At 37.0% G+C, this 49448-nt stretch carries 52 protein-coding genes and 1 tRNA gene; 35 read left to right on the top strand and 18 right to left on the bottom strand.

What is annotated here, in order from left to right:
• Positions 1-401: 401 nt before the first annotated feature.
• Entirely contained in the window at positions 402-797 is a 396-nt protein-coding gene (locus ACWIB3_RS10615; RefSeq protein ID WP_454291567.1) for a nuclear transport factor 2 family protein, read from the bottom strand.
• A gap of 2 nt (positions 798-799) precedes the next feature.
• Complete coding sequence (locus ACWIB3_RS10610; RefSeq protein WP_454291566.1) at positions 800-1168, bottom strand: hypothetical protein; 369 nt, start codon at positions 1166-1168, stop codon at positions 800-802.
• A gap of 127 nt (positions 1169-1295) precedes the next feature.
• Here ACWIB3_RS10610 and ACWIB3_RS10605 point away from each other — a divergent pair, with 127 nt between their 5' ends.
• The 4 genes from ACWIB3_RS10605 (at position 1296) to ACWIB3_RS10590 (ending at position 4100) form a co-directional block, all read left to right on the top strand.
• Complete coding sequence (locus ACWIB3_RS10605) at positions 1296-2303, top strand: AraC family transcriptional regulator ligand-binding domain-containing protein (protein WP_454291565.1); 1008 nt, start codon at positions 1296-1298, stop codon at positions 2301-2303.
• A 149-nt stretch (positions 2304-2452) separates the two neighbouring features.
• Positions 2453-3049, top strand: coding sequence for a TetR/AcrR family transcriptional regulator (locus tag ACWIB3_RS10600; RefSeq protein ID WP_454291564.1), 597 nt, complete (start codon positions 2453-2455; stop codon positions 3047-3049).
• A 7-nt stretch (positions 3050-3056) separates the two neighbouring features.
• Complete coding sequence (locus ACWIB3_RS10595) at positions 3057-3509, top strand: hypothetical protein (RefSeq protein ID WP_185212034.1); 453 nt, start codon at positions 3057-3059, stop codon at positions 3507-3509.
• A 15-nt stretch (positions 3510-3524) separates the two neighbouring features.
• Positions 3525-4100 carry a cytochrome b/b6 domain-containing protein gene (locus ACWIB3_RS10590; RefSeq protein ID WP_454291563.1) on the top strand — a complete coding sequence of 192 codons (576 nt, stop codon included), beginning with the start codon at positions 3525-3527 and terminating at the stop codon, positions 4098-4100.
• Between the two features lie 42 nt (positions 4101-4142).
• Here the strand turns inward: ACWIB3_RS10590 and ACWIB3_RS10585 are convergent, their stop codons facing one another.
• On the bottom strand, positions 4143-5279 hold the full coding sequence (locus ACWIB3_RS10585) for a hypothetical protein (RefSeq protein ID WP_454291562.1): 1137 nt from the start codon (positions 5277-5279) through the stop codon (positions 4143-4145).
• 268 nt (positions 5280-5547) lie between these two features.
• Here ACWIB3_RS10585 and ACWIB3_RS10580 point away from each other — a divergent pair, with 268 nt between their 5' ends.
• The 3 genes from ACWIB3_RS10580 (at position 5548) to ACWIB3_RS10570 (ending at position 7328) form a co-directional block, all read left to right on the top strand.
• Positions 5548-6054, top strand: coding sequence for a hypothetical protein (locus tag ACWIB3_RS10580; RefSeq protein WP_454291561.1), 507 nt, complete (start codon positions 5548-5550; stop codon positions 6052-6054).
• Between the two features lie 177 nt (positions 6055-6231).
• A complete protein-coding gene (locus tag ACWIB3_RS10575) occupies positions 6232-7101 on the top strand; it encodes an SPFH domain-containing protein (RefSeq protein ID WP_454291560.1) in 870 nt (289 codons plus the stop codon).
• A gap of 38 nt (positions 7102-7139) precedes the next feature.
• Complete coding sequence (locus tag ACWIB3_RS10570) at positions 7140-7328, top strand: Arc family DNA binding domain-containing protein (RefSeq protein WP_185212039.1); 189 nt, start codon at positions 7140-7142, stop codon at positions 7326-7328.
• Between the two features lie 16 nt (positions 7329-7344).
• Here ACWIB3_RS10570 and ACWIB3_RS10565 read toward each other — a convergent pair whose 3' ends face one another.
• A complete protein-coding gene (locus tag ACWIB3_RS10565; RefSeq protein WP_185212040.1) occupies positions 7345-7644 on the bottom strand; it encodes an LPXTG cell wall anchor domain-containing protein in 300 nt (99 codons plus the stop codon).
• A gap of 311 nt (positions 7645-7955) precedes the next feature.
• Here ACWIB3_RS10565 and ACWIB3_RS10560 point away from each other — a divergent pair, with 311 nt between their 5' ends.
• The 7 genes from ACWIB3_RS10560 (at position 7956) to ACWIB3_RS10530 (ending at position 15073) form a co-directional block, all read left to right on the top strand.
• Positions 7956-8942, top strand: a complete 987-nt coding sequence (locus ACWIB3_RS10560; RefSeq protein WP_185216139.1) for a PLP-dependent cysteine synthase family protein — start codon at positions 7956-7958, stop codon at positions 8940-8942.
• Positions 8929-9975 (top strand): DUF6695 family protein, encoded by a 1047-nt coding sequence (locus ACWIB3_RS10555; RefSeq protein WP_454291559.1) that lies wholly within the window; start codon positions 8929-8931, stop codon positions 9973-9975. The genes ACWIB3_RS10560 and ACWIB3_RS10555 overlap by 14 nt, the downstream gene beginning before the upstream one ends.
• A gap of 16 nt (positions 9976-9991) precedes the next feature.
• Complete coding sequence (gene panD / locus ACWIB3_RS10550) at positions 9992-10360, top strand: aspartate 1-decarboxylase (RefSeq protein ID WP_093096189.1); 369 nt, start codon at positions 9992-9994, stop codon at positions 10358-10360.
• 323 nt (positions 10361-10683) lie between these two features.
• Entirely contained in the window at positions 10684-11358 is a 675-nt protein-coding gene (locus tag ACWIB3_RS10545) for a hypothetical protein (protein WP_254526960.1), read from the top strand.
• 25 nt (positions 11359-11383) lie between these two features.
• Positions 11384-13414 (top strand): hypothetical protein, encoded by a 2031-nt coding sequence (locus ACWIB3_RS10540; RefSeq protein WP_454291558.1) that lies wholly within the window; start codon positions 11384-11386, stop codon positions 13412-13414.
• A 3-nt stretch (positions 13415-13417) separates the two neighbouring features.
• Positions 13418-14737: a hypothetical protein gene (locus tag ACWIB3_RS10535; protein ID WP_454291557.1), complete on the top strand. Its 1320-nt coding sequence runs from the start codon at positions 13418-13420 to the stop codon at positions 14735-14737.
• A 141-nt stretch (positions 14738-14878) separates the two neighbouring features.
• Positions 14879-15073 carry a hypothetical protein gene (locus tag ACWIB3_RS10530; protein ID WP_237219458.1) on the top strand — a complete coding sequence of 65 codons (195 nt, stop codon included), beginning with the start codon at positions 14879-14881 and terminating at the stop codon, positions 15071-15073.
• 527 nt (positions 15074-15600) lie between these two features.
• On the opposite strand, the gene rplI is transcribed toward ACWIB3_RS10530, so the two are convergent.
• From rplI to ACWIB3_RS10510, 4 genes are all read right to left on the bottom strand, one after another.
• Positions 15601-16044, bottom strand: coding sequence for a 50S ribosomal protein L9 (gene rplI / locus ACWIB3_RS10525; RefSeq protein ID WP_185212046.1), 444 nt, complete (start codon positions 16042-16044; stop codon positions 15601-15603).
• 13 nt (positions 16045-16057) lie between these two features.
• Positions 16058-16321 (bottom strand): 30S ribosomal protein S18, encoded by a 264-nt coding sequence (gene rpsR / locus ACWIB3_RS10520; protein ID WP_093096199.1) that lies wholly within the window; start codon positions 16319-16321, stop codon positions 16058-16060.
• The gene (gene rpsF / locus ACWIB3_RS10515) at positions 16321-16689 is read right to left on the bottom strand and encodes a 30S ribosomal protein S6 (RefSeq protein WP_185212047.1); all 369 of its coding nucleotides are present in this window, start codon (positions 16687-16689) and stop codon (positions 16321-16323) included. Before rpsF ends, rpsR begins: the two co-directional genes overlap by 1 nt.
• A 585-nt stretch (positions 16690-17274) precedes the next feature.
• The gene (locus ACWIB3_RS10510) at positions 17275-18480 is read right to left on the bottom strand and encodes a pyridoxal phosphate-dependent aminotransferase (RefSeq protein ID WP_237219459.1); all 1206 of its coding nucleotides are present in this window, start codon (positions 18478-18480) and stop codon (positions 17275-17277) included.
• Between the two features lie 146 nt (positions 18481-18626).
• Here ACWIB3_RS10510 and ACWIB3_RS10505 point away from each other — a divergent pair, with 146 nt between their 5' ends.
• The 8 genes from ACWIB3_RS10505 (at position 18627) to ACWIB3_RS10470 (ending at position 27167) form a co-directional block, all read left to right on the top strand.
• A complete protein-coding gene (locus ACWIB3_RS10505) occupies positions 18627-19613 on the top strand; it encodes a bile acid:sodium symporter family protein (protein ID WP_313257949.1) in 987 nt (328 codons plus the stop codon).
• Between the two features lie 48 nt (positions 19614-19661).
• Positions 19662-20642, top strand: coding sequence for a cation diffusion facilitator family transporter (locus tag ACWIB3_RS10500; RefSeq protein WP_313257946.1), 981 nt, complete (start codon positions 19662-19664; stop codon positions 20640-20642).
• A gap of 120 nt (positions 20643-20762) precedes the next feature.
• On the top strand, positions 20763-21254 hold the full coding sequence (locus ACWIB3_RS10495; protein ID WP_454291556.1) for a nuclear transport factor 2 family protein: 492 nt from the start codon (positions 20763-20765) through the stop codon (positions 21252-21254).
• 7 nt (positions 21255-21261) lie between these two features.
• Positions 21262-21543 carry a GNAT family N-acetyltransferase gene (locus ACWIB3_RS10490; RefSeq protein WP_454291555.1) on the top strand — a complete coding sequence of 94 codons (282 nt, stop codon included), beginning with the start codon at positions 21262-21264 and terminating at the stop codon, positions 21541-21543.
• A gap of 26 nt (positions 21544-21569) precedes the next feature.
• Positions 21570-22226 (top strand): hypothetical protein, encoded by a 657-nt coding sequence (locus ACWIB3_RS10485; protein ID WP_454291554.1) that lies wholly within the window; start codon positions 21570-21572, stop codon positions 22224-22226.
• Positions 22227-22413: 187 nt separating this feature from the next.
• Positions 22414-24627, top strand: coding sequence for an NADP-dependent isocitrate dehydrogenase (locus ACWIB3_RS10480; protein WP_454291553.1), 2214 nt, complete (start codon positions 22414-22416; stop codon positions 24625-24627).
• A gap of 141 nt (positions 24628-24768) precedes the next feature.
• Entirely contained in the window at positions 24769-25620 is an 852-nt protein-coding gene (locus ACWIB3_RS10475) for a sugar phosphate isomerase/epimerase family protein (protein ID WP_185212054.1), read from the top strand.
• A 200-nt stretch (positions 25621-25820) separates the two neighbouring features.
• The gene (locus ACWIB3_RS10470; protein WP_313257938.1) at positions 25821-27167 is read left to right on the top strand and encodes a PDZ domain-containing protein; all 1347 of its coding nucleotides are present in this window, start codon (positions 25821-25823) and stop codon (positions 27165-27167) included.
• Positions 27168-27196: 29 nt separating this feature from the next.
• On the opposite strand, the gene ACWIB3_RS10465 is transcribed toward ACWIB3_RS10470, so the two are convergent.
• Entirely contained in the window at positions 27197-28150 is a 954-nt protein-coding gene (locus ACWIB3_RS10465) for an acetyl-CoA carboxylase carboxyltransferase subunit alpha (RefSeq protein WP_185212056.1), read from the bottom strand.
• A 190-nt stretch (positions 28151-28340) separates the two neighbouring features.
• On the opposite strand from ACWIB3_RS10465, the gene ACWIB3_RS10460 reads away from it, so the two are divergent.
• Positions 28341-29222, top strand: coding sequence for a mechanosensitive ion channel family protein (locus tag ACWIB3_RS10460; RefSeq protein ID WP_185212057.1), 882 nt, complete (start codon positions 28341-28343; stop codon positions 29220-29222).
• Here ACWIB3_RS10460 and coaA read toward each other — a convergent pair.
• From coaA to ACWIB3_RS10440, 4 genes are all read right to left on the bottom strand, one after another.
• Positions 29209-30153, bottom strand: coding sequence for a type I pantothenate kinase (coaA, locus tag ACWIB3_RS10455; protein WP_454291552.1), 945 nt, complete (start codon positions 30151-30153; stop codon positions 29209-29211). The genes ACWIB3_RS10460 and coaA overlap by 14 nt on opposite strands.
• A 33-nt stretch (positions 30154-30186) precedes the next feature.
• The gene (locus ACWIB3_RS10450) at positions 30187-30615 is read right to left on the bottom strand and encodes an OsmC family protein (protein ID WP_185212059.1); all 429 of its coding nucleotides are present in this window, start codon (positions 30613-30615) and stop codon (positions 30187-30189) included.
• Positions 30605-30997 (bottom strand): methylglyoxal synthase, encoded by a 393-nt coding sequence (locus ACWIB3_RS10445; RefSeq protein WP_185212060.1) that lies wholly within the window; start codon positions 30995-30997, stop codon positions 30605-30607. The genes ACWIB3_RS10450 and ACWIB3_RS10445 overlap by 11 nt, the downstream gene beginning before the upstream one ends.
• A 135-nt stretch (positions 30998-31132) precedes the next feature.
• Complete coding sequence (locus ACWIB3_RS10440; protein ID WP_185216151.1) at positions 31133-32197, bottom strand: patatin-like phospholipase family protein; 1065 nt, start codon at positions 32195-32197, stop codon at positions 31133-31135.
• A 106-nt stretch (positions 32198-32303) separates the two neighbouring features.
• Here ACWIB3_RS10440 and ACWIB3_RS10435 point away from each other — a divergent pair.
• From ACWIB3_RS10435 to ACWIB3_RS10410, 6 genes are all read left to right on the top strand, one after another.
• Positions 32304-32394 (top strand) — tRNA-Ser (locus ACWIB3_RS10435).
• A 490-nt stretch (positions 32395-32884) separates the two neighbouring features.
• On the top strand, positions 32885-35770 hold the full coding sequence (locus ACWIB3_RS10430; protein WP_454291551.1) for a hypothetical protein: 2886 nt from the start codon (positions 32885-32887) through the stop codon (positions 35768-35770).
• A gap of 427 nt (positions 35771-36197) precedes the next feature.
• Entirely contained in the window at positions 36198-36443 is a 246-nt protein-coding gene (locus ACWIB3_RS10425) for a hypothetical protein (protein WP_185212063.1), read from the top strand.
• Positions 36443-37165 carry a sugar-binding protein gene (locus tag ACWIB3_RS10420; RefSeq protein WP_454291550.1) on the top strand — a complete coding sequence of 241 codons (723 nt, stop codon included), beginning with the start codon at positions 36443-36445 and terminating at the stop codon, positions 37163-37165. Before ACWIB3_RS10425 ends, ACWIB3_RS10420 begins: the two co-directional genes overlap by 1 nt.
• Positions 37166-37221: 56 nt before the next feature.
• Positions 37222-37941 carry a DUF2071 domain-containing protein gene (locus ACWIB3_RS10415; RefSeq protein ID WP_454291549.1) on the top strand — a complete coding sequence of 240 codons (720 nt, stop codon included), beginning with the start codon at positions 37222-37224 and terminating at the stop codon, positions 37939-37941.
• Positions 37942-37979: 38 nt separating this feature from the next.
• Positions 37980-38366, top strand: coding sequence for a VOC family protein (locus tag ACWIB3_RS10410; RefSeq protein ID WP_313257926.1), 387 nt, complete (start codon positions 37980-37982; stop codon positions 38364-38366).
• On the opposite strand, the gene ACWIB3_RS10405 is transcribed toward ACWIB3_RS10410, so the two are convergent.
• A complete protein-coding gene (locus tag ACWIB3_RS10405; RefSeq protein ID WP_454291548.1) occupies positions 38363-39190 on the bottom strand; it encodes a glutaminyl-peptide cyclotransferase in 828 nt (275 codons plus the stop codon). The two genes, ACWIB3_RS10410 and ACWIB3_RS10405, sit on opposite strands and share 4 nt — an antisense overlap.
• 575 nt (positions 39191-39765) lie before the next feature.
• Here ACWIB3_RS10405 and ACWIB3_RS10400 point away from each other — a divergent pair.
• From ACWIB3_RS10400 to ACWIB3_RS10385, 4 genes are all read left to right on the top strand, one after another.
• Complete coding sequence (locus ACWIB3_RS10400) at positions 39766-39927, top strand: hypothetical protein (RefSeq protein WP_185212114.1); 162 nt, start codon at positions 39766-39768, stop codon at positions 39925-39927.
• Between the two features lie 54 nt (positions 39928-39981).
• Complete coding sequence (locus tag ACWIB3_RS10395) at positions 39982-41595, top strand: hypothetical protein (protein WP_454291547.1); 1614 nt, start codon at positions 39982-39984, stop codon at positions 41593-41595.
• A 153-nt stretch (positions 41596-41748) separates the two neighbouring features.
• Entirely contained in the window at positions 41749-42084 is a 336-nt protein-coding gene (locus ACWIB3_RS10390) for a hypothetical protein (protein WP_254527030.1), read from the top strand.
• A gap of 59 nt (positions 42085-42143) precedes the next feature.
• Positions 42144-42536, top strand: coding sequence for a barstar family protein (locus ACWIB3_RS10385; RefSeq protein WP_313257915.1), 393 nt, complete (start codon positions 42144-42146; stop codon positions 42534-42536).
• A gap of 1059 nt (positions 42537-43595) precedes the next feature.
• Here ACWIB3_RS10385 and ACWIB3_RS10380 read toward each other — a convergent pair.
• Together ACWIB3_RS10380 and ACWIB3_RS10375 are read right to left on the bottom strand one after the other, a co-directional pair.
• Positions 43596-44111 carry a GNAT family N-acetyltransferase gene (locus tag ACWIB3_RS10380; RefSeq protein WP_313257913.1) on the bottom strand — a complete coding sequence of 172 codons (516 nt, stop codon included), beginning with the start codon at positions 44109-44111 and terminating at the stop codon, positions 43596-43598.
• Between the two features lie 72 nt (positions 44112-44183).
• Positions 44184-44714, bottom strand: a complete 531-nt coding sequence (locus ACWIB3_RS10375) for an O-acetyl-ADP-ribose deacetylase (protein WP_454291546.1) — start codon at positions 44712-44714, stop codon at positions 44184-44186.
• 361 nt (positions 44715-45075) lie between these two features.
• Between ACWIB3_RS10375 and ACWIB3_RS10370 the strand changes: the two genes are divergently transcribed.
• A complete protein-coding gene (locus ACWIB3_RS10370) occupies positions 45076-45789 on the top strand; it encodes an SOS response-associated peptidase (protein WP_254527032.1) in 714 nt (237 codons plus the stop codon).
• Between the two features lie 6 nt (positions 45790-45795).
• Positions 45796-46629, top strand: a complete 834-nt coding sequence (locus tag ACWIB3_RS10365; RefSeq protein WP_454291545.1) for a glycoside hydrolase family 16 protein — start codon at positions 45796-45798, stop codon at positions 46627-46629.
• Positions 46630-46713: 84 nt separating this feature from the next.
• Here ACWIB3_RS10365 and ACWIB3_RS10360 read toward each other — a convergent pair whose 3' ends face one another.
• On the bottom strand, positions 46714-48336 hold the full coding sequence (locus ACWIB3_RS10360; RefSeq protein WP_454291544.1) for a hypothetical protein: 1623 nt from the start codon (positions 48334-48336) through the stop codon (positions 46714-46716).
• 34 nt (positions 48337-48370) lie between these two features.
• Positions 48371-48532, bottom strand: coding sequence for a hypothetical protein (locus ACWIB3_RS10355; protein ID WP_185212076.1), 162 nt, complete (start codon positions 48530-48532; stop codon positions 48371-48373).
• Positions 48533-49448: the final 916 nt, after the last annotated feature.

Here is a 49448-nt window from a genome sequence, read left to right as displayed (position 1 = left end):
GAATAATTGCATGTTCCTGATTGGGTTGAGGGCATGGCGGACATGCACCGCAGGCACCCTTTACGGTTCGATCCGGAGAAGGTTCAGGGCAAGTGTTTGTGGTTGTGGGGCTGAACCACTCCCAGCGGGATCAGTTCAAAAGAATCCCCAAGGCATTGTGCCCGCTTGGGATTCGAATAATTGCATGTTCCTGATTGGGTTGAGGGCATGGCGGACATGCACCGCAGGCACCCTTTACGGTTCGATCCGGAGAAGGTTCAGGGCAAGTGTCTGCGGATTGTGGGGCTGAACCACTCCCAGCGGGATCAGTTCAAAAGAATCCCCAAGGCATTGTGCCCGGTTGGGATTCGAATAATTGCATGTTCCGGGTAGGGCTCTGGGCATCACAAAGAACTTTCTTCTCAATTTACAGCCTCTGATACTGCAAAACTATCTTCTAATAAGGTGTATTCTACTATTTTCATATTTTGAAGTTTAAAATGAATGAAAAATATAGAGGTTACATCCTTGTTTGTTCTCAACATTTTGCTAGTGAATTCACCTTTTATCATAGCTTCATCTTTATCAGCTAAAATCTTTTGTATTTCAGCTGATAAGGGTTCTGTCTCTGCCCAAAGGAGCTGGAAAAAGCTTTCAATCTCAGCTTTATTTTTTCTTACACCTAGCCATTTCAGTCTGTCTGTATCCCCTGGAACTTCCCATTTCACTTCTTCAGCAAATAGATTAACTAGATTATTCAAATCTCTTTCCTGCATATACCTGAGGAAATCCGTAATAAATTCTCCTATTTTATTCATCGTTACATTTTATTTAAGGTCTTCATTTGTAGGTATGCCATCAATCCCACCCAGGCAGCAACTGCTAAAATTATTATAGATCCGATCATACTAATAGTAGAAAACAATAAGGCTGTAACTACTATACTAACAGCGACCCAAGTTACATCGATTCCGATAATAAATTTAGTCCATGACTTGTCTTGAAGGTGTTTAAAGGCAGTCAGGAGGACAAAGAGGGAAAACACAACCAGAAAAACACCGGTTCCAATAATTGGGACAGTGTTATTCACCTTAAAAATTCCTGCTACTACTTTTGAATTAAGAGCAATCAATAATCCTGTCAATCCTGAACTGATAGCATTTATCAGTAAAACATTTTTAAGTACCATAATCTTTGAATTTGTTTCTACAAAGTTATCTGTCAGCTGTTAGTTGCTAATTACCATTTGGCGACAATGGCTTGTCATCTCATGCCAGTTTTTGGTCAAATGATTGGTATATTTATACTTTTACACTATGAATTACAGAGAGATATTTTTACAGGCATTGCTGGTATTTTGTAAAGAGAGAGGCTTAGATATTGAGAAACTGGCATCATTTGCTGGGTTAAAACTTCAAGACCTTCACACAAAGTCATCGCTTAACATTTCAATCCAGCAGATGGAAGTCATTTGGAAAAACATAGTCCATCTCTCAAAAAATGAACTTTCTGGTTTCCATTTTGGGACTTCTATGCAAATTTCAGCTTTGGGTATAGTCGGACAGGTCATACAGATGAGCAGTAATGTTAAAGATGCATTAAAACATGCATGTTCCATGGTTCATTTATTGACTGACTTTTATTCTCTAAATGTAATAGAAAAGGAAAATACCTTTAATATTAGCTTCGAAAAAACAGGAGGTTATTCAGATACACCAACCGCTCAGGATCAGATGGGGGACTTTCTGTTGTCATTTGTACTATATGAGTTAAAAGGGTTGGTCTTAGAAAATCCTATCCCAATCTCTGCGAGTTTTCCAACATATAAAAAGCAGCATGAGAAAGAATATGAAGCTATATTAGGTTGTCCAGTAAAAAAGAGTGAAAACTATATCTTGGAATTCAAGAAGGATTACCTTAACACTAAAATCATAACGGCAAATTATGAAATTCAGAGCCTATTGATTGAAAAAATCAGCTTATTGCAAAATTCTCCTGCCTTAAAAGGAAACCTTTCAAAAAGGATATTTAATTTCTTGATCGCAAATTCCTACCTGTTTTCTTTATCCATTGAGTCTGTTTCAGGTAATTTCAATGTAAGTGTAAGGACACTTCAAAGGCAACTCAAACAAGAAGGGGTCTCTTATATTCAAATTGTCGAAGAGGTAAGAAAATCATTGGCCATTCATTATATGTGCAATAGTACGTCTTCTGTCAAGGAAATCTCAGCGGTTTTAGGATATGCAGAACCGAGTGGTTTTGTCAGAGCATTTAAAAAATGGACAGGTAAAACCCCAACAACTTTCAGGAAAAGCAATAATTGACCATGTAATACCGCTTCGGGATGCATACTAAAGCATCCTGAAAACTCCTCAGAATAACATTCCTTAAAATCGATATCTTTTTCTGTATTAATCTGTTAAACAATACTTAACTTTGTTAGTGAATACTAACTAACATAAGGTTTGTAGATATGAAGATTGAAGGATATACGGATAGACAAATTGAAATCATTGAAGCTGCTACTAGGAGAATTGACCGGTATGGCATTCAGAATTTGACCATTAAGAATCTAGCTGCAGATATCAAAGTAACTGAACCTGCCTTGTATAGGCATTTTAAGAGTAAGAATGATATTCTCATGAGCCTGCTTAATTATTTCATTGCCAGAATGGAAAAAAGGATCTCAAGCCTCTCTGTCAATAGTCAGAAGAGTCCTTCTGAGAATTTAATTGACCTGTTCAATTTCCAGTTCAAGACTTTTACTGAAAGACCGGCAGTTGTGAGTGTGATATTTGCTGAGAATATCTTTCATTTTGATGAAGGCCTAAGTATAAAGGTTGCTCAAATTTTGGACTTGATGCAGGGCTACGTAGAACAGAATATCCTGAATGGCCAATCCAACGGTGATTTCAATGCGGAGATACAATCTTCAACCTTAGCGACTATATTATTGGGTGGTATTCGACTAACAGTCCTTAAATGGAAGCTGTCTGGTAATAAGACAGATCTAATCAAGGATGGTAGGGCTGTGGTCAATGGAGTACTGAAAATGATTAAAACAAAATAAACAGAATATGAAAAAATTAATGCTATTGGGGATTAGCAGCATCTTACTATGGAGCTGCCATCAAAATTCAGAACATTCACACAATCACGACGCAGAAAACCATGCAGAACATCAGCATAATCATGCTGATGGTGCTTTGGAATTGAACAATGGAAAGAAATGGACGATGAATGAAGAAATGAAACCTTTTGTTTTGAAGGGGGTGGACTTGATTCAGATTTATGTACAGGAAAAACAAACCGATAATCTACGACTTGCAAAAGAATTAAAAGAACAGAATGATCAGCTCATAAAAAGCTGTACCATGGATGGGAAAGGACACGATGAATTGCATAAATGGTTACATCCTCATATGGAATTGGTCAAGGAGTTAGAAGCCGAGAAAAATCCTGAAAAGGTGAATGTCATCATTGCCAAGCTTCATGACTCCTATATGGAATTCAGTAAATTTTTTAACTAGGCCAATCCCATTATCATGAGTATGCAACGAAAATTTACCGTTTTCCATCGCCTGTTACATTGGATTATGGCTTTTGCAATGCCCGTTCTTTTCATAACAGGTTTTCTTAGGATGTACTGGATGGGCAAGGATAACATAATCCCTGTTTTAGAAAAGCAGGTTTCAGGCATTTCAAAAGAGCAGGTTTCTGAGGTTGTGAAGGGTATCCGTGAACCTATGTGGGAATGGCATGAGCTTTTTGCACATATTATGATTTTTTCTTTTCTAGCTAGGATTATCTATATGCTCGTTAAGGGGATCAGGTTTCCCAATCCATTCCTGAAGGTTCAGTCCTTAAAGGAGCGCTTACAAGGACTTACCTATGTCTATTTCTATCTTTTTGTAATGATCTCAGCAGCAACTGGAATCTGTATAGAAAAAGGCTTTTTTAGTCAATGGAAAGAAAGCATAGAAAGTGTCCATAAATGGGGACTTTACTGGTTTCCTTTATTTGTGGTGCTCCACTTGCTGGGAGTTTTTATCGCCGAAACTACAGACAAAAAAGGGATTACCTCTAAAATGATAGGAGGGGATAAAGAGGAGAAGTCTTAATATAAATGATTCAGAAAATGAGAGCTTTTGTGGTTTAAAAAACTATTGAAGCTCTTTTTTTTGACTAAACTTTATTTTACTCTGTAGGTCAGGACTGTCCAGTTTGATGAAGCATTGATTGAGTGCATTTTTTAAAAACTCACCACGAATTACCTTCTCCTTGATTTTCAAAACATTTGTTCTGATTTCTTCATATTCTGTGAGCGTAATATCGTCTAAAATTTGCTCAATGTCCTTTAAGCTTTTTATCGTACGGCCAAGATTATGCTCTTGAACAAATTTTGCCATGGCCGATTCTTCCCAGACGATGACGGGCAGACCTTGAGATAAGTATAACGATATCTTATGGGGGGTGGAATATTTTAAATATTGACCAGCCAGACCGGTACAGGTTTTTGTACTGTCTCCTTCCCAAACCAATCCAAATGAAATGCCACTGACGTCCATGGTTGGATGACCAGGATCGAATACACCTAAATATTCCATATTCTTATGCAATTCCACTGGTTCTAAATGTATGCCATACAGCTTCGTTTTGAACTTAGGCTTCCATTTATAGATGAAGGCTGCTTTTTCTGGGGTTAAGTTCCCCCCGAAAACAATATTCTTCTCCAATATCGCTGTTCCAACACCTGAAGGTTGATGGTTTGGATCGAGCCTGAAATCAAATAATTCTAAATCTACGACCTTATCAGCTGCGATATGATTGCTTATTAGCCATTTGGACATTTCCGCATTCTGCGAAATCAATACATCTGCAAAATCTAAATATTTAATCTCTAGCTCTGGGTCGATTTGCCCAATTCGCCTGATGGAATCTAAATCGATTATCATCATGATGATCCTCAAACCTTTATTAAGTTTTACCTTATATAGGCTAGAATAAACGGCTTTAGCCACTTCAAACAAGCTTTCAAAGGGAATCAGGACCATGATCACGTCATTAGAGTCCAATTCTCCTATATATTTTTTGAAGGCAAGGTAATTGGCATAATTTGCATATCGTCTAGAAATTATCCTTTTCAACCTGTATTTGGAATCTTTTAACGTGATCTTATAAAATTCATAGGTATTGGAATCAGATAGGTCTGACTTGATGGTTTCAAAAACATCGTATCTTGCTTTAAAACCAGCATGAAAATCTTTATAATATAAATCATTGATAATGTGGAAATTCATATGTCAATCTATCAATAAAATGAATTTTAATAATTGTCGCCTCAAACCTTACACTTTACAATATTGTTAAATTTTTCTCGGTATTTAAAATTATATTAAAAATTCTCTTATTATTAAAAATACTTGGATATCAAGCCTTTGAGATAATTGTGTGTTAATTTTAGATAAATTCTCCCCATTCAAAGCCTTGACGAACTCTTAAACTGCTATATTTTTCAAACAAATTTGCTTTCCAATCATTTAATGGATATAAAATATACATGACACAATGAAAAAACTATTTATACCAATCATCTTGAATGCACTGCTACTTGCTTCCTGTAGCAATAATGCCGGTTCGAAGCAAGATGGAAATACTAGCAATGACAGCACAAACGAGATTTCTGAAGCAAACAGGGAACGTGTTCCATTTGTATTAGGCGAAAATTATTTTGTAAAAAATACCGTTGCAGAGGATAAAAATGGAGCCCACAAAATTGAAACTCAAGAAGCTTTTGATGAATTCTTTTCGCCAGCAGCAACCATGGGCGATTCTGGAATGCCCAGTAATATCGATTTTGATAAGCAGTTTGTTATTGCGATCATTTCAGCGAGCTCGGATTTAAAACCTAGCATTGATTCCATTTCTCTGAATAAAGAAGGAGCAGAGTTATTGCTTAAATATAAAGAGTCTTTCGGCGAAAAACAGAGTTTTACCATGCGTCCTATGGCCATATTAATCGTTGATAAGAAATTTGATGGTGTATTGAAGCCTGAGGTAATGAGTACGTTATAAGACCTAAACATATTCATCCATAGCTGAATACCTATCTAAAAGCTTTCTATCAAAAAAAAGAGGCTCCTTTGAAAATACTTTTCAAGGAGCCTCTTTTTTTTGATATTTTCTTGGAAATATGAAAAGAATATTCTCTATATTTATGATATCAAAATAATATCATAATAAATCATAATTATGGAAAAGATCATTAAACCAACATCAGGCTATTTAGCATTAGGGATACTGTTTTTAAGCCTTCTAGGAATTATTTTCTCGTTTATTCAGATAGGCTCACATGGGCAGATTGGATATGTACCAGTCTTGGTGGTCCTGTTCATTGTTTTTATTGTAATCGTGAAAGGGTTGATCATTGTCAATCCAAACCATTCCCGTGTTTTGAATCTATTTGGTAAATATGTTGGCACCATCAAGGCAAATGGTCTGTTTTTTATCAATCCATTCTTTACGGCGCAGAAAATTAGCCTTAGATCAGAAAACTTACAGGGCCAGACCTTGAAGGTGAACGATAAATTGGGGAATCCAATTGAGATTGCGGCAGTAATCGTTTGGAAAATTGGTGATACCTACAAGGCGGCTTATGAGGTACAGAGCTATATGGACTACGTGAGGGTTCAGAGCGAAGCTGCTGTACGACATCTTGCCGTAAGTTTTGCCTATGATAGTTTTGAGGATGAGAATGCTGACCTAACCTTGAGAGATGGTGGGGAAGATGTCAATAAAATCTTGGAATCCGAGCTGTCAGCACGTCTATCCAAAGCTGGGGTAGTGGTAGAAGAGGCTAGGATTACGCATCTGGCCTATGCACCAGAAATTGCAGGGGCAATGTTGCAGCGTCAACAGGCATCAGCAATTGTAGCTGCCAGAGCAAAAATCGTTGAAGGTGCCGTCGGTATGGTTGAAATGGCACTCCAAAAGCTATCGGAAAAGAATATTGTGGAATTGGACGATGAGCGAAAAGCTGCGATGGTCAGTAATTTGATGGTGGTTCTCTGTGGAGAGAAGGCCGCACAACCTATTGTAAATGCAGGAACCCTTTATAATTAATTTAAGAAGGAGTAATTCCGGATAGTTAAGAAAGATTTATGAAAAAGAGTTTTGTGATCAGGGTAGATGAAGAAACCTTTAAGCTATTGGAAGCCTGGGCTCAGGATGAATTTAGGAGCGTTAATGGACAGATAGAATTTCTGATCCATCAAGGTTTGCAGAAATCTGGCCGAATGAAAAAAACAAAAGCAAAAAACACAAATGGATCAGTTGATGAAAGCAACTGATCCATTTCACATATTTTTAGTCCCTCCGGATATATTCTCTGTCATCATCCGACATTTCATCATCATTCCCTAAAAACAATTGATCTTCGGTAGGATTCACCGTATTGGTAATCCCATATTCCTTTGGGTGCTTGTTCTTTCTTCTAAATAGAATAGCACCGACAATGACCCCTAGAAGAAAAAATATCCCTAGAATAATCAATTTCGAAGTGCGGATGTCCCCAAATAGCCAAAATGAAGCTTCCTCTTTATTGTTGAAAAGGACAATGGCTAATAAGGCCAATAATACGGCGATTACAATGGTCTTTGGTTTCATATCGATAATCTTAAAGGACAAAACTATAAAAATAAGCTAGGATTTCAATTTTTAGTAACAATATGCTTGCTCTAAATCTTCAAGTGATAGACTTTATTAAAATTTATCGTAATTTTATTTAGTTTCCTAATATTAAAAGTTTGAGATAGTTTTTACTGGCAGTTAGGTTCTAAGCTGCAATTTTTTAGCCAATTTGGTTTTTATAAATTCTGTTAATGAACTTTTTGGCACGTTTTAGGTTAATACAGTAGAATAATCTTGAGTATATTGACGTTAAATTATTATAAACTAAATACTAAACAAAGGGAATATTGATAAAGGATTTTATTGGGAATACACCGTTAAGAAGGGAGGATTTTTTATCCAAGAAATATGGAACAAACATCTTAATCAAGGAGGAGTTCTATAATCCTGGAAAATCATCTAAAGATAGGGCCGCATGGTTTATGGTTGAAGATGCCATTAAGCGCAATAAAATTGTTGAGGGAGGCACATTTGTCGAAGCAAGTAGTGGTAATACCGGTATTAGCATCGCTCTGATCGCAAAAGAGCTTGGCTATAGGTCGAAGATATTTGTTTCTGCCAGTTGTTCTGATGAAAAGATTAAATTATTGGAGAGCTATGGTGCAGAAATTGAACGATGCGATAATTCCAATGGTTTGCATGTTTTCAATTCCACTCAATATCTTGCACAGGCTTTTTGTTCCAACAATCCCAATACCTATTTTACGAACCAATACTATAACTCAAACAACATCAAAGCACATTATATTACAACAGGACCGGAGATTTGGCTGCAGACAAATACTGCAGTCACCCATGTTTTGGTAGGTGTTGGTACAGGTGGTTCCATTTCAGGAATTGGAAGGTATTTAAAGGAGCGTAATCCCGCGATCAAGATCTGGGGCGTTGAACCAAAGAATTCCGTCTATCATCTGTTTATGGACAATAAACCAATCCCTGAGGAAGAAGTCCGTTTTGATGCCATAGAAGGTATTGGCCGGACATTTATTCCAGGAGCATTTGACAAACAAGTAGTCGATCATATCTTTCAAATCGGAAAAGATAAATCAGAAGCCATCGCCCATCAATATCTGGAGGAATGTGGTGATTTATTGGGGTTTTCAAGTGCAGCGGTCTTGGCCACTTTGGATGAGAACATTGAAAGAATGAATTTAAAAGAAACGGATCAAGTGGTCTTGTTTTTTCCAGACCATGGTACTCGCTATATTAACAAGTTATATCAGGATTTTTATCCTCAACCTAAGGTAAAGGAAAACTATAATGCATCAATATAATGATATCGCAATTCCAATAGCTTGGCCCGACCAAACGGCGAGGGGTGATGAGTTATGGATGGCCATATTAAAGAAATTAGGGATAGTAAAGAACCTTAATTTCAAGGTAGGGCATGCAGCAATAGTTTTAATTGAAAGAAAGTCTGGAGATCTCAGGTATTTTGACTTTGGACGTTATATCGTTCCTCGAGGATTTGGAAGAGCGCGATCCAGTGAGTTTGATCCAAGGTTGGAGTTGCACAGTAAAGCTACCTTTTCGGAAGACAATCAATTGATGAATTTTGAAGAGATCCTCGTCGAATTGTCCAAAAAAGAATCTGCTACCCATGGGGCAGGCCGGTTGTTATGTTCAATCGCCGAAAATGTTTCCTTTCGGAAAGGAGTTGAATATGCCGAATCCCTGGTAGATAAGGGACCTATTTTGTACGGAGCCATCGCTCCGAATAATAACAGTTGTTCACGGTATGTAGCCCAGATCTTGGTCAATGCGATGGAAAAGAATGATCCGCGCTGTAATAAAATCTTTTTTCCGGAATGCCTGAAGGCAAGTCCTACCAGCAATGTTGTCAATGCTGTTGATGATAATGAGATCTATTGTTTCCACAATGGCGTTTTGGAAAAGAAAAGGATGGGACGTTGGGAGTCATTAAAATTCCAGGTCGATCTCTTGAAACCTAATTTCTTGAAATCAAGGTCGCATGAAGTTCCTGATGATCTTTTATTGGGTTTTATCGAAGAACCTAAAAGGCCAAAGGACCTTCCGAACAAGGCAGAGTGGCTTGGTGGATTGGGTGAAGGTTGTTGGTATTCCATTTCAGCAAATCTAGATGAAGCTGAAATAAGTAAGTTCAACCATAAAGGAGAGGTTGAATACTCCGTAATCGGAACTACAGATGCTGCATACAGTGATTTACATGATTTTAAGTTTAGTTATCATGTTCACCATAAAAAGCATCTCGTTAAACAAAATGATAAGGAAATGGTGTTTAAGACACTAGATATTAATAATTTAAATTTAAAACAATCTATCTAAAAAAGTATAATAAGAAATGGAATTAAAAATTTTAAAAGCAAAAATTCATACCGTAAAAGTAACAGAGGCAAATGTGAGCTATAATGGTTCTATCACCATTGATGCAGATTTATTGGATGCTGCTGGTATTGTAAAATATGAGCAGGTATATATCAATAATGCTGTAAATGGTAGTCGTATCATGACTTATGTCCTTCCTGGCAAGAGAGGAAGTGGCGAAGTATGTATGAATGGTGGTGCAGCATTACATGCTAAAGTAGGCGACACTGTACACATTCTTTCTTTTGTGAACTTAAGTCCTGAAGAGGCAGAAACCTATCAACCGACTTTGGTCTTTACGGAAGGTAATAATGAAATTAAATCTGTAGAGAAATATAACTACTAAGATTTAACCATACAATTTATTGGGCTGTCTACATTTTGTAGATGGCCTTTTTTATTGGTTATTGCTGATATTCGTGATATTTGTATGGCGAGAGGCTGGCGCTTTTCATACATTGTCAATTTTTGTCATTCTATGATTTAGCTAATATAATGCTCGCCTTAAATATTGTTTTTTTATATAATTATTGCATCCTGATGCTTGCAGGATGAAACTTTAAGCATTAAGTTTAAAAAATCACTGAAATCAGTGAAGGATAAGTGTTTTTAAGTTGATAATTTCGAAAACTTAAAATTTGGATTGCTAATACTATTAATATGTTGAAAATGATCAGGAAAATCGGGTTACTTGTTATTAGTTCTATTTTTTGTTTATTGCTGAGTTCTTGTTTTGATGTTGTGGAAGAGATCAACATGAAAAGTAATGGCAGTGGATCTATCGTAGGGACACTGAACATGAGCAAGAGCCGTACAAAGGTATCATCCCTAATGAAGTTGGATAAGATAGATGGGTTCAAGATCCCAAATCAGGCTGAGATCAGAAAAGAAGTGGCTACCATCGTTCAGTTATTAAAGAATACCAAAGGGATCAGTAACGTAGATTATAAGCTTGATTTTAATAATTATATAGCGAGTGTGTCCTGTGATTTCCAAAATGTGCAGGCCTTAAATTCCTATACAGAAACACTCTCTAAACATTTCAAGACCAAATTAAACACTTACTCGAGCTATAGTTTTAATCCAAGTAACAAAACCTTTGTGCGTAACTATAAGTATAGTACCGAGGCAAAAAAAGAGTTTGACAAACTAAAGCCTGAAAATCAAAAATCATTTGATCAGGCATTTTACACCAGTATTTATCGTTTTCAAAATCCTGTCATCAAACAGGACAATACGAGCGGTAAGGTTTCAGGCAACAAGCAAGCTGTGATGGTCAAGGTTTCCGTTCCTAGCTTAATTAATGGTAAAGCCAACCTATCTAACAATATTGTCCTTAAATAATTTAAGAATATCTAATAAAACATATATGAATAACTTGAAACTTGCCATCGCCTTATTGGCAGTAAGTCTGGGAGGGAATGTATATTCGCAAGATCTCTTGTCAAAGGTTCCTGCTGAATCTAAAGTGGTGGTCGCATTGAATGGAAAAGGATTTTTCAAACATGCGAGTGCCCAACAATTGAACGAAATCTTGAAAAGAGCTGGTCTGTTTAAAAAAATTGCAGAAGACAACAGTAAATTTCAATCTGAAAATATCGAAGAGTTAGGAATCGATATCAATGCAAAATCTTATTTGTATACCAATGTCAATGATAGCATGCAGTTCTTCGGAGCTATGATGCCATTAAAAAATAAGGCTCAATTTGAATCGATCTTTCCTGAAGAGTATACTATCGATGTACAAGGTGACCTAAATACCATCTATAGTGAAGATAGGACACTCCGTATCAGTTGGAATCAAAATACCATTTTTCTTTTAGCTGGTGTGCCCATGGACAACTATTTCAGCCGTGAGGACATCAAACAGAAATTTGGCCTTTTGGAATTGCCCGAGTATGATTACGCGGCGGAAGACTATGACTATGATTATGATGGAGTGGATTCAGTAGCAGTGGCAGCTGATAGCACCTTGGATTGGGAAGCTTGGGCCGAAGCTGCGGACACTGTGTATCAAATTGAGGAAGAAGCTCCAGTAGAAAGAGATACATCAGATCTGTATAGTTTGCCATTGCCTCCCGAAAAAGTGGCTCAACCTGGGGAAGAAGGTTATATCGCTCCACCGATGGTACCGGATGAGTTTACTTACGTGGATTCCGTTTTAGAAAAGGATGAATATCAAGACGATTATTATCTAAAATACAGCGAGACATCGAATCATAATGACTCCATTAAGAATATTTTTGCCAACCAAGAAGTCAATAACCTAATGGATCGAATTATTGCCGGAAATATTAAAAGCTATAAATCGAAAAAGATGACTTCTATGAAAGATAATGAACTGCTTAGAATTGAAATAGGTTCATTAGACAGCTTAATGCATTTTTATTACCCTAGAAACCTTCTTTATGGTTATATGAGCGGACAGCCAGCTTTTGACTATGGATACGAAAGCATCAACAGTACTGTTGTTGTTGACGGAAATAGGATGAAGATCCTTGGTGATGTCAGCTTTGATAAGGAGATGACAAGGTACTATAAGGAAATGTACAATAAAAAAATCAATCCTAAGGTTGTAAACTACTTAAATGACGATGCTTTAGGATTCCTTTCGATCAACCTTAATACCGAAGCTTACTTGAAGCACATGCCTAGGATCGTACAGCGCGTTTATGGTGGTATGGATGGTAAAGTTGAGAAGATCATTGATCTGTTTACCACAAGTATGGAGATTATTGTAGATGAAAAAGCAGTTGCCAAAGTATTTAAAGGAGATAACCTGTTCATCTTGAATGGAATTACCCAAAAAGAAGTGAAATATATTGACTATGAATATGATGATGATTACAATTATCAAGAGATAGAAAAAACCAAAATGGAGAAAATCCCGAACTACCTGTGGATGTTCTCTTCCGATGATACTCGCATATTTGAAAAAATCTTTGCTATTTTAGAGATTGAGAACAATATGGTAAACCATGATGGAATCTATGAGATTGTTGGTGGAAAGGTTGATGAATTTGCTCCATACATCTTGATCCAGCAAGGGATTGTTTTCTTGGGCAATGATTTAGAGCAGATGAAACAGATCAAGGATAAAACCTTTAAAGGAAACCCAGGAAGATTTGCTGCAATCGCCAAGAAAAATAAATTCTCCATGTTGTTCAACACTAAAAAGGTTCCAAGTATGGTCGATGATCTAGATCTTCCGGTACATCGTTCGATGGAGAGTGAATTGAAAGGTCTGTCCGAATACGGTGATATCTATATGATCAGCAATGGATTGAAAGGCAAGAATTTTACATGGGAAGCCGGTGTGGATTTTCCTAAGACCGGAAAAAATGCTTTAGATTTCTTGCTCAATTCTATGGACCGTGTCAGTAAATCGTTAAATGATTAACCTATGGGTTGGATAAAAAAAACAATAGTATTTATATTAGGACTTATAGCCGTATTGGCTATAAGTTTTTTTGTTTTTAAGTATTATAGATCTTCAAATGCAGAAAACATTAAAATCCCTGAAAATTCAGTTTCAGTAATTCGATTGGATGTGGATGGTCTTCTCTTGAAGATGCTCAAGAATTCCCTTTCCAATTATTCGGAATATTACGGTTCCAAACAGGATACCAGTACAATAGGGGGTAAAGCCAAGTTGTGGAATATAGGAGTACACATACCTGCAAAATTATATATGTTTAGTTTAAGTGATACTTCACATCATTACTATGCAGTTTTGGAAGTAACGGATAGGGCTGATATCCAAAATTTCCTAAAGGGTCAATTAGGATTAAGCCAAGATTCTGTTTTCCAAGGTTTGGAAAAAGGGCAGGAGCTATATTTCAAAAAGCATGTAAAGGCTCTCTTTGATGATCAAAGATTGATATTATCATTAGGAAAAGACCAGCAAGCTGAAACCATGTTAACATTGTTGAAATCCGACCAAGGGGAGTGGGTTTATGCCAATGAGTTTGGCAAAACGCTGAAGGAGATCCAAGATACTGATATGAGCTTTGTGGACAAGAAAGACAATTGGGCTACTGTTAATTTTCAAAATGGAAGATTTGATATTGATGCCTTTGTAAAATCCTCTTTATTGGGTTTTCCATCAAAGCCTGTCCAAGCCGTAATACCTGAAGACAACGTGCTTTATATGGCCTTAAACTCTGATCTTTCCCTTATTTTGAAGGATAAAGAAGCCGAACTGGAAAAATTAAAACTACCGGTCGATAGTATCTATAAGTATGTTGGGAATTTTGCAACTATTGAATTGAAGGATAAAGAAGTGCTAGAGTCTGATACCATCATTACCTATGATTATGATGATAATTTTGAGATGACCGAGAAAAAGGAAATCAATCAGGTTGAAGTTCCTTCATTAACCTTTCAAGTTATGGCCTCCCCACATTTATTAGGATATCTTCCAGAAAAGATGTTCTATAAGTTTGGCAAGGACTTTCATAATGGTTTGATAAGATTGAGTACAGATCCTGCAGCATTTGGCCAAAATATTGATCTGCAGCCATCACCTAATGTATTTGTATTGAGCTACCAGAAAAAACCTGTTTCGGCGAAATACTTAGGCTGGTTACCGAATTATGATAAAATCTTAAAAGGGGATCTGAACGGTATCGCTGAGGGATCAAATAGCCTACGTTTAAAGGGTGGATTTGCCTTTGAAAACTCTGCGATTAATTCTTTTTATCAAATTATTGGGTCTAAGTAAAGTGCTGATACTCAATGTTCAAACATTTAATTATTAATGCTTTATTAAAAATTTAAACTTTTGGCTTAGATTTTGGTCATATATAACGAACAACATGAATATAGTATGAAAAGATTTTTGGGATTATTATTAGTAGCATTTATGGCATTTAGTGTATCAGCATGTTATACACACCATCATCATCCGCATGGAATGCCTCCAGGACAGGCTAAGAAGAAATACGGTGGTAAATCCGCAAAACGTTATGCACCTGGTCAACAAAAGAAAAAATACAAAGGTAATAAAGGTAGACATAATCATCCTGGACATAGGGTAGATGTATTGTGGCAATATTAACCAATAGGAATTAGTATCGGAAATTTAGCATTTCCGTTAAAAATAGGATTCTAGAAGCCCTTCTTAAATATATGAGGGGCTTTTTCTTTGCCATTGAATTAATTGCATTGGTGAATATTCTATCCGATTATTGGGAATTTAAACTGTTCTTGCATCCCATTCCAACGATATACTCCACTAAAAAGGTACTTTTGAATAGGAAATCAATGGATTGAAATATGGGTTTCATTCGAGACTTATTCGAGGCATATTCGAGAATAGATTTGCTTGTATTGCGAAAATTCGGAATGTGTCTCGAATGAGGTCAATATTAAATCCATTTAGACTGCTCTTTCAAAAAAAATATGATGAAAGATCCTCAATAGCAAATGTCCCTTTAATAATTAGGTTAGATTAGGTAATTGATCAGGTGGCTCCGGTTAATTGAAAGCCATGCAGTCTAAATACTAAATACTTACTACTAAATACTAGCAATAAAAAAATCCCCGTTATCTTTTGATAACGGGGATTTTTTTATTGTTAAATGCTTACTCAGCGATAACTTCGAAAGGGATTTGTACTTTTACTTCCTTGTGTAAGTTCAAGTTAGCGATGTACTCACCTAATTGCTTAGGTTCAGTTTCGAAAGTGATACGACGGCGGTCAACTTCATAACCTTGCGCTTTAAGAGCGTCAGCGATTTGAATACTGTTAACTTTTCCGAAGATCTTGCCAGACTCACCAGCTTTAGCACCAATAGTTAATTTTACTGATTCTAATTTACCAGCTAATTCAGTAGCATCTTTTTTGATTTTCTCTTGTTTGAACTGAGCTTGTTTGATATTCTCAGCTAACACTTTCTTTGCAGAAGGCGTCGCCATTACTGCAAATCCTTGAGGAATTAAGTAGTTACGGCCGAAACCTGGTTTTACTACTACGATATCGTCTTTCTCTCCAAGGTGTTTAACATCTTGTTTTAATATAACTTCCATTATCGTATCCTCCTTATTTTAATGAATCAGTTACGTAAGGCATAAGTCCGATAATACGCGCACGTTTAACGGCTTGAGCAACTTTACGTTGAAATTTCAGTGATGTTCCAGTTAATCGACGAGGTAAGATTTTACCTTGATCATTTACGAACTTCAAAAGGAAGTTAGCGTCTTTGTAGTCGATGTATTTAATACCGTTCTTTTTGAAGCGACAGTATTTTTTACGGTTGTCCTCTACTTTAGGAGCAGTCACGTATTGGATGTTTTCGTTTGCCATTAGTTTGCTACCTCCTCAGTTTTAGTTTCTGCCTTTTTGTTGAATGCACCGCTACGTTTTTTCTCGTTGTAAGCCACTGCGTGCTTATCTAGAGAGATTGTTAAGAAACGCATCACGCGCTCATCACGTTTGTATTCAACCTCTAATTTTTTGATTAATTCACCTGGAGCCTTGAATTCAGTTAAGTGATAGAATCCAGTTGTTTTTTTCTGGATCGGATACGCTAATTTTCTCAAACCCCAATTATCTTCAGCGATAATTTCGGCTCCGCCTTCTGTCAAGATGTCTTTGAATTTTGCGATTGCTTCTTTCGCAGCATCTTCTGAAAGCAACGGGGTAAGAATGATTACAGATTCGTACTGTTGCATTTTGTAAATAATTATGTTTATTAATTTCTATCCGTAGTTATGTTAACGGAAGTGCAAAGATAGAAAAATCAATTGATTATTAAAAAAATGCTGAATTATTTTTTGTGTGGATATTTGGTAATCAATCCCTTCCAAACCATTGTAGTCAGATGCTTACAGATAACTCTAAATTCTTGCCCAATCCCGAATCATCTTTATGGAATATTTTCATCTTTGCGCCTGCACAAACTATTAAAGAATTAATTTGGATTATATTATCAGGCTGCCCTTTTGGGCCAGGATTTTAGTCGCGGTGACTGTGGGATTGCTAATCGGATTTGTGATGTTTGAATTGATCTATTTGGGGTTAATGGGAGGGTAGATATGAGTATTGAGATAATGAATAGATATGAGTATTGAGATGTGAGTATTGAGATATTAACCGAGAAATAGATTTGAGTATGGAGATATCAAATGGGAAAAAGATATGGGAATAGAGATATGAGTATTGAGATAAAAAACGGGAAATGGATATAGAGATTTGAGATTTAATGCGGACTTAGTTTTCCGGTTAATATCTCAAATCTCAAATCTCATATCTCAATACTATTTTAAATTCGCCAATGCTTCTTTGATTCTGCGAAGGGCTTCTTTTAAGTTTTCGTCAGAAGCAGCATAGGAAAGGCGGATATAATTGTTGTTACCGAAAGAGTCTCCACCTACAGTAGCAACATGACCGTAGTTCAATAAGTATAAAGCAAGGTCTGCTGAGTTATTGATTACATTTCCTTCAGGATCCTTTTTACCAAAGAAAGAGCTGATCTCTGGGAAGAAATAGAATGCTCCATCAGGTAAGTTTGTTTTCACACCTGGGATATCATTCAAAAGGTCATATACCAATTGACGACGACGCGCAAATGCTTCTTTCATTTCCAGGACACTTTCCAATCCTTGCTCATATGCAGCAATACCAGCACGTTGAGAGATAGAACATGTACCTGAAGTCGTTTGTCCTTGCATTTTTTCGTTTGCAGCAGCGATTTCTTTGTTCGCAGCGATGTAACCAAGGCGCCATCCCGTCATTGCAAATGCTTTTGAAAAACCATTGATAATGATTACACGGTCCTTAATGGAAGGGAATTGTGCGATAGACTCGTGCTTGTCTACGAAATTGATATGCTCATAGATCTCATCAGAGATGATATAGATCTGTGGATGTTTTTCAAATACCTTTACCAAGGCCTCCAATTCAGCTTTTGAATATACGGAACCTGTAGGGTTACAAGGCGAGGAGAACATGAAGACTTTTGATTTTGGAGTAATCGCAGCTTCTAATTGTTCTGGAGTGATCTTGAAATCGGATTCGATCGTCGTATCAATGTAAACTGATTTTCCTTCGGCCAATACCACCATTTCCGAATAGGAAACCCAATATGGGGTAGGGATGATCACTTCTTCACCAGGATTTACAAGGGTTAGCAATACATTGGAAAGGGATTGCTTGGCACCTGTGGAAACCACGATATTAGAGATGTCATAATCTAAACCGTTTTCATTTTTTAATTTATTTACGATCGCTTGGCGAAGTTCAGGATAACCAGAAACAGGGGAGTAACGGGTCCAGTTTTCATCCAATGCCTTCTTGGCAGCATCTTTTACATGCTCAGGCGTATTGAAATCAGGTTCACCTACACTCAAACTAATTACATTAATGCCCTTAGCCGCCAGTTCACGGCCCAATTTGGTCATCTTTAATGTTGCTGACTCGGATAGATTGTTTATTCTATCGGATAATATGGATGTTGTACTCATGATATTGCAAATATATTATATACAATTTATTATCGATGAGAAAAATGTAACAAAATCTCTATAAAAATGATACTTTCTAAATAGATGGATTGGAATAGGTGTTTATGAAATTAATTATAGCTTTGTATGTAAAATTTGGGTTTTAGATGAAGTTAAAATTTGATGGGTTTATTATAGCCTTGATTTTCATGATATTCCTTGCCTACATTTATCCCGATGTTGCAGGTTATTTAGACGGCAAGTTTTTAAATGCTTTGATCAGTGTTGGTGTCGCGTTGGTATTCTTCTTTTATGGGTTGAAACTGAGTTTCAATGAAATCAAGGACGGAATGAAGAATTGGAAACTTCATTTGTCTGTTCAGCTCTTTACCTTTGGTCTTTTCCCGTTGCTTGTATTGTTGTTCCGCCCATTGGTGCATACTGAAACACAGGAGCAATTTTGGCTATCCTTTTATTTCTTGGCCGCATTACCTTCTACCGTAACCTCTTCGGTAGTGATGGTTTCCATTGCAAAAGGAAATGTTCCTGCTGCCATATTTAATGCTTCCATTTCTGGGTTGATCGGTGTTGCCATTACTCCATTACTGATGCACTTCTTTTTGGAAGTTGGTGAAGTCAATGTCTTCGGGGAATTATATATAGGTCTTTTATTTGAAGTTCTACTTCCTGTAATACTGGGCTTACTAATACAACCATATTGGGGGAAATGGGCCCATAAGTATGGGAAAGCTTTATCCAATTTTGATAAAGGAGTCGTTCTGCTGATCGTTTATAGCAGTTTTTCGGAATCTTTTATGAATGATATTTTCAATACCATAGGTACAGGTTATTTAGCTAGTTTATTTGTCGCTGTTATTGCCCTGTTCTTTACGGTTTATCTTATTATTTTATTGTTCGTACGTTATGTGCTGAAGTTCAATCGGGAGGATAGGATTTCTGCATTGTTCTGTGGATCAAAGAAATCGCTTACACATGGTAGTGTGTTCTCAAAATTTTTGTTTGCCAATAACCCTAAATTAGGGCTGTACATATTACCATTGATGATTTATCATGCCTTTCAGATTTTTGTAGTGACCATTATAGCGCAACGCTTGGGAAATCAGAAAGATGAGGGTATATTAACAAAAAAGTAACATTTATTGTTTCTTAATTAATTATTTTTGCGGTTCAAATTTAGTGTTATGAATAGGCAGATGAGATTGGTTTTGTTATCCTTGGTTACCGGTATCGTATTGATGCTTATCAAGTTTGTGGCCTATTTTATCACCGAGTCTAACGCCATTTTTTCTGATGCCGCTGAAAGTATTGTCAATATTGTCGCTTCTGGCTTTGCCTATTACAGTATTTACCTTGCTGCCCAACCTAAAGACGAAAACCATCCCTACGGGCACGGAAAAGTAGAATTCTTCTCTGTGTTTGTTGAAGGGGGAATGATATTCATCGCTGGTAGCATTATCCTTATTAAATCCATATATGCCGTTTTCTCACCTCAACCTGTAAGTAATGTAGAAGAGGGTATGTACTTGATATTAGCGACTTCTCTGATCAACTATGGGGTTGGATTCTATCTGATGAAAAGGGGGAAAGCTCTACGTTCATTGACCATTGAAGCTGATGGAAAGCATTTACAGGTGGATGCATACAGTTCAATAGGCTTGATTGCAGGACTCCTATTAATGAAACTTACCGGCTTGGCCTGGATTGATCTAGCCCTTTCTTTTGTCCTCGGTACCTTCATTTTATATAATGGCTATAAACTTTTGAGAAAGTCGATTTCTGGTCTAATGGATGAATCGGATGCGGAAGTAGTGGAGGAAGTTGTCGCAATCCTGAACAAGAACAGGAAATCAGAATGGATAGATGTCCACAATCTCCGCATACAGCGATATGGACAGGAACTGCACATAGACTGTCATTTAACTTTACCTAACTATTATGACCTTAACCAGGTCCATGACAGTATCTCCGATTTTGATTCGCTATTGAACGATAATCTGGCCTCCAAGACGGAATTCTTTATACATGCTGACCCATGCATGCCAGAATGTTGCCATTATTGCACAGTGGAAAATTGCCCTATCCGCTCTGAGCCTTACTCCAAGCATATTGATTGGAACATTGTAAATGTCACCAAAAATATGAAGCACTTCAGGAAAGCCTAAGTTTATTTCTCGATCAAATCCATAATATTTCCTTAGATCTATTGTCAGGCTAATATGGTCTTTCTGACTGGTCTTGTGTCTTAGCTTTCAAAAAGGTATCTTTATTAAAAACCAATTTATATGAAAATCTACAGTTTAGTAGCAGTATTCTTGATGTTTATTCAGGTTTCCCTTGCACAATCACAAGATGATGTAGCGAAAGTCCTAGATCAGTGGCATGCCGCTGCTGGAAAGGCTGATTTTAAGGAGTATTTTGACCTAATGGATGCTAATTCCATCTTTATCGGTACGGATGCTACTGAACGTTGGGACAAGCAGGAATTCATGGATTATGCCAAGCCACACTTCGATAAGGGTAAGGCTTGGAACTTCAGCAGTCTGGAAAGAAATATAGAATTTTCGGAAGATGGTAAAACCGCATGGATAGATGAATTGTTAAATACACAAATGAAGATCTGTAGAGGTTCGGGCGTTTTGGTACTCAAAGATGGGAAATGGTTGATCAAACAGTATGTGCTGTCGATGACTGTGCCAAATGATTTGGCTGATGAAGTGGTCAAAATGAAAGCCGATATAGAGGATGGAATTATTGAAGAATTAAAACTTAAATAAAGATAATATGTTAGTGAAACACGAAGAAAATGGAAATAAGGGATCATTTTTAGCCATTGAAAATGGTAAAACAATAGGTGAAATGACCTATTCCAAAGCTGGACCCGGTAAGATCATTATCGACCATACCGAGGTAGATCCAGAAGAAAAAGGAAAAGGGATTGGTTCTGTTTTATTGAACAAGGCCGTTGAGCATGCACGGGATAGCAAATTGAAAATCATGCCTTTATGCCCTTTTGCAAAGGCGCAGTTCGATCGTGACGTAAATATCCGTGATGTCCTGTTTTAATAGTTAAAAACTCAAAATCAACAATTATGAAAGCAGTTGTCATAGGCGCTACAGGCGCGACAGGTAGGGAATTGGTCCTGCAATTGTTGGCAAATCCAAAAGTGGATTCGGTTAATGTATTGGTAAGAAGAGCTTTTTTTACACCTGATCCTAAATTACATGAAGTAATTGTTGATTTTGATCGTTTAGAGGATTTCAGTCACTTTATCATTGGTGATGTTGCTTTCTCTACCATGGGCACCACATTAAAGGATGCCGGCAGTAAAGAGGGACAATGGGTGGTGGATTATGATTACCAGTTGAAGTTTGCTGCCTTGTGCAAGCTCAATAGGTTCCATACATTTGTGCTACTTTCCTCTGCCCAGGCAAATAAGAATTCCAGGTTCTTTTATACCAAAATGAAAGGATTGTTGGAAGAGGGGATCAAGGCCTTGAACTTCCCCAAATTGATCATCGTCAGACCTGGTCCTATAGATCGTCCTAATAGCAAAAGAAAGGGAGAGCAGTATGCGGTCAGCACCCTTAAGTTCTTGAATAAGTTGGGTTTGTTTAAGCTATATAAACCAATCAGTACGATGATTCTGGCTAGGGCCATAATGGATGCTGCCTTTGAGGATAAGGATGGTCTTATCGATATCTATAATCCTAAAGAGATATGGGATGAATTAGGTGAAAAAGCTTAAATCATTCTTGAATTCCCTTTCATTCTATTGATTCAAGACAAAGATTTTTCAGAATCCATCATTATTTTGGCTTTTATGGCTATTTAAAATTCATTTTATTATCTTTAGGCGAATTTTAAAAAAGAGGCTTATCAACTCTTTGAATTTCACTAATAATTGCAAAATAATATCATTTCAATAGAAAATTATGTCATCTAAGATCATTTACACAAAAACAGATGAAGCGCCTTTATTGGCAACGTATTCATTTCTACCTATCGTTCAAGCATTCGCAAAAACTGCTGATATTGAAGTCGAATTAAGAGATATTTCATTGGCAGGACGTATCCTAGCTAATTTAAACGAATATTTATCGGAAGACCAAAAAACTACAGATGCCTTGGCAGAGTTAGGACAATTGGCTACTACTCCTGATGCAAACATCATTAAACTTCCTAATATTTCCGCTTCTATTCCTCAGTTAAAAGCAGCGATTGCTGAATTGCAAAAAGCTGGATATAAGATTCCAAATTATCCAGATGCACCAACAAACGAGGAAGAAGAGAAGATCAAAGCTGCTTACGCTAAAGTTTTAGGTTCTGCAGTAAACCCTGTTTTACGTGAAGGAAACTCTGACCGTCGTGCGCCTAAAGCTGTTAAGAACTATGCTAAAGCTAACCCGCACAGAATGGGTGCTTGGGCTTCTGATAGCAAAACGAAGGTAACTTCTATGCAAGATGGCGATTTCTACAGCTCTGAGCAATCATTGACATTGGATGCTGACAGTCAATTTAAAATAGAATTTGTTGCTGCTAATGGTGATGCTAAAGAATTAAAAGGCCTTGCTAAATTGAAAGCGGGCGAAGTAATTGATTCTTCAGTTATGCATGTTGCTAAATTGAAAGAATTTGTTGCTCAAGCGATACAAGAAGCTAAGGAAGCTGGAGTTTTATTGTCAGCTCACTTAAAAGCGACCATGATGAAGGTTTCTGACCCTATTATCTTTGGTGCTATCGTTGAAGTTTACTTTAAAAATGTTTTTGAAAAATACGGTTCTCTTTTTAAAGAATTAGGCATCAATAAGAACAATGGTTTAGGCGAAGTGTATGCTAAAATTGCTGGTACCCCTCAAGAAGCTGAGGTAAAAGCTGCAATCGATGCTGCAATTGCGAATGGACCTGACCTAGCGATGGTTAATTCGGATAAAGGAATTACTAACCTACATGTTCCTTCTGATGTGATCGTTGATGCTTCAATGCCAGCAATGATCCGTATAGGTGGAAAGATGTGGGATAAAGAAGGTGCAGAACGCGATACTTTAGCGATCATTCCTGATAGATCTTATGCAGGAATTTATGAAGCCGTTATTGAAGACTGTAAAGTAAATAGTGCTTACGACCCTAAAACTATGGGTTCAGTTCCTAACGTTGGTCTTATGGCTCAAAAGGCTGAAGAATATGGTTCTCATGATAAAACTTTCCAAGCTCCTTCAAATGGGGTGATCAAAGTTGTAGACAACAATGGCAAGACATTGATGGAACAACAGGTTGAAGAAGGTGATATCTTCCGTATGTGTCAGACTAAAGACGCTCCAATCCAAGATTGGGTTAAATTAGCGGTAAATCGCGCTCGTCTATCAGATACTCCAGCAGTATTCTGGTTAGATGAAAACCGTGCTCACGATAGAGAAATCATCAAGAAAGTAAAAACTTACTTGGCTGATCACGATACTAAAGGATTAGATATCCGTATTTTATCTCCAATTGAAGCTACTAAATTCTCCATTGAGAGAATCCGTAAAGGCGAGGATACTATTTCGGTAACTGGAAACGTATTACGTGACTACCTTACTGACTTATTCCCAATCCTAGAACTTGGTACTTCAGCTAAAATGCTATCAATCGTTCCATTAATGAATGGTGGTGGTCTATTTGAAACTGGCGCCGGTGGTTCTGCTCCTAAACACGTTGAACAATTCTTGGAAGAGGGTTATTTACGTTGGGATTCATTGGGTGAATTCTTGGCATTACAAGCTTCATTAGAACATTTAGCACAAACTCAGAATAATGAGAAAGCTCAAGTATTGGCAGATGCTCTTGATGAGGCAAATGCGAAATTCTTGGCAAATGATAAGTCTCCAGCTCGTAAAGTTGGACAAATCGATAACCGTGGTTCTCACTTCTATTTAGCTACTTACTGGGCAGAAGCTTTGGCTAAGCAAACCAAAGATGCTGAATTGGCATCTAAATTCGCTGGTTTAGCTAAGGCTCTAACGGAACAAGAGGCTAAGATCAATGAGGAATTGATCGCAGCGCAAGGAAAAGCTCAAGAAATCGGTGGATATTATTATCCAAATGATGAATTGGCTTCAAAAGCAATGCGTCCTTCTGAAACATTGAATTCTGCACTAAGTTCTTTGTAGAATTTCTAAATATTTACAAAAGCCCTTGTCTTTAAAGACAAGGGCTTTTTTGTATTAAAGCTGTTGGATTCCATCGCTTGATATTGCCATTCTGCGTATTAATCATTATTTTTAATAGAAAAACAACATAAACCTATATCCATGAGCAATAACAGTAGAAGAAATTTTTTGCAACGCAGTGCATTGGGAGCTGCAGCGGTATTGACAAGTCCAAGTTGGTTAACTAGCCAGGCTGAAACTAAAGATTCAGGTTTGGCAGACCAAAATAGTCTGAAATTAGGAATAGCAGGCTATAGCTTTGTGAATTTTAATTTGGAACAGTCCCTGGCGATGATGAAAAGGATGGATGTAAGGTATCTTTGCATCAAAGATTTTCATTTGCCCCTGAATAGTACCGCAGAGCAGATTGCTGCGTTTCACAAGAAATTGGCTGAATCAAATGTGACGGGTTATGCTGTCGGCCCAATCTATATGAAGACCGAAGCTGAGATTGACAAAGCATTTGATTATTGCAAGCGGGTAGGTGTGAATTTGATGATCGGTATTCCAGAAATCAAAGATCTTCCGTATGTGGCCAAGAAAGCCAAAGAAAATAATATCAAGTTTGGAATCCATAACCATGGCCCGGAAGATAAGATCTATCCGAATGCTACGGTTATATGGAACCATATCAAAGATTTGGATAAAAATCTAGGAATGTGTTTTGATATGGGGCATGATACCAGAGATGGACAAGATGCCATCAAAGATTATGTAAAATACAAGGATCGGATATTTGATATCCACCTGAAGAATGTGACAGCTGCTGATGCAAAGGGCTCGACATGTGAACTAGGACGTGGAGTGATCAATATCCCTGCCTTTGTAAAAGCCTTGTTGAAAAACAAGTACAGTGGTTGCTGCAGTATTGAATTTGAAAAAGATATGAAAGACCCGTTGGCTGGAATTGCAGAGTCGGTAGGTTACTTTAGAGGTGTGCTCAGCGCAGTCTAAAATAAAATACAAGAACATTTAAAAAGGAATAATCAATTTGATTATTCCTTTTTGTTTTTATAACGATCGGGAAGCATTCTGTACAGTTTTTTAATAGGAATTATTGAAACTTAATAATTTATCAAATGTTTAATATTAAGCGTATGTTAAGTTATTTGAATCTAAAAATTAGGTAAATTAGCATATATAAACCTTTGTGTATGAAAATCATAATTCTATTATTGCTGAACTTGATGTTCTTGCATAGTTATGCGCAAAGAAATTTTTCGTTGATTCACCCCAAAAAGAATTCTTTCAAATTTGATCTCAGTGGAAACCTGGTCATTATCCCTGTCAAGCTAAATGGGGTTGAACTGGCATTTTTATTGGATACTGGGGTCAAAGAAACAATCCTTTTTGCCACTCCCCAAGATTCGGTTCCTTTGGAGAATGTTTCTAAGGTTAAGTTTTCGGGCATAGGGATAGAAGATGGAGTGGAAGGAATTATGGCAATTGGAAATGAGTTATTGGTCGGTAATACCTTGATCGACAGTCTGCATAATATATATGTTGTTGATGGTGAAGATCTAGATCTGTCTAGCCATATCGGTGTCCCAGTCAATGGGATCTTGGGAAGCCACTTCTTTGAAGATTACTTAATAAAAGTAGATTATCTGAAGAAAAGGATTAGTATTTATGATGCTTATGATTACCCTGAAAAGTTGACCCGTAAATTTACCAAGCTGCCCATTCAATTGGAGAGGAGCAGACCCTATGTACATATCGATGTTGATTTAGGGACACAAAAGGTTAAAGATGCGAAGATGCTTGTGGACATGGGCAATTCTGATGGGATGTTGGTTTTTCCATTTTTGTTGGATTCTTTTGTGGTTCGCGAACCAAGTATTTATGATTTTATTGGTCGAGGTTTCAATGGTTTGATCTTTGGTCGACGCAATAGGATAGAAGGTTTTGATTGGTCGGGCTTTTACATCAAGGAACCAATTGTATCTTATCCGGATTCCAATGCCGTGCATGCTGCGAAACTTGCTGTGAACCGTGTTGGGTCGATTGGCAATCAGGTATTGCAACATTTTCAGGTGTTGTTTAATTATCCCAAGAACGAGATCTATCTAAAAAAGAACCGGAATTTCGGAAAGAAATTCGAAATAAATATGTCTGGGATGGAGATCAAGCATGACGGACTGGAATGGACAAAGAGAAGGCTGACTACGAACATTGGAAAAAGAGATTCAGAAAATCCGAACTCTGGTATCAATGTTTATAATTATGAAGAATTTAAATACGAATTTATTTTACGACCTATCTACAAAATAGCAAGTGTCAGAGAAGGCTCACCTGCGGATTTGGCAGGTGTAAAAGTGGATGATGAATTGCTCAAAGTCAATGGCAGCAGTGCCCAAAGTATGAAATTGAAGCAGATTATTGGAAAATTAATGCATAAGGAAGGAGAGGAGATCCGATTGGTTCTCTTGCGGGGAACTGAAGAAGTGAAGGCTCAATTTATTTTAGAGGATCCTATCCCTTTCCAGAAGAAACTGCAATAAAAAAGCCTTGATCACTCAAGGCTTTTTCTTTATTCGTTTACAACTCCCATTTTGCTGAATTTGTCGATTCGTTCAGCAACCAGTGTATCGCTATCCTTAGCGCCTAGAACGGCTAGGTCTGAAAGGATTTTATTCTTTACGTTCAAAGCAGTCGCTTCAGGGTCTTGGTGTGCACCACCGATAGGCTCTTCAATGATACCATCGATCAATCCATTACCAAGCATGTCTTCTGCGGTTAGTTTTAAGGCCTCTGCTGCTCTTTCTTTTTGGTCCCAGCTTCTCCATAGGATGGAAGAACAAGACTCTGGAGAGATTACAGAATACCATGTGTTTTGCAACATGTATACTTTATCTCCAATTCCAATACCTAAAGCTCCACCAGAAGCACCTTCGCCAATTACGATACAGATGATAGGCACTTTAAGAACGGACATTTCAAGTAGGTTTCTTGCAATTGCTTCACCTTGTCCACGCTCTTCAGCCTCTAATCCAGGATAAGCCCCCATCGTATCGATTAATGTGACTACAGGTTTGTTGAATTTCTCTGCCATCTTCATCAAACGCAGAGCTTTTCTATATCCTTCAGGGTTAGCCATTCCGAAATTACGGAATTGACGCTCCTTGGTATTCTTTCCTTTTTGGTGACCGATGACCATTACTGATTGACCGCCAATGGTAGCAAAACCGCCAACAATAGCTTTATCATCACGTACGTTCCTATCTCCGTGCAACTCAATAAAATCATCACAGATCAAGTCAATATAATCGAATGTTTGTGGTCTATCAGGATGTCTGGACATCTGAACTTTCTGCCAGCCAGTCATATTGCTATACACCTCAACTTTTGTTTGCTCGAGTTTTTCTTCCAATTCGCGAACTGTTGCGCCCATATCGACTTTGGTTTTTTCTTCTACTTGTTTAACCTTTTCGATTTGCGTTTGTAGATCAGCAATCGGCTTTTCAAAATCAAATGTTGTTTCCATAATTACCTGTTTGGTGTCATTAAAGCGGTAGCTAAGTTACTTGTTTTTTAAGAATTATAAAATGTTATTTAATCATTAAGGAAAGATAAACAACACCTAAAACTATTTAGTGATTGATAATAAGCCATATAACAAATTGTTGTTCGTACTTGTTTTGTGTACTATATAAAAAAATAATATCTTCAAGACCATGAATGCAGCTGCCACAGAAAACAAACCAAAAATTCCTTGGGTATTTATAGGGAAGGTCATTCTCGTCATCATCATTATTGCTTTACACATCAATTTTGAATACGATATCGAGAAAAGGAAACTATTGGCCCAATTCCTAAGAGGTCTGTATTCTTTCTTGATCCCAAGTATTGTCCTTTCCATGTTCCGCTTTCTGGTGATCATGCTCTACAATGCACGGGATTCTCAAAAAAGAGAACGCGGTAACTTTGTGCTAGGTATCAATAGGCTTACAGCAGTATTGAATACGGTATTTTTTGTGATAGCAATCATGACTGCATTTGGAATTAATCCCAAAGACTTTATTACCAGCATTACCATTGTGGCCATGGCCATTGCGGTTATCTTTAAGGATTATATTACCAATATGATATCCGGATTAATCGTTATGTTCTCTGAGCAGTTATCCGTTGGAGATAGAATCAAGGTGGGAGAGCATAAGGGGAGGATTATTGACATTACCTTTGCCAATCTGGTATTACAGGATGAAGAGGACGATATTGTAATGGTGCCGAACAATCTGGTATTTACGGCTACTTTCATGAACCTGTCTGCACATCAATCCAGTCTTTTTACCGTTAAATTCGAACTTCCTCTGGAAGTATCCTTACATATTGAGGAATTAGAGGAGCATTTAAGGCTAAGCCTGACTACCCATCCAAATCTGGAAATCAAGGAAGATGAATTTCAGGTAAAAGTTTTAGAATTAGGTAAGGACTTCGTTCGTTATAAATTGGACCTTTACGCTGTAACAAACAGCAATAGAATGCATAGAAATATCGAGAATGAGATCTTGAAGGAGATAATCAAGTTCGAAAGAAATATCCTTAAATCTTCCTAACCTTCACGCGCTTAATAAAGTGTTCAGAACCTTTCTTTAAGATTAGATCAGCTCTATATCGGGTTGGAAGGATATTTTCATGTAGGTTAGGCTTGTTGATCTCGTTCCAAATGGCATTGGCCATATCAAAGCTTTCCACTTCAGTCAGGTTTGCATACTTATGGAAATATGAAGCCGTATTTTGGAAAGCAGTTGCTCTTAGGGATTCAAAACGGTCGATATACCATTTTACGATATTTTTCTCATCCGCATCCACATAGATGGAATAATCAAAGAAGTCAGAAACGAAGACGCCGTTCTTTCTTGAATTGACCTGTAATACATTAATACCTTCCACGATCAATACATCCGGTTGTGAAATCACCAGTTTTTCATTGTTTAGAACATCATATTCCAAGTGCGAGTATAATGGCACGGTAACCTGCGATTTGCCGGATTTTATGTCTGCAAGAAACTGTAGGAGTTTCTTGGTATCATAGCTTTCAGGAAAACCCTTCCTGTTCAGGATATTACGTTTGATCAGCTCCTTGTTGGGATAAAGGAACCCATCCGTAGTGACCAATTCCACTTTTGGTTTATTGGGTAAAAGCGATAGGACTTTGGTCAGTACCCTAGCTGTGGTGCTTTTACCTACCGCCACAGAACCCGCTATACCAATTATAAAAGGTAGTTTTTGATGGTTCCTTTTGAAAAAAACATTGCTTTTTGAATGCAGTTCCTGAAAGTTATGGATGTGTACTTCCAGTAAATGAGCCAAAGGGATATAGATATCCTCAATTTCATCCATTGTCAATGGCTCATTAAGGGCATGCAATTGATCTAAATCTTTCTCTTGAATGGAGTGGCTCAACTGGCCGTTCAACCTTTTCCATTGTTCGCGAGTAAAGTTTTGGAACGGACTTGTAAAAGTATGTTCGCTGATTAAGGGCATAGCAATTTATTTTTTCAAGTCGCAAATATACAATCAAGAAATGTTTTTTTCTTGGATTGTATCAATTAGATTACTTTCTATCACTATAGGGTTCATCAACATCTTGTGAACCGGACATTTCTCACCTATGGCATATAATCTTTTCTTCTGTTCTTCATCCAGATCGCCCTCAATAAAGATATTGCACTTGATATAGGTTGTTTGTTGTTGTTCACTCCGTTGAACTTCACTGGAAACCTTGATGTCAATTTTATCTACTTTCCATTCCTTGCGGTTTGCATACATCCGCATGGTAATGGCCTTGCATGCACCCACGGATGAAAGCAATAGTTGGGTTGGTGCCAACCCTTTGTTTTGCCCTCCGACTTCGATGGGCTCATCTGCTAAAATATTTAAATCCTCATAGGAAATAGTTGTTGTATAACTAGTTTCCCCAATACTCACTAAAACTTCATTTGCCATAAATCTCTGTATCTTCTTCTAATAATCCTTTAATAATCAATGATCCGGTTGCTGGGTTGGTTGCCAATGGTACATTCCAGAGGTCACAAATACGCATCAGCATTTGGATATCCGGCTCGTGCGGATGTTTTCCAAGTGGATCCCTGAAAAATATAATACCTTGTATCTTTCCTTCAGCTGCCATAGCTGCTATTTGTGCATCTCCGCCTTTTGGACCGGATAGTTTTAATTCTACTTCTAAACCTGTTTGTTGGATGTAGGAACCTGTAGTTCCTGTTGCCACGAGGTGGGCTTTGGATAAACCTTCTTGATGATCTTTAACAAAAGCCACCATTTCGGCTTTCTTACCATCATGTGCAATTAAAGCTATTGTTTTTGCCATTTGAATGATATGTTTGCGTTCTGTTTTTAACCGCTTCGATAATATAACAAAAATATTTTTACAAGGTTATTTTAAGGCTATTAAAATATCAATTTTATAAGAATTAGTGGGAATTATGACTTTCGATTAAGGAAATCATAATTTATCACGCAAAAACTGCCATACCGAGTTGTGTTTCTTTTCTCCATTTTTTTCCTTTTCTGCTATGAGGTCTAACACATAGGCATCAAGCATATTTTCGTTGTCACTGATCAACTTATCAGCTAAGGAGACAATTTTCTGGATATTCCCTGCTGATGCAGCATCCAGAGCTGGTTCAATGGAGGATAGGTTGGAGGGTTCGATTCTTATGTAATTGGAAGAATGCTGTACCGAACGAAACAATTGGTGGAGGAAATAATCATTGCTTTCTGAAGAGCTGCTGGTCATAATATCGACTAAGGCAGGTCCAATGGAAATCGCTTTCTGTTTTTTGAAATCCTCGTATTTATAGGCATTTTTTGCAATACCCGTTCCTAAGGAGAGGATATGTACATCATCGATTTTGAAAGTTTTGTAAGTCTTGAGTACTTCCAATAATGCAGAGATTGCAGGATTATGGGCAAACACCCCGCCATCAACCAATGGATACCGTGTTCCAGCCAATGAATATATTTCGGCTACAGAGAAATAGGTAGGGGCGGCGGATGTTGCTCGACAAACATCCTTAAGATAGAAATCGCGGGACTCACCATGAGAAATCGCTTTCTGTTGTCTGAAGAGATGGTTTTTGCGGAGTTCAATATTGTAGGCAGTAATAATACAGGGTTTGATCAGTTCACAAAGTTTTTGATCACCGAAATAGCTTTCCAAGACCCGTTCTAAGACTTTCTCATCATAGAGTTCTGTCAATAAACCGAATTGATTCAAGAATCGCCGCCAACTGCTTGTGGTAAATATTTCTGTCCCATGTTTCAGATAAATATCAAGCGCATCTTTTGCGGAGAACCTAGGTTTCGTTGGATTTTGAGGGTCTGGACAAAGTAATATACTGATCAGAATACCACCGGTGCTTGTTCCGGCAAAGAAATCAAAATATTCTGACAGGTGGGCATTTGGGTTGCCTGAAGCTTTCTTCAATTTTTGTTCGAGGGATACCAGCATCATTCCGGGAATAATTCCTCGGATTCCACCACCATCGATAGATAAAATCCTTTTCATTTTAGAGTTTGACCTAAGTTAGGGAAAGGAAATCAGAAAGGATAAATATTTTTCAAGAAAAATGCCTTAAAGCTCACGAAAAGTAATATATTTGCACCCACAATCAGGAGAGGTGTCAGAGTGGTCGAATGAGCAGACCTGGAAAGTCTGTATACGGGATGACTGTATCGAGGGTTCGAATCCCTCTCTCTCCGCCAAAGAAACAAAGCCCAACGTTAGTTGGGTTTTGTTGTTTCAGGACAGCCTTGCCAAACTTGTTTGAGCAAAGGCAGTCCTGAAACAACAAAAGGCCCGCGGAGCGAGGCCCTTTGTTTCTGTGAAGCCTCCCTCCAAGGGAAGGTTCAGGGTTTGCGTGCGTGCCCAGTGGGGCTGAACCAATCCCTTTGAGCTACGGGATCCTACCGCAATCCCATTAACCTAAAGAATCTTTCTCTTTTTCCCTTAAAATCTCCAACCACCTTACCCATTAACAAATAATTTTTCAGCTCTCAATAAGGTTTCCCGTAAAATCTTTTACTGTTTATCAATTAATTTTGAATCAACAGACCGACTTATTATTAATCATTACCCTTAGACTGACAAAATTTGGCAGTCTGCGAAATTACATTTGTGAAATAGTTCCAAAAAAGTGAATCTGAACTAATACATGGCTTTTGCCATGCAACCAATCTATTATTATTAACTGAAATGAAACAGAAATTTAAAAATCTCTATGCTGACTATCCAGGTCTAATTAACATCCGCACGGTTGAAATCTGTGAGGTAGATGATAATGACGTTCCTAATGGCTCAGGTGGAATAAATAGGGAAGGTTATACCTATGGTCAATTGAGACATCAGCCCATCATTAACGAATTGTTAGAGAATATCAGCAATCATAAATTGGCCGAGTTAGCCCAAAAGTGTAATGCTCGAAATACAAACACTCCCTTTGAAATGTTCAAAATTGATGGAGAGTACTGTTTTTGGGGATTACGGATTTCTCCTGTGGTCAGAACTCCAGATGAAGCGCAATTACGCGAAATACTTGCTTCCAATGAAAATACAGCCAAAGCCTTAGCGGATAGGAGTGTTACTGCGGCTATGATCCGTGAAGTAACTTATGACTTGCTCAGGCAGGAAGTAGCCCATGTATGCGGCATGACGGTAAGAGAAGCTTCACTAGCGATTGGCAATCAGCTTGATTGTGCACCTCATGAAGACCCAAGTGGATATATTTTTATGGTCCCTAACTGGGCACACAACTGGTTTAGGCATGATGGCTATGTTTCGAAGATGCTGAAGGTATTAAATAACGATAACGGTTTGGTTGATAATTCTTTTTCCGAAGTAATGGATAAATTACTCAGTGAATGTGAAATTAATCAGACCCAGTATACTCGATCTGATATTGTTGAATACCTAAATAGTTCCAATCTTCTTCAAAAGCGTTTATATGAAGATTCGAGTTTTATGCAGGCATATCAGTCTTATTATAAAACATTAAGTATCTACAAAAAGAAGAATGCGGATAAATATTTCGTTAATAATTTCATCTCTAAGCCATTAAGCCAAGATGGCAGTCTGATTGTAGCAGAACAGAGCTTGACTTTTGATACGGTAAAAAATTCTGCAGAAAGCCTTAAGGTATTAGGTGAAATGATAAACCTATCATTTGAGGACGAGATAAGAGAAACGTTAGACATTTTCAAAAATAATTTTGAGAAAATAGAATTACCTAAAGAATCTTGGTTCTCCATCACTGGCGCGAGTAACGTGAAGAAATTTACGCAAAGGGCTACAGAAGTATATTCAATCTATACCAATATTCTGGAAGAATACCATTTTGCTAAATTTTCCATTTTACAATCCATCAATGAATATTCTCAATTAAGAATTCAGTTAAGCTTTGACAGGGAAGATTTAATTTGCGTCCTAAAAGATGTGTATGGCGAGAAAATCTATGATTCATACCCACAATTATTCAATTTCAATCAAATTGAATGGTTGGATGTAGAGAACATGTTTAACGATTTGGATACGCAATTTGAAAAGATTCAAGGTAAATACGATGCGTTTTTAGATCAGGCAGATAAAAATCTACAAAAGGTAAAAGACCAATTAGATTCATCACTTTCAAATGTTGTTGATAAGATGGTCTATTCCAAGCTAAAGCAAAAGCATATTGGAAAGGAGGTTGGCAAAGTTGCGATGAAAGTATTAGAAAACTTTTCAAATACAAGGTCCCTATCTAAGGAGAAATGTTTGGAAATTAAGAAGGATATTGAGTTTATGAAACTTTCCTTTGCTCCAGATTATCAAAAGATCCTGGTTGATTTGGGGAGGTTATTTGAGGTTTACACCAATATTCGCGAGGTATTTATTCCTTTGGCAGAGTGTTATGGAAGCTATTTCAACAATATTTTAGGAGGTGAATTAAAGAGCCTACTGAACAAATATGGAGAATTTAAGCAGTCTCCGGTTTTTAAGGAAAGAGAAGGACTTGTTTTATCAAGGCGTGCGAATGAGTTGGATGTCTTAGAACATCATAAAAGCATTGGAAATCTAGAAAAACTTTTAGATGACGAAAGGGCATATCTTGAAAATGAGGTTAAGCCGTTATATGAAATGTTGTTGAATATTCAGCCAACCAAACCAGGAATGATTTCTAAGATCTTGTCTTTGGGCTTAAATACAGCAGTGTATGATCATGTATTTGCTAAATGGTCTACTTTTTTCGAACCATACGAGGCTGAATTTAATTCAAGTACAAATGAAATTGAAAAATTAAAAAAGGACATTTCATATTATAAGGGTCGTATCGTTGATTTAGAAAAAGAAAATGTCAACATAGCAAAGTCAATTGAGGGTTTTTCAGAGGAAGTTAAAGAGTATTTTAAAGAAAACAATATGGACGCTGTATTAACAGATATAAATCCAGCGAATATCAATACTGTTTTAAAGATTTCGAAGGATATTTTAGAAAAAGGACTTCGGGACAATTTATTGAACCCAGCAGAATACCTAAGTAACCTGACCTTCGTTAAGGCAGTTAAAGGGGCTGAAAGCTATGATGAAAGCAAATTAGTGTCTAGGAAAATTTCGAATGCAGCCAATAAAGTACTTGATACGGTTGCCTTATTAGACAACGTACGTAAGAAATTCATAGATGGAGTTTCAACAGGAATGGAAAAAGGTTCTTTTGATGTGAATGAAACTAAATTGATTTCGGATCAAATGGATTCTTTTATTACCAAAACGAATTTTCTGCAATTGCGAGATGAGGATTCCATTAAAGAAAGGATGAGCGGTTATTTAGAAAAATTGATGATTGAAAACTTTCCGGACAAACCATACCTTGCTGATTTATCAGGTAAAATGGTCGGAATAATCGCGGAGCAAGCAAAAAGTATGGTTCGTCGATTAAAGTATTTAGATGAAATTAAAGCCCTGAAAGCTCTAAATAAAAGCAATGATGAAATTTTAGAAAAACTCAATCAGGATTTAATGCAGCATACTAACGAAGCAATTACGTCCGATCTCAACGAAAGGGATCAGTTAATTAATCAAATCAAGCAAAGTTTAACCATTTAATATTTTTGTCATGTTTATTAATATTTGTGTAGGCATTTTAGCATATATCATCTTTTTCTTTTTATTCAGTAAAAGGCAAAATGCCTTAGCTGTCAAAAACGAGTTCGGATTAACAAGCTTAAAGAATATCAATCAAGCCTACTTTCTCAACATACTTTTTGTTCTGTTCATACTAGGATATTCTTATTATGTGTTAACGCATCAGTCTGGATGGTCCATGTATGTCATGCTAGGTTTAAATGTAATAACCTATTTCATAGGATTTGTGGTTGATCCTGATGAAGCCGAAAAGGAACCGGAAAATTAAAAATGAATGAACAGCCCTCTAAAAAAGAGGGCTGTTTTTTTATAGACTGATCATAAGATTAACATTCTTTCCCTCCAATTTTTCTATATTCGTTAAAATAAAAATCAATTTCCCAAATCTATGAACCAAAATAAATATTCCCAATTGACGGACGAACAGCTCCTACAAGAGCAAAAGAAATTAAAGTCAACCAATCTGATCAATGCACTTTTGATCGGGGCGGCGGTAGGTGTAGCAGCCTACAGCTTCTATAATAAAGGATTCAGCTTTTTTACGTTATTCCCATTATTATTTGTCTATTGGTTTGTGAAATCCAAAAATAGCACAAAGGAATTAGAGGACGAGATCAAATCAAGAAATCTATAATGCCTAAAAGACCAATATCTTTTCTATTTCCTTTCATCCTTCTGACCGGATTGTTTAGCCTTCCCAAAGCTACTATAGCGCAATCTTCTGAAATCCCATTAATTCCATTCAAAAAAAGCCATTCCATCTCTATAGATGGGAATCTAACCGACTGGAATAATCAAAGAAATCTATTCACCGTAGATCAATTTATATCTCCTTGGGGAAATCAAAACTTTGGGAAGACGATCTTTAAGGCATTTCATGATGGGGCCTATTTCTATTTCTATTTTGATATCAAGGATAATAATATCGTAGAAAAGAAATTTGAGAAAGAAGAAGATGTAGGTAGAGGCGACAGAGGAGAGATATTCTTATCAGTAGATCTTGGTTTAAAAGAATATTACTGTTTTGAAATATCCCCAAGTGCCAAGGTTTTAGACTATAGGGCAAGCCATTATAGAAAGTTTGACTATGGATGGGATTTAGAAAGTTTAGAAGTAAAGTCAAAAATAAAACCTGATGGCTACATTTTGGAAGGTAAGATTCCTATGGATTTTATTAAAAGTATAATGGATTCAAATTCCGGGCAATCAGTATATTTAGGCTTATTCAGAGGCGAAATTGATAGTCTGGAATGGAATGAGAAATCAATCAATTGGATATCTTGGATTAAACCCACTAGTATAAAGCCAGATTTCCATATTCCATCAGCATTCAAAAAGGTACAATTTGGAAAGTAATGAAATTTGTAAATTACTCATAAAAATTTTAACAATAAAGACTCTAGCATTTCCCGATGAATATACCAAAGATCCATGGGTTTATAGAAAGAAGGATATTAGTCAATTATACTGCAGATCCTACAGTCGTTAGCGGAATCTTGCCAGCTCCATTTACGCCAAAATTATATAAAGGAAAAGCAATTGTAGGCATCTGCTTGGTCCGGCTCAAATCTATCAAGCCGAAAGGTTTTCCTAAATTATTTGGAGTTAGTTCTGAAAATGCAGCCCATCGTTTTGCTGTAGAATGGACAGATGAATCCGGCCAAATGTGTGAAGGGGTCTATATTCCCAGAAGAGATACCAGTCTCTATTTGAACACTTTAGTAGGAGGTAGGTTTTTTCCTGGAAAACATAACTTTGCAAACTTCAATATTCGAGAATCTAATGCTAATTATCACCTAGATTCGCTCAGTTCCGATCAGAATCATATCCAAATCGACGCCAGGAGAACCTCAGAGTTTCCATTAGGTTCAATATTCGACAACATTGACGAGGTATCCCAGTTCTTTGAAAAAGGATCCATTGGTTATTCACCAAATGGAAAATCATTCGATGGACTGAAATTAAACACCTACAATTGGGAGATAAGTCCATTAGAAGTACAAAACATAAAATCGACTTATTTTGATGATAAAAACCGCTTTCCTGAAGGCTCTATCCAATTTGACCATGCCGTAATAATGTTAAATATCGAACATGAATGGCAATCTATGAAATCAATTTCCTGTCTTTAATTGTTCTTGCTATATAGCGTATGGTAATGCAGATAAATATGAAACTAGATCCTATTGTCGCTGTGCAAGATGTACAGAAGAGTGCCGTTTGGTATGAAAGGTTATTAAACCTCCATAACAGTCATGGAGGCGAGAATTTCGCTGTATTGCAAGATTCTTCGGGTGAAACCATTATATGCCTACATCAATGGGCTGAACATCATCATCCTAGCATGGAAAACCCAGACCTTGCACATGGAAATGGCTTAATCTTATATTTTAAGACCAAGGATTACCAAGGGATTTACGATACAGCAAAAGAAATGCAGATTGAGATGATTGAAGATCTTCATAGAAATATGAATTCCCAAAAAATGGAATTTTCATTTTATGATCTCGATGGGTATTACATTAGTATCACTGAAGACCATAATTATGAAGGTTAATTGATCCTTATCTTAAATATCAAAGGCCAGTTTTTTCCAGTAACAAACATAAATTTATTCATAGGATCCCAGGCAATCCCATTCAACACCTTTTCAGGGTCAGGTTGAAAACTCTTGTCGTAAAGTTGTAAGATCCCTTCAAAACTTATTTTTCCTACCACATAGCCTGTTTCCGGGTCTATTTTATAAATGTAATCAGAGCCCCATTGGTTAGCGAAAATATAACCTTCCACATATTCCAATTCATTCAGGCTATCGACTGACCCCATATTATCTATGACCTTTAATTCTTTGATGATTGCCATGTTTACCGGATTAAGGTAGTACAACGTGGAGGAACCATCACTTAATATCAAGGAGGTAGAATCATGTGTCAATCCCCAGCCTTCTTTCTGCCAGCTATGTGTGCCGCTGGGCTGCTTTAAATTGTCCAGATCAAATTGATAGATTTTATTGTTCATATAAGTCAATTGATAAAGCTTATTGTTCAGTATGGTTATTCCTTCACCGAACACTTCATTCTCATAGTTTGCCTTGAGTACTTCAACTTTTGCCGTTGAAGTATCAATTTTGTTGATTCGGGTAAGCCTTTCAAGACCTGTCCCTTCAATTAGACTTCCTTGGTCTAAAACAAAGCCTTGGGTAAAAGCTGAAGTATCGTGGTCTAGTGTTCCAATTATCTGATAGGTGAGAGGTATAGCTTCCGGAATAGGGCTTTGCGTGGAATTTTGACTAGCTTGAATAGGTTCTGTTTTAGTTCCCTGTTGACAAGAATAGAGTAGGGACAAACTTATAATAGACAGAAAAATAATATTCTTATTCATCGTAATTAATTGCATTCTTAGTTACTAATATAGTTAAAGCGGCTGAAATTATACATGTTCAAACATGTATTTTACTCCTTTTCAATAAAATAAAACCAGACGTTAATATTAGTATCCAATAAGTCCAAAAATCCTTTTTTTCATGATTAGCTAATTATGCGCTCATCTGCTTAAAATCTTGCTTAAAACATTTGAAAATCCTGTTTTTTAAAACACAGTTTAAAGCCGTTAAACGAAGATATTTTTCTGTTTTTTATCGATTTTCGATATATAAAAAATTTAATAAATTGAAGTCAACATTAAGCTGATTGCTAACTAAATCATATTAGCTACTTTTTTTACACGCTAATTTCGTGTAGGCCATGGGCTACAAAAAATAATTAACAGCACTAAATAGATACTATTGATTTCAGCTAATCGAAATCCTGTGTATTTTTGTAGACCATAATTTTATGGCACACAACTATTAAAAAATTAATAAAAAGGCATACAAAATTGCGGCTAAATCTTAACTGATAGGAAAAATTGTTTTTTCTTTTTGGTTTTGAGTCTAGACCGTAATGGAGGTTAAAGAAATGAAAAAGCACTACAAAACTCCCCATGTTCATTTAGTTAAAGTACAGATGGAAGTGGACATCGCATTGGGGTCTGCAAAAGTATATCCTCAAAATGGTAACAATGTGGTCCAAGACCAATGGACTGAAGAGGATGATGATAATAGAAATATCGATTGGTAATAATAAAAATTGATTAAGAAATAGAACATGAATAATATCAAAAATAAAATCAGTATGAAATTTAGTATTGGATTCTTGGCAGTCCTCATGCTTAGTTTTGGATCTTGTAAGAGGTCTGATGATCCAGTTGGGGGCAATGGAGAAGCAAAACTTAATGTTCAGATTGATGGGATTTCTTTTGAAGAGGACAATATTGACTTCGATAAGAAAAGCAGCACCAAAGGCTCTGTTGCATCTGGGCTCGTAAAAGATACCTCATTGGTTTATGATGATTTTGTAGTGGACCTGAAAATGTCCCAAGACAATGATAGATCAAATAGAACTGTGAGTAACCAAACTACTTACCGTGGTTCTGATGCTAATATGGCAGCAGCAGTAACGAAAACTACTCCATTGACCAAAGGTACCAAGTATAGATTGGTAGCCTTCAATGCAGATGGAACTTTTAATCAAGCGAAGGATTATACCTATGGTAGTGAAGCTTCTGCAGGTGCGATGAGCTTAGATGCTGGTAAAAAATATACTTTTGTAGCTTATTCCATCAACAGCGCTAATGATCCTTTACCTACATTAATCTACACCAATGGTGTTAATACATTTGCAAATGCAAAATTGGTTGATGTATCTAAAGATTTAATGGTCTTTATTGTTAAAGATAAACAACTGACCTATGGTGACAATAAATTAGGGGTAATCCTAAAACATAGATTCAGCATGATTACCACCCGATTAACGATGGATTCAAAAATGACAGGCTCTATCAAGACCTTGACCAACACAACCATCGGAAAAGTGGATGCTAGTGCTACCTTTAATTTCAATGGCGAAACAATCGCTTACAAAAATGACCAAAACACATTTGCAGCAATCAATTTCCCTGTTTTGGGAACCGGATTAAGGGACGTTACTAGTTTTCCTACCTTGATTATCAACCCTGCATCTACCAACAAAACATTGAATTTTGGCATTATTAAAATTGATGATGAAACCAAGACAAACTTTTCGATCGCTAATATTAAGGTAAATCCTGGATGTAAGTATAACCTGAATCTGAACTTCAGAACCTGTACCCAGGAAGTGAAATTGGCGAATGATGCTTTAAACTGGAAATTTCCTGAAACTGGTGACCGTAAGGGTTGTTATGATCCAAATTCAGGTAAAGTTTGGAAAAATGGAGAATTATTGACGAGAGAATTCTCTGCTCCTGCTTCAAATTACGGCTTTACATTTGACATCTTCCAATTGGACAATGCCGTAAATATGGAAGTTAATGGAGTTCAGATCTTAACTGATCCTAAAGAAGGCCAGATTCAATTCCAAACTTACGATAACACAGCAAATGGTGAAGGAATCATTACTCGTAACATTCAATTTGCTGATGGAACGGAACATGGTAAAGGTGGCATTCCGGATATTTGGAACCTTAGAGGAACTGATGCTACTCCAATGATTAGAATCATTATCAGTAAAACAGGTGAAGTGACCATGTTAGGTAGCAAAACAAACAATGGACCATTAGTTCAAATGGTTTTAAAAGGTTCTTTGAAATTCAACAACGTGCCTTGGAAAACTTCTGGAACGAATAGCGTAAAGGTTACTCAAAAAGTATCCAATACAACTTTTGTTGTAGGTAGAGGTTACGGTCAAGCTAAAATTGCTTGTAAATAAAAAGTAAAAGATTAATTTTTTTATAAACATAATTTGTAGGAAAAAGCCTGAGAAATCAGGCTTTTTTTATGTATTCAATTTTGTAGCATCTAGATAAATTTAATCGTTTAGTTAATACACAGCATTTCTATTAATATTAAACCATTGTCAATTATGAAGAGAATTATGTTTTTAGCTCTAGCCATAGTACTGTTTACGGCTTGTGAAAAAGAAGGTCAAGATGCTTCACCTTGCTCCAAAAAATTAAGAAGCCATTTCAAGAAAGAAATACGATGTACCGAGAAAGGTGCGTATGAAACCAATCTCTATAAAGGAATCTATAAAGGCAAAACGGTATATTATGTAGATGTCGTGTGTATTTCTTGCCTTACTGCTTCTCCAGAATATGGCTATACTTGTGACCTAGAAAAGGTAGATTTTGAAAACTTTAATGAAGTTGCCAATAAAACTATGGTTTATAACAGCTGTACTAAGGATTACACGGAATAGCTTTTTGCTGTTACTTCCTATTTAGTCAGATTCCTTAAAATTTCTATTTTTGTGTACGCATGAAAAAAGAAATCATAATTGACGGTAGCCAAATCCACGATAAATCCAGTTTTTACGAAGAAATAAACCGAAAGTTTATGCAAAATGAAAGCTGGCAATTAGCGGAAAGTTTGGATGCATTTGATGACCTATTGTACGGAGGTTTTGGAGCCATCCGTGAAAAGGAAGAAATAACATTGATCTGGGAAAACTTTGAAGCCAATCGAGAAGCTTTAGGAACTGAATTCACCATAAATTATTATCAAGAAAAATTAGAGCATCCCGATGATTTCGATTCTTCCGTTATCCAAAAACGATTGGATGCATTAAGGGAAGGAAAGGGGCAGACCTATTTCGAAATCCTCCAAGAAATTATCGCTGAACATTCCAATATCGAACTGATCAAAAAATAAGGCGCAACGTCCAAAAGTTTCTAATCGTTCAGAATCAAAATGCGCTAAGGAGAGATTCAGAGTGAAGCGAAGAATCTATTTTTTTTAGTCATACTGAGGTTCATCCGAAGTATTTCGGAGCAATGCAAACTTACACTATAATACAATTTTGATTGGCGAACAATTCGTCAATCTTAGATAGTTTGTATTGGCGTACAGTTCCTTGACCGAAGGTCAAGGATGACAGGGTCGGTGGAAGGAAAACCGTACAGATTCCTCACTAATCGTTCAGAATCAAAATGCCCTAAAGAGGGATTCAGAGTGAAGCGAAGAATCTATTTTTTGATTTTTTTTTGAAGTGTTTGTCATTCCGCTATCGTAAGATGAGGAATCCATTTCAAATGTAGTATGGATAGTTCCGAGACCCTTCGGGGTGCCCTCAGGGTGACACAGAACGGGTATAGAAAAGTATTTCATGCCCGCTAGGGGTTACTCAAAACAAACATCATCCTTCCAAAGGAAGTCCTTTAGCTCCCGGCTCATTTCCAATGGCGGAAAAATGGAAAGAATGCCGTTGCCCTGCGCGATGGGATTGGCCTTGGAATGCTTCCTCACGATCATCCCATCAAAAGGGATGATCGTGAGGAAGATATTCCCGACATCAAGGCATTCTTTTCATGTGTGTTGGATTGTGCGAAAAGCCATCTTAAATGAGCCGAAGCCTTTTGGTTACTTTTGGGCTTCAAAAGTAACGAAGAGAATTGGTATCCCTGAGTTCCTTCGTCGGTTTGGTTAATTTGCTCTTCAAAAGTAACAATAGGATTGGTATCCCTGAGTTCCTTCGTCGGTTTGGTTAATTTGCTCTTCAAAAGTAACAATAGGATTGGTATCCCTGAGCTCCTTCGTCAGTTTGGTTAATTTGCGCTTCAAAAGTAAAGAAGAGAATTATTTTATTTTCAAGCTTTGGAAATCATTATTGAAAATTATTTCACAAGAAGATCGAATAGTTCCGAGACCCTTCGGCGGAGCCTTCAGGGTGACACAAAAGGGTAAAGAAAAGTATTTCACCCCCTTAGGGTATTACCCAACTTCCCTTCGCATTAAAATATCCGTCTGTTCATCACTACCTAACCTGAAAATATGTTTGTCAAATTCTTCAAATCCATTTTTCTTATAGAAACTGATGGCACGGGCATTTTCTTCCCAGACTCCCAACCAAATCGTCGGTACCCTTAAACTTTTTGCGGTTTCAAGGGCCTTAAAAAATAAAAGCTGACCAACTTGTTTGCCATGATGGCTTGCATAGACATAAATTCGTTCTATTTCGATATGGTCTTCCAGCTTATACTCGGTCTGGGCCTGACCAATATTTAATTTCAGATAGCCGATAGGGTCTTCCTGGTCCCAAGCTATATAAAATATAGACTCCAGGTTTTTCAATTCATGCTGAACCTGGATTTCGGAAAAACGATCATTAATATATGCAGACATATCCGATTCGGAATTTCTGGATTCAAAGGTTTCAAGGAATGTTTCTCGACCAATTTTTTGAATAATGAGCAAGTCATCAATAGATGCAACTTTGATTTCAATCATAATATTAAGTCCTGGGACCCTAATTTATCGAATTATAGGCAATTTGGATGGTTGAAATCCAAGTTATGACGTTTATATTATAGTTATATCCAACGATTTCTGGTAAATCTTAAGGTTTTCCTCATCAAAACAGACAAAAATTACTTCTCCAATCGATTCATTTTCAGCTAAATAATTTTTTACCGCCTGAATCGCAATTTTTGCAGCCCTTTCTTTTGGAAAACCATAAATTCCGGTACTGATATTAGGGAATGCAATTTTGCTTACATTATTTTTACTAGCCAAAACTAAACTATTGAAGTAGGCATTATATAAAAGCTCATCTTCATTATGGTTCCCATCCTTCCAAACCGGACCAACGGCATGAATTACAAATTTACAGGGAAGATTACCTGCATGGGTTATGACAGCCTGGCCTGTTTTGCAACCTCCTTGCCGGTTGCGGATCTGTTGGCATTCTTCTAATAGTGAAGGTCCAGCAGCCCGATGGATTGCACCATCAACACCTCCTCCGCCCAATAATGAAGTATTTGCTGCATTTACAATAGCATCCACATGACATTTGGTAATATCACCCAATTCCAGTTTTATTTTATCCCCCATATTTTCAGATACCTTTATGAATGAATCAATTCCGGTGAAAAAAGTTTAATATTTTTATTATTTATAAAAAATCAAATGTTCAAAAACCAATTTACATTTAAATTGTTTGAAAATTATCTAGAACATTAAAACTGTTATAACGCACATCGCAATACAACCATAAAATTGCAGATTGACTCTTTTCAGAAATTAGTTTACAATTTATTGTCAATTTGCATAAGATTATACCCCAAGCTATTGGGGTATAATTGTTTATTGGAAATAATAAATGTTGATTTATCTCCATTTGTGTTCCTGCAATTAAAATATGCGTTTTATTGTATAATAATTATTATTTTCAAATGAAATCTACCTTACAGTTATGTGTTATCATGTTGGTTCTCCAAGTAAATCAGAATTAAAAAATAAACTTCCCAAAAAGAAGGTATACTATCCGAATGAAAATGAAATATTCCATATTTCAGGATTCACTAGGCCCTATCTTCCAGTGACATTAAACCAAGATTCGGATGCTGTGATCGAGGCGAGGTGGAAGCTGATTCCCAGCTGGGTGAAGACGGAAACAGATGCCGGTAAATATGCAAACACCCTCAATGCCGAAGCTGAAAGTATTTTCGAAAAAGCTAGCTATAAAAACTACATCCACAATAATCGAGGATTATTGTATGTAACCGGGTTTTATGAACCCCATAAGGTCGCCGGAAAAAAAGATACTGAGAATTACTTCATTTATGCTCCTAAGCATGAAATCATCAGTTTGGGGATTGTATATTCCAATTTCACGGATCAGGAAACTGGTGAAACTTATCCTACTTTTTCCGTGATCACAACAGCTGCAAATGAACTGCTTGAGGAGGTCCATAATGAAAAGAAAAGGATGCCATTGGTAATTCCCGAGGAGTCAAGAGATGCTTGGTTATTTGCAGAAGGAAAAGAGGAAATCAAACAATTGATGATTCCATACCCAAAGGAATTAAATGCCCACCAAGTGCATCGGGTTACAGCTGATCGCAGCGGAAATACCAATCGTCCCGATATCCAAAAACCTTGGTCTGGACAAACTTCTCTATTTTAATCTGCTATGAAAACTAAAAACCTATATCTCCTTGGACTCACTTTCATTACTTTATTGGGGTCCTGTTCAGTCACGCAAAAGATGGCGGACAAACCATATATCCATATCCAAAAAGAAAATAGGGCAGATAGAAAGTGGAAATTGATCTGGGAGGATAATTTTAACGGGACAGGGATAGATTCAACAAAATGGTCCCGGATACCCAAAGGAGAATCTGATTGGAACAGACATATGAGTACTTCAGATGCCGTTTTCCGAATGGAAAATGGGAGTTTGTTTTTACTAGGTATCAATAATCCAGACCTATCCTCAGACCCTAGGCCCTTTATCACAGGAGGGATCTGGAGCAAGAACAAATTTGCCTTTCAATATGGCCGGATTGAGATTCGGGCTAAATTGGGAAGTGCACAGGGTGCATGGCCGGCCATGTGGATGTTAGCTGAATTGGATAAATACGGCAAATACCCCATGAATGGAGAGATCGATATCATGGAGCACCTTAACTTTGATAAAATAATCTATCAGACAACCCATTCCCATTATACCTTAAATCTTGGTCATCAAGACAATCCGCCACATTCTGGCACAACGGCCATAGAACCTGATGAATTCAATGTCTTTGGAATCTCATGGTACCCTGACAGAATTGTTTTTCAATTGAATGGAAAGGATACTTTTACCTATCCAAGGGTAGAAGGAGTTGACCCAACACAATGGCCATATGATCAACCTTTTTTTATCTTGATCGATCAACAATTAGGTGGAAATTGGGTAGGTAAGGTGGATCAATCACAATTACCTGTAGCCATGGAAATAGATTGGGTGCGTGTGTATCAATAAAATCTTGGCAAAATAAAAACGGCCAAATATTACATTTGGCCGTTATCTTAAAAATTATATCCTTGTTATTAAATGGGGCTTATGCTATTTAGGACAGTCGGTTCTTTTTCTTCCATAACCTCTACCAACAACAATCGTCCTACCGTCCACTTTCTGGCTTACTACTACGGTATTTGAACCTGTAGAACTCCAGGTAACATTATTGAATTGCTTGCCACCTTTCAAGCGCAATGGAATCAATGGTCCTTCGTTGGTTTTGCTTCCTAACATGGTCACTTCTCCAGTACGACTGATCATGATACGGATCAATGGTTTTGCCAAAGTACCTTTTAGGTTGTAAGCCTCATCAATACCATTTTTAGCGTATTCTGTGCCGTCTTCAAATTCAATATTACGTACAGTACCTAAGTTATTGTTAGTCTGGAATTGGATCTGGTCTGCGTAACTGTTTCCAAAAATATATTTACCATTTACGCGCATATTCAATGCATTGTCTAATTCGGTAATATCAAATTGGAAACCATAATCAGCTCGTGGTGCACTAAAATCATTTGTTATTATCTCATTGTTTTTAATTTTTTTGCCGTCTTTTATGATGCCAATATAAGTTGTATAGCCTGTAAACCAATTTCCTTCTCTCCAAGTTTCTTCCTTGTATCTCCAGTTCATGGCATCTGAGGTCACGTTTTGGGTACATGCTCTGAATCGTAATACTAAATTGTATTTATGTCCCGGGGTAATCTTAACATCCTTAACTTGAATTCCAGTTTGGGTCTCCGCATCTAAAGTGATTGATCCAAAAGTAAAGATGGCATCCGTAACACTCTTGCTGATCAAAAATGTTGGATTACTACTGATGCTTCTCATACCAGATGTAATAGTTGGAAATGTCACATTAGTTTGCCCATTTTGATTAGGGAAACTTAGACTTTCATCACTGAATTTCAATGAACCACTAGCTTTTGTTGGAGAGAAACGGGCATTTGAAATTGCTTCAATAGATCCAGTCATACTATCGTCCATTTCAATGGTCGTCGTAATCTGGCTAAATTGATGTACCAATACGGCGTTCAGGTTATTATCTCCGTGAGTCAATTTCACTGACTTTTTAAAGAACATAAGATCACTGGAGATATTATTCAGACTTGCTGTACTTAAGCTTCCTTGGTTGCTCACATTTGGTAAATCTGTCGAGCTATTCACTGAATAAACTACAAAAGTGTAGGTTTCACCAGCATTTAATTGAATGCCACCAGTTGTAGGTTCGCTACCATAGATATAGTCGAAATTCCCTTGATGAGCACCTGCATTATTATAAACCATAATGCGGTATTTCACGCCAGGAGTCAAAGTTGAGTTCACGGTTTGTGTTGCTGCTTTGGCTGCATTGTCTGCAGAAGAAGTCCTTCTAATCGTAGAAGGTTCAACATCGCGGATTACCATCACTTCCATGCTCATATTATCGCTGATCTGTACGTTTGATAATTGTACATTGGATTCTGGCGCTCTCTTAGTTGATTTATTGCTTCCGTATGCTATTCTTTCTTCTTCAGGTGAGCCAACCGATAATTTTACTTTTACGGTCGTCAGTTCTCCAGAAACTGGATCAGAGCCTGACTTTTTACAAGATTGAAAGCTAAGTAGCAGAATCGCTATAAAGAACATACTTTTTAATCTAGCCATCTTGTTCAGTAGTGTAAATTCCATTTTGTAGGTTTTTATTATTCTTTGTGTGTTTGTATTACCAATCGATATTTTTTGTTTCCTGATCGTCTTGGTACCATTGGTCCATCAGCTCATTATCAGTGTTATGAGGGCGGACAAATGCTGATCCTGAAGCTATACCTTCTTCAAGATGGATATCGAGGACCTCGATTTTTGGACTCATGTAAGTTTTATCCATAATGCTTTGCACCTAGTTAGTGATACTTTATAAAATTTTAGAATTACGCGTTAATAGTTAGTGATTTTCGGTATATTCTAATGTCTTCACTTTGAAAACATTGTAAAAATAAGTAGGAAATTCATTTTCTTTACTGCAGAAGATATGCGTAATAGCAGTTAATTTTAAATTGTCGTTTCATCACTACAGTTTGCTATTGATATGTGGTAATGGTCTCTAAAGTGTGAAAATGACCTTTTAAATAATTGTAAATAATTGACTGAAATGGATAAGGTTAGACTTGAGATTGCGTAGGAAAATAGGAGAGGGCCATCAGTTTTTAGGAAGAAATGGATGGCTGGAATTGGACTTTATTTCCTTGCCTTGTTCGGGATTCATTCGAGGCATATTCGAGAAATGGTTTGGTTGTATTGCGAAATTTCGGAATGTGTCTCGAATAAGGTCAAAAGGTCTATCGAGATTTACAGAAATAGTAGAATTTTCTTAGTTGAAAATTTTAGGGAAGGGAGGAGAGCCTGCAATTGTTCCTTTTCGAATTTAGGTAAAATATTGTGAAGGCTTTTTTCGTATTCTAAAAATCTTCGAAAATCTCAGAACAATACAAGCCTAATCATATATAGTTTAACGCCACGCTGCCGTCCTGACGCAGGAAGGATCTCGGTACAATACAATAAACAATTTTAAAATCATGGAATTTTGTATTGGCGTACAGTTCGTCAATCGAAGATTGACGATGACAGGGATGGTTATAGTGGAACCGTACAGATTCTTCACTGATCGTTCAGAATAAAAATGCGCTAAAGAGGGATTCAGAGCAAGGCGAAGAATCTATTTTTTTTAGTCATACTGAGGTTCATCCGAAGTATCTCGGAACAATGCAAACTTAAACTATTATCCAATTTGGATTGACGTTCAG

Source organism: Sphingobacterium sp. NPDC055431, from assembly GCF_053644255.1.
The sequence above is the reverse complement of the archived record's forward strand: the minus strand, read 5'-3'. Positions and strand labels throughout refer to the sequence as shown.

Bases quoted from the DNA above. Each gene is read 5' to 3' on its own strand.
- ACWIB3_RS10450 (WP_185212059.1), bottom strand. From the start codon at position 30,615: ATGGCAAATGAAGTTTTAGTGAGTATTGGGGAAACTAGTTATACAACA.
- ACWIB3_RS10565 (WP_185212040.1), bottom strand. From the start codon at position 7,644: ATGAAACCAAAGACCATTGTAATCGCCGTATTATTGGCCTTATTAGCC.
- ACWIB3_RS10365 (WP_454291545.1), top strand. From the start codon at position 45,796: ATGAAAACTAAAAACCTATATCTCCTTGGACTCACTTTCATTACTTTA.
- ACWIB3_RS10375 (WP_454291546.1), bottom strand. From the start codon at position 44,714: ATGGGGGATAAAATAAAACTGGAATTGGGTGATATTACCAAATGTCAT.
- ACWIB3_RS10490 (WP_454291555.1), top strand. From the start codon at position 21,262: ATGTTAGTGAAACACGAAGAAAATGGAAATAAGGGATCATTTTTAGCC.
- ACWIB3_RS10570 (WP_185212039.1), top strand. From the start codon at position 7,140: ATGAAAAAGAGTTTTGTGATCAGGGTAGATGAAGAAACCTTTAAGCTA.
- ACWIB3_RS10600 (WP_454291564.1), top strand. From the start codon at position 2,453: ATGAAGATTGAAGGATATACGGATAGACAAATTGAAATCATTGAAGCT.
- ACWIB3_RS10535 (WP_454291557.1), top strand. From the start codon at position 13,418: ATGGGTTGGATAAAAAAAACAATAGTATTTATATTAGGACTTATAGCC.
- rplI (WP_185212046.1), bottom strand. From the start codon at position 16,044: ATGGAAGTTATATTAAAACAAGATGTTAAACACCTTGGAGAGAAAGAC.
- ACWIB3_RS10545 (WP_254526960.1), top strand. From the start codon at position 10,684: ATGATCAGGAAAATCGGGTTACTTGTTATTAGTTCTATTTTTTGTTTA.
- ACWIB3_RS10385 (WP_313257915.1), top strand. From the start codon at position 42,144: ATGAAAAAAGAAATCATAATTGACGGTAGCCAAATCCACGATAAATCC.
- ACWIB3_RS10430 (WP_454291551.1), top strand. From the start codon at position 32,885: ATGAAACAGAAATTTAAAAATCTCTATGCTGACTATCCAGGTCTAATT.
- ACWIB3_RS10500 (WP_313257946.1), top strand. From the start codon at position 19,662: ATGAATAGGCAGATGAGATTGGTTTTGTTATCCTTGGTTACCGGTATC.
- ACWIB3_RS10540 (WP_454291558.1), top strand. From the start codon at position 11,384: ATGAATAACTTGAAACTTGCCATCGCCTTATTGGCAGTAAGTCTGGGA.
- ACWIB3_RS10585 (WP_454291562.1), bottom strand. From the start codon at position 5,279: ATGAATTTCCACATTATCAATGATTTATATTATAAAGATTTTCATGCT.
- ACWIB3_RS10555 (WP_454291559.1), top strand. From the start codon at position 8,929: ATGCATCAATATAATGATATCGCAATTCCAATAGCTTGGCCCGACCAA.
- ACWIB3_RS10445 (WP_185212060.1), bottom strand. From the start codon at position 30,997: ATGGCAAAAACAATAGCTTTAATTGCACATGATGGTAAGAAAGCCGAA.
- coaA (WP_454291552.1), bottom strand. From the start codon at position 30,153: ATGCCCTTAATCAGCGAACATACTTTTACAAGTCCGTTCCAAAACTTT.
- ACWIB3_RS10530 (WP_237219458.1), top strand. From the start codon at position 14,879: ATGGCATTTAGTGTATCAGCATGTTATACACACCATCATCATCCGCAT.
- ACWIB3_RS10495 (WP_454291556.1), top strand. From the start codon at position 20,763: ATGAAAATCTACAGTTTAGTAGCAGTATTCTTGATGTTTATTCAGGTT.
- ACWIB3_RS10580 (WP_454291561.1), top strand. From the start codon at position 5,548: ATGAAAAAACTATTTATACCAATCATCTTGAATGCACTGCTACTTGCT.
- ACWIB3_RS10460 (WP_185212057.1), top strand. From the start codon at position 28,341: ATGAATGCAGCTGCCACAGAAAACAAACCAAAAATTCCTTGGGTATTT.
- ACWIB3_RS10615 (WP_454291567.1), bottom strand. From the start codon at position 797: ATGAATAAAATAGGAGAATTTATTACGGATTTCCTCAGGTATATGCAG.
- ACWIB3_RS10510 (WP_237219459.1), bottom strand. From the start codon at position 18,480: ATGAGTACAACATCCATATTATCCGATAGAATAAACAATCTATCCGAG.
- ACWIB3_RS10485 (WP_454291554.1), top strand. From the start codon at position 21,570: ATGAAAGCAGTTGTCATAGGCGCTACAGGCGCGACAGGTAGGGAATTG.
- ACWIB3_RS10610 (WP_454291566.1), bottom strand. From the start codon at position 1,168: ATGGTACTTAAAAATGTTTTACTGATAAATGCTATCAGTTCAGGATTG.
- ACWIB3_RS10590 (WP_454291563.1), top strand. From the start codon at position 3,525: ATGAGTATGCAACGAAAATTTACCGTTTTCCATCGCCTGTTACATTGG.
- ACWIB3_RS10410 (WP_313257926.1), top strand. From the start codon at position 37,980: ATGAAACTAGATCCTATTGTCGCTGTGCAAGATGTACAGAAGAGTGCC.
- ACWIB3_RS10415 (WP_454291549.1), top strand. From the start codon at position 37,222: ATGAATATACCAAAGATCCATGGGTTTATAGAAAGAAGGATATTAGTC.
- ACWIB3_RS10575 (WP_454291560.1), top strand. From the start codon at position 6,232: ATGGAAAAGATCATTAAACCAACATCAGGCTATTTAGCATTAGGGATA.
- ACWIB3_RS10425 (WP_185212063.1), top strand. From the start codon at position 36,198: ATGAACCAAAATAAATATTCCCAATTGACGGACGAACAGCTCCTACAA.
- ACWIB3_RS10360 (WP_454291544.1), bottom strand. From the start codon at position 48,336: ATGGAATTTACACTACTGAACAAGATGGCTAGATTAAAAAGTATGTTC.
- ACWIB3_RS10465 (WP_185212056.1), bottom strand. From the start codon at position 28,150: ATGGAAACAACATTTGATTTTGAAAAGCCGATTGCTGATCTACAAACG.
- ACWIB3_RS10380 (WP_313257913.1), bottom strand. From the start codon at position 44,111: ATGATTGAAATCAAAGTTGCATCTATTGATGACTTGCTCATTATTCAA.
- ACWIB3_RS10420 (WP_454291550.1), top strand. From the start codon at position 36,443: ATGCCTAAAAGACCAATATCTTTTCTATTTCCTTTCATCCTTCTGACC.
- ACWIB3_RS10370 (WP_254527032.1), top strand. From the start codon at position 45,076: ATGTGTTATCATGTTGGTTCTCCAAGTAAATCAGAATTAAAAAATAAA.
- panD (WP_093096189.1), top strand. From the start codon at position 9,992: ATGGAATTAAAAATTTTAAAAGCAAAAATTCATACCGTAAAAGTAACA.
- ACWIB3_RS10390 (WP_254527030.1), top strand. From the start codon at position 41,749: ATGAAGAGAATTATGTTTTTAGCTCTAGCCATAGTACTGTTTACGGCT.
- ACWIB3_RS10355 (WP_185212076.1), bottom strand. From the start codon at position 48,532: ATGGATAAAACTTACATGAGTCCAAAAATCGAGGTCCTCGATATCCAT.
- ACWIB3_RS10595 (WP_185212034.1), top strand. From the start codon at position 3,057: ATGAAAAAATTAATGCTATTGGGGATTAGCAGCATCTTACTATGGAGC.
- ACWIB3_RS10440 (WP_185216151.1), bottom strand. From the start codon at position 32,197: ATGAAAAGGATTTTATCTATCGATGGTGGTGGAATCCGAGGAATTATT.
- ACWIB3_RS10405 (WP_454291548.1), bottom strand. From the start codon at position 39,190: ATGAATAAGAATATTATTTTTCTGTCTATTATAAGTTTGTCCCTACTC.
- ACWIB3_RS10480 (WP_454291553.1), top strand. From the start codon at position 22,414: ATGTCATCTAAGATCATTTACACAAAAACAGATGAAGCGCCTTTATTG.
- ACWIB3_RS10400 (WP_185212114.1), top strand. From the start codon at position 39,766: ATGAAAAAGCACTACAAAACTCCCCATGTTCATTTAGTTAAAGTACAG.
- ACWIB3_RS10395 (WP_454291547.1), top strand. From the start codon at position 39,982: ATGAAATTTAGTATTGGATTCTTGGCAGTCCTCATGCTTAGTTTTGGA.
- ACWIB3_RS10475 (WP_185212054.1), top strand. From the start codon at position 24,769: ATGAGCAATAACAGTAGAAGAAATTTTTTGCAACGCAGTGCATTGGGA.
- rpsF (WP_185212047.1), bottom strand. From the start codon at position 16,689: ATGCAACAGTACGAATCTGTAATCATTCTTACCCCGTTGCTTTCAGAA.
- ACWIB3_RS10470 (WP_313257938.1), top strand. From the start codon at position 25,821: ATGAAAATCATAATTCTATTATTGCTGAACTTGATGTTCTTGCATAGT.
- rpsR (WP_093096199.1), bottom strand. From the start codon at position 16,321: ATGGCAAACGAAAACATCCAATACGTGACTGCTCCTAAAGTAGAGGAC.
- ACWIB3_RS10605 (WP_454291565.1), top strand. From the start codon at position 1,296: ATGAATTACAGAGAGATATTTTTACAGGCATTGCTGGTATTTTGTAAA.
- ACWIB3_RS10505 (WP_313257949.1), top strand. From the start codon at position 18,627: ATGAAGTTAAAATTTGATGGGTTTATTATAGCCTTGATTTTCATGATA.